Annotated in this window: 50 protein-coding genes (2 of these 50 cut by a window edge); 22 read left to right on the top strand and 28 right to left on the bottom strand. The window is 66.3% G+C overall.

Annotation, left to right across the window (positions count from 1 at the left end; genetic code table 11):
• The 5 genes from ACQ4MJ_RS20805 to ACQ4MJ_RS20785 all read right to left on the bottom strand — a co-directional run.
• A protein-coding gene (locus ACQ4MJ_RS20805; protein ID WP_431151427.1) for an NADP-dependent isocitrate dehydrogenase crosses the window boundary here: on the bottom strand, positions 1-2,215 show its 5' portion. Its footprint begins 20 nt before the window's first position; only the first 2,215 of its 2,235 coding nucleotides appear in the window; the start codon lies at positions 2,213-2,215; its stop codon lies beyond the left edge, outside the window.
• A 241-nt stretch (positions 2,216-2,456) separates the two neighbouring features.
• Positions 2,457-3,164 carry a ligase-associated DNA damage response endonuclease PdeM gene (gene pdeM / locus ACQ4MJ_RS20800; protein WP_431151428.1) on the bottom strand — a complete coding sequence of 236 codons (708 nt, stop codon included), beginning with the start codon at positions 3,162-3,164 and terminating at the stop codon, positions 2,457-2,459.
• A gap of 5 nt (positions 3,165-3,169) precedes the next feature.
• Positions 3,170-5,893 carry a ligase-associated DNA damage response DEXH box helicase gene (locus ACQ4MJ_RS20795; protein WP_431151429.1) on the bottom strand — a complete coding sequence of 908 codons (2,724 nt, stop codon included), beginning with the start codon at positions 5,891-5,893 and terminating at the stop codon, positions 3,170-3,172.
• Positions 5,890-7,587, bottom strand: coding sequence for an ATP-dependent DNA ligase (locus ACQ4MJ_RS20790; protein WP_431151430.1), 1,698 nt, complete (start codon positions 7,585-7,587; stop codon positions 5,890-5,892). Before ACQ4MJ_RS20790 ends, ACQ4MJ_RS20795 begins: the two co-directional genes overlap by 4 nt.
• Positions 7,584-8,648, bottom strand: coding sequence for a ligase-associated DNA damage response exonuclease (locus ACQ4MJ_RS20785; RefSeq protein ID WP_228897003.1), 1,065 nt, complete (start codon positions 8,646-8,648; stop codon positions 7,584-7,586). The genes ACQ4MJ_RS20790 and ACQ4MJ_RS20785 overlap by 4 nt, the downstream gene beginning before the upstream one ends.
• 236 nt (positions 8,649-8,884) lie before the next feature.
• Here ACQ4MJ_RS20785 and ACQ4MJ_RS20780 point away from each other — a divergent pair, with 236 nt between their 5' ends.
• The 4 genes from ACQ4MJ_RS20780 to ACQ4MJ_RS20765 all read left to right on the top strand — a co-directional run bounded on the left by ACQ4MJ_RS20780 (position 8,885) and on the right by ACQ4MJ_RS20765 (position 11,692).
• On the top strand, positions 8,885-9,124 hold the full coding sequence (locus ACQ4MJ_RS20780; protein ID WP_431151431.1) for a hypothetical protein: 240 nt from the start codon (positions 8,885-8,887) through the stop codon (positions 9,122-9,124).
• The gene (locus ACQ4MJ_RS20775) at positions 9,072-9,371 is read left to right on the top strand and encodes a GNAT family N-acetyltransferase (protein ID WP_431173672.1); all 300 of its coding nucleotides are present in this window, start codon (positions 9,072-9,074) and stop codon (positions 9,369-9,371) included. The genes ACQ4MJ_RS20780 and ACQ4MJ_RS20775 overlap by 53 nt, the downstream gene beginning before the upstream one ends.
• Positions 9,372-9,405: 34 nt before the next feature.
• A complete protein-coding gene (locus ACQ4MJ_RS20770) occupies positions 9,406-9,936 on the top strand; it encodes a BON domain-containing protein (protein WP_431151433.1) in 531 nt (176 codons plus the stop codon).
• A gap of 169 nt (positions 9,937-10,105) precedes the next feature.
• Positions 10,106-11,692: an ABC transporter substrate-binding protein gene (locus ACQ4MJ_RS20765; protein WP_228897002.1), complete on the top strand. Its 1,587-nt coding sequence runs from the start codon at positions 10,106-10,108 to the stop codon at positions 11,690-11,692.
• A 51-nt stretch (positions 11,693-11,743) separates the two neighbouring features.
• Here the strand turns inward: ACQ4MJ_RS20765 and ACQ4MJ_RS20760 are convergent, their stop codons facing one another.
• The 5 genes from ACQ4MJ_RS20760 to ACQ4MJ_RS20740 form a co-directional block, all read right to left on the bottom strand.
• The gene (locus ACQ4MJ_RS20760) at positions 11,744-13,618 is read right to left on the bottom strand and encodes a hypothetical protein (RefSeq protein ID WP_431173671.1); all 1,875 of its coding nucleotides are present in this window, start codon (positions 13,616-13,618) and stop codon (positions 11,744-11,746) included.
• Between the two features lie 323 nt (positions 13,619-13,941).
• The gene (locus ACQ4MJ_RS20755; protein ID WP_431151435.1) at positions 13,942-16,044 is read right to left on the bottom strand and encodes a hypothetical protein; all 2,103 of its coding nucleotides are present in this window, start codon (positions 16,042-16,044) and stop codon (positions 13,942-13,944) included.
• Positions 16,045-16,109: 65 nt separating this feature from the next.
• A complete protein-coding gene (locus ACQ4MJ_RS20750; protein WP_431151436.1) occupies positions 16,110-18,227 on the bottom strand; it encodes a hypothetical protein in 2,118 nt (705 codons plus the stop codon).
• Positions 18,228-18,366: 139 nt separating this feature from the next.
• Positions 18,367-18,690: a YnfA family protein gene (locus ACQ4MJ_RS20745; RefSeq protein WP_431151437.1), complete on the bottom strand. Its 324-nt coding sequence runs from the start codon at positions 18,688-18,690 to the stop codon at positions 18,367-18,369.
• Complete coding sequence (locus ACQ4MJ_RS20740; protein WP_431151438.1) at positions 18,690-19,415, bottom strand: ArsR/SmtB family transcription factor; 726 nt, start codon at positions 19,413-19,415, stop codon at positions 18,690-18,692. The genes ACQ4MJ_RS20745 and ACQ4MJ_RS20740 overlap by 1 nt, the downstream gene beginning before the upstream one ends.
• Before the next feature lie 78 nt (positions 19,416-19,493).
• Here ACQ4MJ_RS20740 and ACQ4MJ_RS20735 point away from each other — a divergent pair, with 78 nt between their 5' ends.
• Positions 19,494-19,838 carry an NIPSNAP family protein gene (locus ACQ4MJ_RS20735; RefSeq protein WP_431151439.1) on the top strand — a complete coding sequence of 115 codons (345 nt, stop codon included), beginning with the start codon at positions 19,494-19,496 and terminating at the stop codon, positions 19,836-19,838.
• Complete coding sequence (locus ACQ4MJ_RS20730; RefSeq protein WP_431151440.1) at positions 19,835-20,179, top strand: antibiotic biosynthesis monooxygenase family protein; 345 nt, start codon at positions 19,835-19,837, stop codon at positions 20,177-20,179. The genes ACQ4MJ_RS20735 and ACQ4MJ_RS20730 overlap by 4 nt, the downstream gene beginning before the upstream one ends.
• A gap of 185 nt (positions 20,180-20,364) precedes the next feature.
• On the opposite strand, the gene ACQ4MJ_RS20725 is transcribed toward ACQ4MJ_RS20730, so the two are convergent.
• From ACQ4MJ_RS20725 to ACQ4MJ_RS20710, 4 genes are all read right to left on the bottom strand, one after another.
• A complete protein-coding gene (locus tag ACQ4MJ_RS20725) occupies positions 20,365-21,114 on the bottom strand; it encodes a hypothetical protein (RefSeq protein ID WP_218301365.1) in 750 nt (249 codons plus the stop codon).
• A 28-nt stretch (positions 21,115-21,142) separates the two neighbouring features.
• Positions 21,143-21,700 (bottom strand): GNAT family N-acetyltransferase, encoded by a 558-nt coding sequence (locus ACQ4MJ_RS20720; RefSeq protein ID WP_431151441.1) that lies wholly within the window; start codon positions 21,698-21,700, stop codon positions 21,143-21,145.
• A gap of 182 nt (positions 21,701-21,882) precedes the next feature.
• A complete protein-coding gene (locus ACQ4MJ_RS20715) occupies positions 21,883-22,542 on the bottom strand; it encodes a class I SAM-dependent methyltransferase (protein WP_431151442.1) in 660 nt (219 codons plus the stop codon).
• 739 nt (positions 22,543-23,281) lie between these two features.
• On the bottom strand, positions 23,282-24,706 hold the full coding sequence (locus tag ACQ4MJ_RS20710; RefSeq protein ID WP_218301363.1) for an FAD-binding oxidoreductase: 1,425 nt from the start codon (positions 24,704-24,706) through the stop codon (positions 23,282-23,284).
• Positions 24,707-24,876: 170 nt separating this feature from the next.
• Here ACQ4MJ_RS20710 and ACQ4MJ_RS20705 point away from each other — a divergent pair, with 170 nt between their 5' ends.
• The 10 genes from ACQ4MJ_RS20705 (at position 24,877) to ACQ4MJ_RS20660 (ending at position 33,317) form a co-directional block, all read left to right on the top strand.
• Positions 24,877-25,563, top strand: coding sequence for a TetR/AcrR family transcriptional regulator (locus tag ACQ4MJ_RS20705; RefSeq protein ID WP_218301362.1), 687 nt, complete (start codon positions 24,877-24,879; stop codon positions 25,561-25,563).
• Between the two features lie 98 nt (positions 25,564-25,661).
• Complete coding sequence (locus ACQ4MJ_RS20700; RefSeq protein ID WP_218301361.1) at positions 25,662-26,669, top strand: Bug family tripartite tricarboxylate transporter substrate binding protein; 1,008 nt, start codon at positions 25,662-25,664, stop codon at positions 26,667-26,669.
• Positions 26,666-28,189, top strand: coding sequence for a carboxylesterase/lipase family protein (locus ACQ4MJ_RS20695; RefSeq protein ID WP_218301360.1), 1,524 nt, complete (start codon positions 26,666-26,668; stop codon positions 28,187-28,189). Before ACQ4MJ_RS20700 ends, ACQ4MJ_RS20695 begins: the two co-directional genes overlap by 4 nt.
• A gap of 100 nt (positions 28,190-28,289) precedes the next feature.
• Positions 28,290-28,862 (top strand): hypothetical protein, encoded by a 573-nt coding sequence (locus ACQ4MJ_RS20690; protein ID WP_228896990.1) that lies wholly within the window; start codon positions 28,290-28,292, stop codon positions 28,860-28,862.
• A gap of 21 nt (positions 28,863-28,883) precedes the next feature.
• Positions 28,884-29,297, top strand: a complete 414-nt coding sequence (locus tag ACQ4MJ_RS20685; RefSeq protein ID WP_370628762.1) for a DUF2752 domain-containing protein — start codon at positions 28,884-28,886, stop codon at positions 29,295-29,297.
• Between the two features lie 214 nt (positions 29,298-29,511).
• Positions 29,512-30,309 (top strand): GntR family transcriptional regulator, encoded by a 798-nt coding sequence (locus ACQ4MJ_RS20680; protein ID WP_121507979.1) that lies wholly within the window; start codon positions 29,512-29,514, stop codon positions 30,307-30,309.
• Positions 30,306-31,127: a transporter substrate-binding domain-containing protein gene (locus tag ACQ4MJ_RS20675; RefSeq protein WP_055396171.1), complete on the top strand. Its 822-nt coding sequence runs from the start codon at positions 30,306-30,308 to the stop codon at positions 31,125-31,127. Before ACQ4MJ_RS20680 ends, ACQ4MJ_RS20675 begins: the two co-directional genes overlap by 4 nt.
• A gap of 68 nt (positions 31,128-31,195) precedes the next feature.
• Complete coding sequence (locus tag ACQ4MJ_RS20670) at positions 31,196-31,870, top strand: amino acid ABC transporter permease (RefSeq protein WP_431151443.1); 675 nt, start codon at positions 31,196-31,198, stop codon at positions 31,868-31,870.
• Positions 31,871-31,876: 6 nt separating this feature from the next.
• The gene (locus ACQ4MJ_RS20665; protein ID WP_431151444.1) at positions 31,877-32,530 is read left to right on the top strand and encodes an amino acid ABC transporter permease; all 654 of its coding nucleotides are present in this window, start codon (positions 31,877-31,879) and stop codon (positions 32,528-32,530) included.
• Positions 32,514-33,317, top strand: a complete 804-nt coding sequence (locus tag ACQ4MJ_RS20660; RefSeq protein ID WP_431151445.1) for an amino acid ABC transporter ATP-binding protein — start codon at positions 32,514-32,516, stop codon at positions 33,315-33,317. The genes ACQ4MJ_RS20665 and ACQ4MJ_RS20660 overlap by 17 nt, the downstream gene beginning before the upstream one ends.
• Before the next feature lie 130 nt (positions 33,318-33,447).
• Here ACQ4MJ_RS20660 and ACQ4MJ_RS20655 read toward each other — a convergent pair whose 3' ends face one another.
• Positions 33,448-33,810 carry an EF-hand domain-containing protein gene (locus tag ACQ4MJ_RS20655; RefSeq protein WP_431151446.1) on the bottom strand — a complete coding sequence of 121 codons (363 nt, stop codon included), beginning with the start codon at positions 33,808-33,810 and terminating at the stop codon, positions 33,448-33,450.
• 347 nt (positions 33,811-34,157) lie between these two features.
• Here ACQ4MJ_RS20655 and ACQ4MJ_RS20650 point away from each other — a divergent pair, with 347 nt between their 5' ends.
• The gene (locus tag ACQ4MJ_RS20650; RefSeq protein ID WP_431151447.1) at positions 34,158-34,598 is read left to right on the top strand and encodes a hypothetical protein; all 441 of its coding nucleotides are present in this window, start codon (positions 34,158-34,160) and stop codon (positions 34,596-34,598) included.
• 238 nt (positions 34,599-34,836) lie between these two features.
• Positions 34,837-35,406 carry a cob(I)yrinic acid a,c-diamide adenosyltransferase gene (locus ACQ4MJ_RS20645; RefSeq protein WP_121421821.1) on the top strand — a complete coding sequence of 190 codons (570 nt, stop codon included), beginning with the start codon at positions 34,837-34,839 and terminating at the stop codon, positions 35,404-35,406.
• A 197-nt stretch (positions 35,407-35,603) separates the two neighbouring features.
• On the opposite strand, the gene ACQ4MJ_RS20640 is transcribed toward ACQ4MJ_RS20645, so the two are convergent.
• The 5 genes from ACQ4MJ_RS20640 to ACQ4MJ_RS20620 form a co-directional block, all read right to left on the bottom strand.
• Positions 35,604-36,026 (bottom strand): hotdog fold thioesterase, encoded by a 423-nt coding sequence (locus tag ACQ4MJ_RS20640; RefSeq protein WP_218301357.1) that lies wholly within the window; start codon positions 36,024-36,026, stop codon positions 35,604-35,606.
• A 139-nt stretch (positions 36,027-36,165) separates the two neighbouring features.
• Entirely contained in the window at positions 36,166-37,074 is a 909-nt protein-coding gene (locus tag ACQ4MJ_RS20635) for a hypothetical protein (RefSeq protein ID WP_431151448.1), read from the bottom strand.
• Positions 37,075-37,176: 102 nt separating this feature from the next.
• A complete protein-coding gene (locus tag ACQ4MJ_RS20630; RefSeq protein ID WP_055396212.1) occupies positions 37,177-38,328 on the bottom strand; it encodes an ABC transporter substrate-binding protein in 1,152 nt (383 codons plus the stop codon).
• A gap of 158 nt (positions 38,329-38,486) precedes the next feature.
• Complete coding sequence (locus ACQ4MJ_RS20625; RefSeq protein ID WP_431151449.1) at positions 38,487-40,028, bottom strand: acetyl-CoA hydrolase/transferase family protein; 1,542 nt, start codon at positions 40,026-40,028, stop codon at positions 38,487-38,489.
• 142 nt (positions 40,029-40,170) lie between these two features.
• Positions 40,171-41,460 carry a solute carrier family 23 protein gene (locus ACQ4MJ_RS20620; protein WP_431151450.1) on the bottom strand — a complete coding sequence of 430 codons (1,290 nt, stop codon included), beginning with the start codon at positions 41,458-41,460 and terminating at the stop codon, positions 40,171-40,173.
• A 146-nt stretch (positions 41,461-41,606) separates the two neighbouring features.
• On the opposite strand from ACQ4MJ_RS20620, the gene ACQ4MJ_RS20615 reads away from it, so the two are divergent.
• Positions 41,607-42,362 carry a zf-TFIIB domain-containing protein gene (locus ACQ4MJ_RS20615; RefSeq protein WP_431173670.1) on the top strand — a complete coding sequence of 252 codons (756 nt, stop codon included), beginning with the start codon at positions 41,607-41,609 and terminating at the stop codon, positions 42,360-42,362.
• Here ACQ4MJ_RS20615 and ACQ4MJ_RS20610 read toward each other — a convergent pair.
• Complete coding sequence (locus tag ACQ4MJ_RS20610) at positions 42,356-42,691, bottom strand: DMT family transporter (RefSeq protein ID WP_121421825.1); 336 nt, start codon at positions 42,689-42,691, stop codon at positions 42,356-42,358. The genes ACQ4MJ_RS20615 and ACQ4MJ_RS20610 overlap by 7 nt on opposite strands.
• A 346-nt stretch (positions 42,692-43,037) precedes the next feature.
• Here ACQ4MJ_RS20610 and ACQ4MJ_RS20605 point away from each other — a divergent pair, with 346 nt between their 5' ends.
• Positions 43,038-43,997, top strand: coding sequence for a class I SAM-dependent methyltransferase (locus ACQ4MJ_RS20605; RefSeq protein ID WP_431151451.1), 960 nt, complete (start codon positions 43,038-43,040; stop codon positions 43,995-43,997).
• Between the two features lie 34 nt (positions 43,998-44,031).
• On the opposite strand, the gene ubiM is transcribed toward ACQ4MJ_RS20605, so the two are convergent.
• The 3 genes from ubiM to ACQ4MJ_RS20590 form a co-directional block, all read right to left on the bottom strand.
• Positions 44,032-45,309, bottom strand: coding sequence for a 5-demethoxyubiquinol-8 5-hydroxylase UbiM (ubiM, locus tag ACQ4MJ_RS20600; RefSeq protein WP_431151452.1), 1,278 nt, complete (start codon positions 45,307-45,309; stop codon positions 44,032-44,034).
• Positions 45,310-45,501: 192 nt separating this feature from the next.
• On the bottom strand, positions 45,502-45,918 hold the full coding sequence (locus ACQ4MJ_RS20595; protein ID WP_082437353.1) for a hypothetical protein: 417 nt from the start codon (positions 45,916-45,918) through the stop codon (positions 45,502-45,504).
• Between the two features lie 134 nt (positions 45,919-46,052).
• On the bottom strand, positions 46,053-46,856 hold the full coding sequence (locus ACQ4MJ_RS20590; RefSeq protein WP_431151453.1) for an AraC family transcriptional regulator: 804 nt from the start codon (positions 46,854-46,856) through the stop codon (positions 46,053-46,055).
• Between the two features lie 59 nt (positions 46,857-46,915).
• On the opposite strand from ACQ4MJ_RS20590, the gene metC reads away from it, so the two are divergent.
• Positions 46,916-48,070: a cystathionine beta-lyase gene (gene metC / locus ACQ4MJ_RS20585; protein ID WP_431151454.1), complete on the top strand. Its 1,155-nt coding sequence runs from the start codon at positions 46,916-46,918 to the stop codon at positions 48,068-48,070.
• A gap of 169 nt (positions 48,071-48,239) precedes the next feature.
• Here metC and ACQ4MJ_RS20580 read toward each other — a convergent pair whose 3' ends face one another.
• The 3 genes from ACQ4MJ_RS20580 to ACQ4MJ_RS20570 all read right to left on the bottom strand — a co-directional run bounded on the left by ACQ4MJ_RS20580 (position 48,240) and on the right by ACQ4MJ_RS20570 (position 52,512).
• On the bottom strand, positions 48,240-49,139 hold the full coding sequence (locus ACQ4MJ_RS20580; protein ID WP_431151455.1) for an alpha/beta fold hydrolase: 900 nt from the start codon (positions 49,137-49,139) through the stop codon (positions 48,240-48,242).
• Between the two features lie 235 nt (positions 49,140-49,374).
• Entirely contained in the window at positions 49,375-49,986 is a 612-nt protein-coding gene (locus tag ACQ4MJ_RS20575; RefSeq protein ID WP_055396204.1) for a TetR/AcrR family transcriptional regulator, read from the bottom strand.
• A gap of 111 nt (positions 49,987-50,097) precedes the next feature.
• Entirely contained in the window at positions 50,098-52,512 is a 2,415-nt protein-coding gene (locus ACQ4MJ_RS20570; protein WP_431151456.1) for a LamG-like jellyroll fold domain-containing protein, read from the bottom strand.
• A gap of 314 nt (positions 52,513-52,826) precedes the next feature.
• Between ACQ4MJ_RS20570 and ACQ4MJ_RS20565 the strand changes: the two genes are divergently transcribed.
• Positions 52,827-54,902 carry an acetoacetate--CoA ligase gene (locus tag ACQ4MJ_RS20565; RefSeq protein ID WP_431151457.1) on the top strand — a complete coding sequence of 692 codons (2,076 nt, stop codon included), beginning with the start codon at positions 52,827-52,829 and terminating at the stop codon, positions 54,900-54,902.
• Positions 54,903-55,114: 212 nt separating this feature from the next.
• On the opposite strand, the gene ACQ4MJ_RS20560 is transcribed toward ACQ4MJ_RS20565, so the two are convergent.
• On the bottom strand, positions 55,115-55,963 hold the 3' portion of the coding sequence (locus ACQ4MJ_RS20560; RefSeq protein ID WP_431151458.1) for a Bug family tripartite tricarboxylate transporter substrate binding protein. It continues 147 nt past the right edge of the window; 849 of the gene's 996 nt are visible here — the last part of the coding sequence; the start codon falls outside the window, past its right edge; its stop codon occupies positions 55,115-55,117.

Here is a 55,963-nt window from a genome sequence, read left to right as displayed (position 1 = left end):
CCTTGTTCAGCGTGGCGCTCGGGCGCATCACGGCGTCCAGCTTGGCCACGTCGGGCAGGTAGTAGCCGCCGATGTCAGCAGGTGCGCCCTGCACGGCCGCCAGCTCGGCCACGATGGTCTGCTCGTTGTCGGTCAACTGCTTGGCCAGGGGCGCAAACTTGGCGGCCAGCTCGGCGTCTTCGGTCTGTGCGGCCAGTTCCTGCGCCCAGTACAGCGCCAGGTAGAACTGGCTGCCACGGTTGTCCAGCTGGCCGGTCTTGGGGCTGGGGTTCTTGTTGTTGTCCAGCAGCTTGCCCGTGGCAGCGTCCAGCGTCTGGGCCAGCACCTTGGCCTTGCCGTTGCCGGTCTTCAGGCCCAGGTCTTCCAGCGACACGGCCAGCGCCAGGAACTCACCCAGCGAATCCCAGCGCAGGTGGTTTTCTTCCACCAGCTGCTGCACGTGCTTCGGAGCCGAGCCGCCCGCGCCCGTTTCGTACATGCCGCCACCGGCCATCAGCGGCACGATGGACAGCATCTTGGCCGAGGTGCCCAGTTCCATGATGGGGAACAGGTCGGTGAGGTAGTCGCGCAGGATGTTGCCGGTGGCACTGATGGTGTCCAGGCCACGGATCACGCGCTCCAGCGTGTAGCGCATCGCACGCACCTGGCTCATGATCTGGATATCGAGGCCGACGGTGTTGTGCTCGTGCAGGTACATCTTCACCTTGGTGATGAGTTCCTTTTCGTGCGGGCGGTACGAGTCGAGCCAGAACACCACGGGCATGCCGGAGTTGCGGGCGCGGTTGACGGCCAGCTTCACCCAGTCGCGGATCGCGGCGTCCTTGACCTGGCACATGCGCCAGATGTCGCCAGCTTCCACGTTCTGGCTCAGCAGCACTTCGCCCGTGGCCAGGTCGGTGATGTTGGCCACGCCGTCTTCAGCGATCTCGAAGGTCTTGTCGTGGCTGCCGTATTCCTCGGCCTGCTGGGCCATCAGGCCCACGTTGGGCACGGTGCCCATGGTCTTGGGGTCGAACGCGCCGTGCCACTTGCAGAAGTTGATGATCTCCTGGTAGATGCGGGCGAAGGTCGATTCAGGCATCACGGCCTTCACATCCTTCAGGCGGCCGTTGGCGTCCCACATCTTGCCGCCGTTGCGGATCATCGCGGGCATGGAGGCGTCCACGATGATGTCGTTGGGCGAGTGGAAGTTGGTGATGCCCTTGGCCGAATCCACCATGGCCAGCTCGGGGCGGTGCTCGTGGCAGGCGTGCAGGTCGCGCTTGATCTCGTCGCGCTGGCTTTGTGGCAGCGTCTCGATCTTGGTGTACAGATCGACCATGCCGTTGTTCACGTTCACGCCGAGTTCTTCAAAGGTCTTGGCGTGTTTCTCGAACGCATCCTTGTAGAAGATCTTCACGCAGTGGCCGAACACGATGGGGTGCGACACCTTCATCATCGTGGCCTTCACGTGCAGAGAGAACATCACGCCGGTCTTGCGCGCGTCTTCGATTTCCTTTTCGTAGAACTCCAGCAGCGCCTTCTTGCTCATGAACATGCTGTCGATCACTTCGCGGTCGAGCAGGCTGACCTTGGGCTTCAAGACGATGGCCTTGCCGCTCTTGGTGATCAGCTCCATCTTCACGTCACGGGCGCGGTCAAGCGTCATGGACTTTTCGCCGTGGTAGAAGTCGCCAGCGTGCATGTGCGAGACGTGCGAACGCGAGGCCTGGCTCCACTCGGCCATGCTGTGCGGGTTCTTGCGTGCGTATTCCTTCACGGCCTTGGGTGCGCGGCGGTCAGAGTTGCCTTCGCGCAGCACGGGGTTCACGGCCGAGCCGATGCACTTGCCGTAGCGGGCCTTGATCTCTTTTTCCTTGTCGTCCTTGGGCTGGTCCGGGTAGTCGGGCAGGCCGTAGCCCTTGGCATGCAGCTCGGCGATGGCGGCCTTGAGCTGCGAGACGGACGCACTGATGTTGGGCAGCTTGATGATGTTGGCGTCGGGCTGCAGTGTTTTCTTGCCCAGCTCTGCCAGGGTGTTGGGAGCGCGCTGGTCTTCCTTCAAAAACTCGGGAAACTCGCCCAGCACGCGGGCGGCCACGGAGATGTCGCTCTCCGTCACATTGATGCCTGCGGGCGCCGCGAACGTGCGGACGATGGGCAGGAAGGAGGCCGTGGCCAGACGGGGTGCTTCGTCGGTCAGGGTGTAGATGATGGTCGGTTGCTGGGTCGTCATGGCTTGTCTCACGAAACAGAGTAGGTAGGTGCCCCCGGCTGCGTCGCAGCGGGGCCAAACGCGGATGCTCTCTGATTCTCCTTGCTCGGGGCTGTCACCGCCCGCTGTTTTTGCAATCGAATCTCACAATGCAAAATTATCATAAGCCCAGGGCACTTTTTTTCACCAAATAGGTGGTAATCACCCTGCGGCGCTCTGCAGTTTGACCGCGTTGGCGGCAGCGCGCCACCCCCTGTACACCCTATGAAAGGCCCCCTGGAACAGCCACCACGCGGCCAGGCAGGACGGCAAACTGCGCCCAGTGCGCGGGCAGGGCTTCGGGCGCCGTGCCGGTGAAAGCCCCGAAGGCGGGCAGGATCAACTGTCCATCGCCCCACCCAAAGCACGGCGCCCGCAGCGCATCCCGCGCCGGGCCGCGCAGCCGCAGCGTGGGGTGCAGGTGCCCGGCAATCACCGTGTGGCCCGCAACGGCCTGCGGGTGGTGGCAGGCCAGCACCGGCACATCGGCGCGAGGCAACCAGGGCTCGTTGACCAGCGCCAGAGCCAGCGTGGCCGGTGGGTCGCCCGCATGCAGGTCGTGGTTGCCGCGCACCAGGGTCATCGCCACACGGGCATGGCGCTGGCGCCAGGGCAGCAACTGCTGCCACAGCGAATCGGCCGCGCCGCTGCGTGCGTGCAGAAAGTCGCCCAGAAACACCAGGTGGTCGGCGCCGGTGGCAGCGAGCACCGCATCCAGCCGCGCCAGGTTGTCGGCCGTGGTGCCATGCGGTACCGGCTGGCCCGCGCGGCGGAAGGTGGCTGCCTTGCCGAAATGCACATCCGCCACCAGCACCATGCGGGCAGCGGGCCACCACAGGGCGCGCTGGGGCAGCAGCTGCAGCGCGGTGCCGCAGGGCAGGGTGATGGCGTGCGCACTGATGGTGGGCGTGGGGGTGGCCAGCGAGGTCATGGTGCTCAGAATCCGTGGCGTCTGCGGGCGCGGCGAGGGCTGTCCCCGGCCGGGTCTCGGCGCGTGCGCCGTGCCGAGGTCGCGGAGCCTTCAGGGAGGTCCCACGCTATGTCCGTGGATTGCACAGGGTGCTGCGCCAGGTGGGTGCCCGTGGTGGCGTCGGCCGCCTGCTCCAGCGCTTGCACCATGCGCGCCAGCCGGTCGGCCAGGGTCTCGGTGCTCAGGCGCTCGCGAAAGCGCTCCACCATCAGCGGCAGGGCAAACGGGGTGGGGCGCGTGAGGGCATGGATGGACAGGGTTTGCGCCTGCATGCCGCGCAGCGTGCGGGCCAGTCGCTCCATGTCCAGCTCGTTTGCCAGCAGCTCGGCACGGGCCTGGGCCAGCAGCAGGTTGTCGGGGTCGTACTGCGCAAACACGTCGTAATAGAGCGACGACGAGGCCTGCAGCTGGCGGCTGCTGCGCTGCTCGCCGGGGTGGCTCTGGAAGATCAGGCCCGCAATGCGCGCGATCTCGCGAAAGCGCCTGCGCGCCATTTCGGTGGCGTTCAGGCTGGCCAGCACTTCATCTTCGAGCCCGCTACCGATGGTGGTGTGCGTGCCTTCGCCGATCAGGCGCGGCAGTAGCGCGGGCCAGTCCACGGGCTTGGCCGACAGCAGCTCCAGCCCGTAGTCATTGACCGCGATGGAGAAGGTGTTGGGCACCTGCTGCGACGCGCGCCAGCCCAGCAGCCCGGCCAGGCCCAGGTGCACCAGGCGGCCTGCCAGTGGGTACAGGTACAGGTGCCAGCCCTCGCGCGTGTGCAGGGTCTCGGCCACCAGGCGACTGGGTGTGGGCAGGGCCGACCAGGCCTGCTGCAGCTCCAGCAGTGGCTGGGCGCAGCGCATCTCGGGCGTGGTGAACTGGCCGCGCTCCGCCTGCGCCAGCTGTTCCAGCATCGCATCGGCCAGCGTGTTCGACAGCGGCATGCGTCCTCCGCTCCAGCGCGGTAGCGCAGCGCTGCCCTTGGGGGCGATGCGCACATAGGCCGTCATCTGCTGAGTGCGCACCAGCTCCAGCAGGCGGCCCGCGAACATGAACACATCGCCCTTGCGCAACCGGGCGATGAAGCTCTCTTCCACCGACCCCAGGCGCCCGCCGCTCACAAACTGCACCTGCATGCTGGCATCACTCACGATGGTGCCGATGTTGCTGCGGTGGCGGCGCGCCAGGCGGGCATCGGGCACGCGCCACACACCTTCGTCGTCGGGCACCACGCGGTGAAAGTCCGGGTAGGTGGCCAGCGATGCGCCGCCCTGGCGCACGAACTGCAGCGCCCACTGCCAGTCGTTGTCGGCCAAGGCAGCATAGGCCGGTGCGCGCCGCACTTCGGCCAGCAGCGCATCGGGCACAAAGCCGCCGCCGAGCGCCACGGTGACCAAGTGCTGCACCAGCACGTCAAGCGGCGCACGCGGCGTGTGCCGGTCTTCAATGCGGCCCTGCGCCAGTGCGTGGCGCGCAGCGGCTGCCTCCACCAGCTCCAGGCTGTGCGTGGGCACCAGCGTGATGCTGGAGCTGCGCCCCGGCGCATGGCCCGAGCGGCCCGCGCGCTGCACCAGCCGCGCCACCCCCTTGGCCGAGCCGATCTGCAGCACCTGCTCTACCGGCAAAAAGTCCACGCCCAGGTCCAGGCTCGATGTGCACACCACGGCCTTGAGCTGCCCGGCCTTGAGGCCTTGCTCCACCCAGTCGCGCACCTCATGCCCCAGCGACCCATGGTGCAGCGCGATGGTGCCGGCCCAGTCGGGCCGTGCCTCCAGCAGCGCCTGGTACCAGCGCTCTGCTTGCGACCGGGTGTTGGTGAACACCAAGGTGGACGCCGCCGCTTCGATCGACTGCACCACCTGCGGCAGCAGGCTCAGCCCCATGTGGCCCGCCCACGCAAAGCGGTCGGCACGCGCGGGCAGCATCACCTGCACCTCCAGCCGCTTGTCGATGCGGCCTTGCACCAGCACGGCGGGCGGTGGCTGCGGCGTGTCCGGCACGGGCTGCGGCAGCAAGGTGTGCAGGGCCTCCTCCAGGTTGCCCAGCGTGGCCGACATGCCCCACACCTGCAGCGCCGGGTTCCACCCCGACAGGCGCGCCAGCGCCAGTTGCACCTGCACGCCGCGCTTGTTGCCCACCAGCTCATGCCATTCGTCCACCACCACCAGGCGCACGCTGGCCAGGCGCTCATGTGCATCGGCGCGGGCCAGCAGCAGCGAGACGCTTTCGGGCGTCGTCACCAGCAGCGTGGGCAGGCGCCGGTCTTGCGCGGCGCGCTCGCCGCTGGCCGTGTCGCCCGTGCGCAGGCCGCTGGTCCAGTTGGGCGCGAGGTCGGGCAGCGGTGCCTGCAGGGCGCGCAGCGAATCAGCAGCGAGTGCGCGCATGGGCGTGATCCACAGCACGGAGAGGGGAGGTGCCGCAGCGCGGCGCGTGCGCAGCGCGGTGCGGGCGCTGGTGACTTTGGGGGCTTCTTCGGGCGGTGGTTCAGCATCGGCCTGCGCCAGATTCTGCAGCGCGCCCAGCCACACCGCATAGGTCTTGCCCGCGCCCGTGGTTGCGTGCAGCAGGCCCGAGCGGCCCTCGCCCATCGCGCGCCACACATCTTGCTGGAAGCCGAAGGGCTGCCACCCGCGCGCCGCCATCCAGGCGGCTGCGGCACTCGGTGCCACCGAGGGCAGGGGCTTGCGCGGGTGGCGTGTCGTGCTCATGTGGCCGCGTCCTGGCCCGGCAGCAATGCCATCAGCGTTTGCAAGGTATCGGCCTCGGCCACGGGTTTGTCTTGCCGCCAGCGCAGCATGCGCGGAAAGCGCACCGCAATGCCGCTCTTGTGGCGCGGGCTGCGCGCAATGCCCTCGAAGCCCAGCTCAAACACCAGCGTCGCGTCCACGCTGCGCACGGGCCCGAAGCTCTCGCGCGTGGTCTTGCGGATGATGGCGTCCACCTGCGCAATCTCGGCATCCGTCAGGCCCGAATAGGCCTTGGCAAAGGGCACCAGCTGCCGGTCCGGGTCGTCCTGCGGCCCGGTCCATACGGCAAAGGTGTAGTCGGTGTAGAGGCTTGCGCGGCGGCCGTGGCCGCGCTGGGCGTAGATGAGTACCGCGTCCACGCTCATCGGGTCGATCTTCCACTTCCACCACACGCCCACATCCTTGGTGCGGCCCACGCCATAGTGGGCGCTGCGGTGCTTGAGCATGAAGCCCTCGGTGCCCATGCTGCGCGCGGCCTCGCGCTGGCGCGCGAGGTCGGCCCAGTCGGAGCCGTGCAGCAGCGCGTTCAGGCGCAGGGCCTTGTGGGGCGGGGGGGCGATGGCGGTGTCATTGGGCGGCTGCAGCGTGGCCTCCAGCAGCGTGCGGCGGGCCTGTTGCGGCTCTTGGCGCAGGTCCTGCCCAGCGTGCTCCAGCAGGTCGTAGGTGACCAGCACCACGGGCAGTTCGCGCAGCAGCTTCGGGCCCAGGGTCTTGCGGCCCAGGCGCTTTTGCAGGTCGGCAAAGGGGCGGGGCTGGGGCTCATCGGGCAGCCACACCAGAATCTCGCCATCGGCCACCGTGCCATCGGGCAGCTGCGCCATCGCGGCCTCGGCCAGTTCGGGGAAGCGGTCGGTCACCAGCTCCTCCCCGCGCGACCAGATCCACACCACGCCCGCACGCCGCACGATCTGCGCACGGATGCCGTCCCACTTCCATTCCACCAGCCAGTCGCCGGGCGTGCCCAGCAGTGCGGGCATGTCGGCCACGAGCTGGTTGAACGGGTGGGCCAAAAAGAAGGGGTAGGGCTGGCCTGCATCGGCGGCATCCTGCGTATTGGCATCGTCGTCCACCGGCGCGATCAGCGCCTGGTAGTCGCTGGCCTGGGGCTGCCGGCCGATCTGCGTGTAGCCCATCAGCCGGTGCGCAATGCGCTTGGGGTCCAGCGCGCTCACCGTGGCCAGCGCTTGCGTCACCTGCAGGCGCGACACGCCCACGCGGAAGTTGCCGGTGATGAGCTTGAAGTACACAAAGCGCTGCTCGGGCGCCAGCATGTCCCATTGCGTGCGCAGACGGGTATCGGCGTCACCCTGCGGCAGGGCGCGCAGGGGCAGCAGCTGGGCCATCCATTCGGCCAGTGTCAGTTCGGTGGGCTGGGTGGGCAGCGGCAGCAGCAGCGCCAGCGTTTCGGCCAGGTCGCCCACGGCCTGGTAGCTTTCTTCAAACAGCCACTCGGGCAGGCCTGCGGCCTCTTGTGCCAGCACCTTGAGGCGCTTGGTCGGCACCATCTGGCGGGGTTTGCCGCCTGCGAGAAAGTAGGTGGCCCAGGCCGCATCGGCGGGCGGCGCCACGCGCAGGTAAGCCACCAGCGCCGCGAGTTTGGCCGACTGCGCGGTGGTGGCGTCGAGCGCCTGGAACAGCTGGGCAAAGGCCTTCATGCGGCTGCCTCAGGTGTGGGTGTGCTACCTGTCACCTCAAGCGCCGCCCCTGCATCGTCCTCGTTGTCATCGGCGCCGTATTCGGTGGCGAACACCTGGGCGTCCAGCCCTTGCTCGCACAGCCAGCGCACCATCACGGCCGTGCTGCCGTGCGTCACGATGACGCGCTCCGCGCCCGTGGCGCCAATGGCTTTTTGCAAGCTGGGCCAGTCGGCGTGGTCGCTCATCACAAAGCCCCGGTCCACGCCCCGGCGTCGGCGTGCGCCGCGCACCAGCATCCAGCCGCTGGCAAACGCGTCAGAAAACTCCCCAAAGCGCTTGAGCCAGGGGGTGCCGGCGGCCGAGGGCGGCGCCAGCACCAGCGCGCGTTTCAGGTCGGCCTTGGTCAGGCCCGGGTCCGTCACACGCAGCGTGGGTGGCAGGTCTACACCGGCCGCTCGGTACACGGCGTTGAGCGGCTCCACCGCGCCATGCACCACGATGGGCCCGATGCTGGCGTCCACCCCATGCAGCAGCCGCTGCGCTTTGCCGAAGGCATAGGCATACAGCACGCTGGCCTTGCTCGCCGCTGCGTTCGCCGCCCACCAGGCATTGATGTCGGCAAACAGCGTGGGCTGCGAGGGCCAGCGGTAGATCGGCAGGCCAAAGGTCGATTCGGTGATGAAGGTGTGGCAGCGCACGGGTTCGAACGGCGTGCAGGTGCCGTCGTCTTCGAGCTTGTAGTCGCCCGAGGCCACCCACACCTGGCCGCCGTGCTCGATGCGCACTTGGGCCGACCCCAGCACGTGGCCCGCCGGGTGCAGCGACACCTTCACACCCTGGTGGTCAATGGCCTCGCCATAGGCCAGCGTCTGCAGCGCGATGTCTGCCCCCAGCCGGTTGCGCAGCGTGCCCGCGCTGTCGTGGTGCGCCAGGTAGTGGGCCGAGCCCATGCGTGCGTGGTCTGAATGGGCATGCGTGATCACGGCCCGCTCCACCGGCCGCCAGGGGTCGATGTAGAAATTGCCCTGCGGGCAATACAGGCCTTCGGAGCGGTGGACGATCAGGTCGCTTGCGTGCATGGTCAGGACATCGTAGGCGGCGGGCCAAAGCCGGGGCGCGGGCTGGGGATTGCGTGACGACGCTTCATGACTAAAATTTGAATAAAAATGGCTGCTAGCGCTTATATGATGAGTGCTGGCAGCTATAAATATGTGAGCAATTGCGCTGGGCGTGATTCATTCCGTCAGCGCTGTCAACGCCTCGTCCCATCATCTTGTGCAGCTTCACCCTGTCTGCAGGCCAACACCGCTTTTGTATGCGCACCGAAATCGCCCGCCCGTCAGACGCCGTTGCCATTGCTGCCGTGTTGCGCGAGGCCGCGCAGTGGTTGGTCGATCAAAAAATTCCGCTCTGGCTCGTGTCTGATTTCACAGATGACAGCGTGCAGCGCGATGTGGATGGCGGGTTGTATGTGGTCGCCAAAGCGAGCGAAGCGGTAGTGGGTGGGTGTGGTGCGCTTCCAGCGCGAAGACCCAGTCTTCTGGCCGGACGCTGAACCGGGCACCTCCGCGTTCTTGCACAAGCTGGCCGTGCGGCGTGCTTGGGCGGGGCAGGGGGTATCTACGGCACTGCTGGCATTTGGGTGCCAGCACGCAGGCAGCCTGGGCCTGCGCTATCTGCGGCTGGACTGCGTGGCCGACCGGCAACCGCTGCGAAGGCTGTATGAGGGCTTTGGTTTTACCCTGAACGACTGTGTGCGCAAAGGCAGCAGAGAGTTTGCGCGGTACCAGATCGTGCTGTAGCCGCGCTGTGACCATCTTCAGGAAGGAACGATTCATGCGCCGTGTTTGTGTGTTCCGCCGGTTCGTCATGGCGTTGTTGGTGGCCGTCGCCATGGCCCCATTCCTGACCACTGCCCAGGTGGCTGGCAACCCCGCCCCGCGCACCAATGCCTTCAACGACCCCTTTGTGCAGGTCACCAGCGCCATCCCGGCTTGCCCCGTGCCCGAAGGCCCGCTCTACACCGAGGCCGAGGTCCGCGAGCTGGCCCATGTGCGCTCGCAGCACGGCGGTAGTTGCCACCGTGTGGGGCGCTGCCGGTTGCCCAACTCCTACCTGTACGACGCCGAGATCATTCCGCGCGTGCAGCGCTACATCCAGCAGGATGGCCGTTTTGACGACACCAGTGTGTGGGTTCTGGGCGAGCGGCGGCTGGTCACGCTCAAGGGCTGTGTGCAGTCGCAGGCGCAGTCCGAAGCGCTGGAGAAAGCCGTGTGGCTGGTGGACGACGTGATGGGTGTCATCAACCTGCTGCAGGTGGGCGTTGAGCGCGATGGCGTGCGCTACCCGGTGCGGTCAGTGCCGTAGCCGGTGCACCGGCCTGCCACGGCCCTTTTATCCCAGCCGCACCCGGCGCGCAATCGGTCCCGACACGAGGCTTGCATCGCCGGTGCCACACATGGCGCGTGGGGGCTTGGGCTGGCCTGTTTCCTGCTGCATATTGCCGTTTCTCCTATTTCATCAAGGAAATTTCGCCATGCAATTCAAGCGTTCCCTGCTTGCGGCCGCTACCCTGGCCCTGGCAACCGTTGCTCCCACCGCGTCGGCAAAACCGTTCAAGTGGGCAGGCTCCAGCGACATCCAGACCATGGACATCCATTCGCAAAACAGCGCCCTGGGCAATGGCATCCATGCGGCTGTGTATGAGTCGCTGGTGATGTTCAACAGCCGCACGCTCAAGGTCGAGCCGCTGCTGGCCACCTCGTGGCAGCAGGTCAGCCCCACGCAGCTGCGCGTGAAGCTGCGACAGGGGGTGAAGTTCAGCGACGGCTCGGCCATGACGGCCGATGACGTGGTTTATTCGCTGCAGCGCGCGATGAGCAAGACCTCCACGTACTCCATCTACACCCAGGGCATGGACCGCATCGCCAAGGTAGACGGCGAGACCATTGACATCTTCCTGAAGAACCCCAACCCGGTGATCCTGAACCAGCTCACCGAGCTGCGCGTGATGAGCAAGGCCTGGGCCGAGAAGAACAACTCGGTCGAGCCCAAGGACATCAAGGCCAAGGACGAAACCTATTCGCACCGCAATGCCATGGGCACCGGGCCCTTCGTGCTCAAGGAATGGGTGCCCGACCAGAAGATCGTGTTCACGGCCAACCCCCACTGGTGGAATGCAGGCAAGGCCGAAGGCAACGTCACGGAGATCACCTACACCCCCATCAAGTCCGAAGCCACGCGCATCGCCGCACTGCTGTCGGGCGAAGTGGACATGGTGCGCGACACCAGCATCCAGGACCTGGCCCGCATCAAGGCCAACCCCGCCCTCAAGGTCATGGAGATGGTGGAGAACCGCACCGTGTACCTCGCCATGGACCAGTTCCGCGAAGAGCTGGTGGGCAGCAACATCAAGGGCAAGAACCCGCTCAAGGACCTGCGCGTGCGCAAGGCGCTCTACCAGGCTATCGACAGCGCCACGCTGCAGCGCGTGACCATGCGCGGCATGTCCAAACCCACCGGAGCCATCGTGTCGCCGCTGGTCAATGGCTGGACGGAAGCCGTGGACAAGCGCCTGCCCTTTGACGCCAATGCCGCGAAGGCCTCGCTGGCCGAGGCAGGCTACAAAGACGGCTTCGAGGTGGACTTTGCCTGCAGCAACAACGCCATCGTGCAGGACGAAGAGCTGTGCCAGGCGATCACCTCCATGTGGTCGCGCATCGGCGTTAAGGCCAAGCTGCGCACGCTGCCAGCGGTCACCTATTACCCCATGGCACAGCGGCACGAGGCCAGCATTGCGCTGCTCAGCTGGGGCGTGCCCACCTTCGATGCGCTGTACACCCTGCAATCACTCGTCCGCACCAAGACCACGGGCGGCGACGGCAACTACAACCTGGGCCGCTACACCAATGAACGCATGGACTACATCGTCGACCGTGTGAAGACCGAAACCGACCTGCCCGTGCGAAACCGCTTGCTCACCGAAGGCCTGCAGCTGCAGAACGACACCGTGGCACACATCCCCCTGCACAACCAGATGCTGGCCTGGGCGATGAAGAAAAACGTGGAGCTGGTGCAGCGGCCGGACAACCGGATTGACTGGCGGCTGATCAAGGTGAATTGACGGGCAGGGACACGAAAGGCCCTCCAGCCACGGACGGCCTTCGTGGCACCTTCAAGCCGGCAGATTCAGCCGCAGCACGCTGTTCTCGCTGCCCACGTAGAGGCTGTTGGCGTCCGGGCCGGGGCTGATGAACTTCACCAGGTTCAGGCTCGCGGGCAACGCACCCAGGCGCACGCCGCCGGGCGTGGGATCGGCCTGCCCTGCCACCAGCTCCAGGCCCTTGGCCACTGTCCAGCGGTACACGCCGCAAGGGCTGGACAGGAATACCTGGCCGGGGCGACTGGGCAGGACGCACAGCTGCTGGTAGGGGGGAGAGTTGGGGCGGGTCACTTTGACAGGCGGCAGCGCAAAGGACTGGCGCGTCGCCCCTTCCAGTCGGACCAGCTCGGGCACGTAACGCACCAGTTTTCCTTCCGAGGTCGCGACGGTACGGTTGCACAGCACCCAGGAAACGGGCGAACTGCCGCCTTCGAATGCGATGTCTGTCACGTCCATGTGCCACGGGCGCTGGTCCAGGGGCGGGTAGTTGGCAGAGGAGTGGACCTGCTCAGGGTCGCCCACCACGACCTGCAGCTGCCCGGTGGCGCTGATCGTGCCGATCACGGAAACGCCTGAAGCCGGAGGAATCTCCGGCACGACCGAGAGCGGAACCACTCGCGTGGCGAACCAGAGCTGGCCGGTCGTGTCGGTCCGCAACACCTGCAGGCCGGCCAACGGGGAGTGCTGCACGGGTGGATAGTGGTCGAAGACGCTGCTACGGACCCACGGTTCCCAGGCGTTGCTGGACCCGCTTTTGGGCGAACGCAGCACAGTGTCGGCGACGGGGTCGTAGGTCAGCAGGTACCCGTACGCTTCGGCCAGATGCCGGTAGGCGGCCGGGCGTTCCAGTGGCAGCGAAAGCACCCGCCCTGTGCTGCTCACCGTGCGCACAGGTGCGCTCGGGACATGCTGTTGTGCGCTCACCGTATGCAATACACCGGCCGCGTCGGTATACGCATCCACACCTTCGATGAAATTGAAGCGGGCCGAGCCCGAGGTGCCGTCGGTTTGCCCGGGTTGCTCTTGCAAACCCACCCAGTGCGTCGGCACAGATGCGGGGAGCTTCACCGGGTCCAGCAGAAAGAGCGCATCCCCAGAAAAAGTGCCGGTACTCAAACCGCCGGCAACACTGACGGCCAGTCTCCCGTCGACAGCGTTGGCTGCGGCAGCCCTTACGCGCCCTGGAAGCTCCCAGCCTTGTTCACGGGTTCCGTCCAGGCCATATTGAGCCACGTTCGCAGTGGCCGGGTCCGTGCCCCAGTAGCGACCGCCGCCGTCCTTCACGGGCGCAAGTGGAACAACATTGCCGGGCCAGTTGTGGGGCAGGACGCTCCACGAGACTTCACCCGAGGCGGATTGCACGAGCTCCGCCCACTCCACAATGTTGCTCGGGTGCTCGCGCCGGAACCGACGGACCGCGCCGGCGGGGGAAAGGATCAGCACAGAGTTGGTCGGCGTTGGGATGAGGGTGGTGACTGTTCCGTCGGGCGCCATCGTGCGAAGCATGGTCTGCGCGTTGGAATCGAAGGCAGGTTCGTCCAAAAAATACACCAGCCCATCGCTGCCCTGCACGGGGCTCATGAACTGCACGATCCGGGCTGCAGATCCTCTGCCGTCCTGCATCGTGGTGACGTTGTACTGGCCGGCCAACGGGACAACGTTTTCACCATCCAGGTACGCCACGACCACGCCAGGGTCGTTCTGGTTCTGCCCTGCCAAGTAGCGATCCTGGGCGTCAAAAAGCCCGCTGCTGGCTCGGATTGTCGGCGGAGCGTACGACACCGTCCCTTGAGGTGACACTTTGCCAACCATGCGATCCTCGGACTCATAACTCCCATAGCCGAGGAACCACAGTTCTCCTCGGCTGCTGAACGCGTGTCCCGTCATCGTAGGCGGCAGGCGTGCATCGGGTCCGGTGCCAGCCAGGAAGCCGGTCCCGCCCAACGCGCCCGCCGTCAGGCTAAGAGATGCCGGACTTGGCGCCGGCGCAGGCGCAGGCGCTGGCGCTGGCGCGGTGGCTTCACCGCTCCCACCCCCGCCGCACGCCGTCAGACCCGAAGCGGTCATCCAAAGGGCAAAGTGTCGTCGGGTGAGGGGGCTGGCGGGGGAAGAGTCGGAAGCGCTCATGAACAGTTTCCTCGGTCTGCGTTGCGAAGGGTGGTTTGTCTGCGGGACAGATGCATCGAGAAATGCCCCGCTCATGCGGGGTGCTAACCAGGCAATCCGAGCCGCAGCACGCTGTTTTCGCTGCCCACGTACAGGCTGTTGGCATCCGGGCCTGGGCTGATGAACTTCACCAGGTTCAGGCTGGCGGGCAAGGAGCCCAGGCGCACGCCGCCGGGCGTCGGGTCGGCCTGCCCGGCCACCAGCTCCAGGTCCTTGGCGACGGTCCAGCGGTACACGCCGCAGGGGCCGGACAGGAACACCTGGCCCGGCCGACTGGGCAGTACGCACAGCTGCTGGTAGGGCATCAACTCGCGCCGCTGGGTGTCCAACCCGGGCAGCGCAAACGCTTGGCGCGTGGCGCCTTCCAGCCGCACCAGTTCGGGCGCATAACGCTCGAACTCGCCCTGGGAGGTCAGCACCGTGCGGTTGCATAGCACCCATGACACCGGGGACGCCGTGCCCTCGAAGGCGATATCGGTGATGTCCAGGTACCAGGGACGCTGGGCCAGCGGCGGATAGTTGGCCGCGGAGTAGACCTGCTGCGGGTCACCCAACAGCACCTGCACCTGACCGGTGGCGCTGATGGTCCCGATCAGGGACGTGCCTTCGCCGGTCGGGTTGCTGCCGCCGCCACCGCCCGCGGGCAGTGTGCGGGTGGCAAACCACAGCAAGCCCGTGGTGTCCGGTCGAAGCACCTGCAGCCCCCCGTACCCCGCAAAAACGCTGCTTTGCACCCACGGTTCCCACACCGTGCCGCTACCGTTCTTGGGCGTGCGTAGCACCGTATTGGTGGAGCGGTCGTAAGTCAAAAGATAGCCGTAGGCGATGGCCAGCAGGCCGGTGCGCCGGTAGGGCAATGCGGTGGAGGCCACTTGGCCGGACGGCGCCACGGTGCGCACGGGCGGTGCAGCGCCGCCGTAGGTCGTGCCCGCGCCCACTGCCACGAACAGCGGCCCAGACCCTTCAGAGACGGCGTGGGCGCCTCCGGTGAAGTCAAAGCGGGCAGCGTCACCCACGCCATCCGCATGGCCCAACTGATCCGGCAGCCCGACCCACGCCGACAGCGGCGCCGTGGGCGCCGGGGAAGGGTCTAGCAGGTACAGCTCTGCGGGAAAGAGCGGCGCGCCTGGCAGATCACGGCGAATGCTCAGTGCGATTTGGCCGGTGGCGGGATTGGCCGCTGCCGCTTCCGGTGCGCCCGGGAGCTGCCGGGCGTTCTGCCGCGTACCGTCCAGCGCGTAATGCGCCACGGTTTTTGCGGCAGCGTCGTAACCCCAGTACCTGTCGGCACTGCCTTTGACAGGCGCCAAGGGTACGGCGCTGCCGCTGGGCCAGTTGCTGGGCAGGACGTTCCATGCATAGCCGCCTGGCGCCGTGTTGGCCAGTTCGGCCCATTCCACGTGGCCTGCGACGTCGATGAACTTGCGCACTGCCCCGGTAGGAGACAAGACCAGCCGGCTGCCAACGGGCGCCGGAAGGAGGGACGTCACCGTACCGTCCGGCGCCAGCGTGCGCAGCATCTCGTGCGGACCCAAAAAGGTCCTGTCGAGGAAGTACACCATCCCGTCCCCGGCCAGAACGGGGGAGTCGAACTGGCAGATCCGGGCCGATCGCCCTTTTCCATCCTGCATGACATCAGGCTGGGTGGGATCTGTCGCTAGGCCCGCCAAGATCTCCAGCGAGTCGCCTTGCACCGTACAGATGACTCGAACAGGGCCCAAGCCTGCAACGGGGATCGCGACCAAATAGCGATCTTGCACGTCCACCACACCACCCGTCACGAAGGCCGGCAGCTCTGTCTCGGGAGTGCGGTAGGTGAGCGCCCCGTCCGGGGAAACCTTGCCGATCCGCTGCACATCAAGGTGCTCGCCGGTGAACCACAGGTGGCCTTGGCTGGTGAAGGCCGGACCGATCAACTTCCAGGGCAGGCGGGCCTGCGTGCCAGTGCCTGCAAGGAACCCGCTTCCCCCCAGTCCGCCCGCCAGCAGGCTGACTGAAGAGGGGCCGGGCGCCGAGGGCGCAGGCGCCGGTGCGGGGGCTTCCCCACTTCCACCCCCGCCGCAGGCGGTCAGGCCGGAAGCCGTCATCCAAAGCGCAAAGTGGCGCCTGGTGAGGGCGGAGGCAACGGTCTCGCTGGGTTGTTTCATGAACAGTTTCCGAAGTTTGAACAAGGGGCGCCTTCATCCAGAGGCGGATGCGCGCGCATGCCGTCTCAACCGGGAAGACCCAATCGCAGTACGCTGTTTTCGCTGCCTACGTACAGGCTGTTGGCATCGGGGCCGGGGCTGATGAACTTCACCACGTTCAGGCTGGTGGGCAGGGCGCCCAGGCGCACGCCAGCTGGCGTGGGTTGGTTCTGCCCAGCAAGCAACTCCAGGCCCTTGGCTACCGTCCATCGGTACACGCCGCATGCGCTGCACAGGAAGACCTCCCCCGGGCGGCCGGATACAACGCACAGCTGGTTGTAGTGCATGGAGGCGTAGTCGGTCTCGTTCGCGGAGGGCAGGGCGAAGGACTGGCGCGTGGCACCTTCGAGGCGCACCAGCTCTGGTGCATAGCCCAAGAGTTTCCTGTCGGTGCTCAAGATGGCCCGGTTGCACAGCACCCAGGAGATTGGGGAGCTTCCTCCTTCGAACGCCATATCTGTCACATCCATGTACCAGGGGCGCTGATCCAGTGGGGGATAGTTGGCGGCAGTATGGACGAGCTGTGGATCGCCTACCACCACCTGCACTTGCCCCGTGGGGGATATTGTGCCGATCAGGGAAGTTCCTGAACCGGGAGGTAGCCAATCCAGGGTGATGGGCAGCGTCCGTGTCGCAAACCATAGCAGGCCTGTGGTGTCGGCGCGCAGAGCGCACATGCCTGAGAACCCCGGGTTTGCGCCAAAGTATTCGCTCCTTACCCAAGGCTCCCAGGCAGTGCTCCCCGCCTTGGGTGCGCGCAGCAGGGTTTGGTTTTCCTTGTCGTAGGCCAAGAGGTAGCCGTACGCGCTGGACAGCAGCTGGTATCCCCATGGGTATGTGACAGGCATTGAAGTCACCTGGCCTGCCGGTGTGACGGTACGCAGCGGCGTAGGGACCGACTGCGGCGGCGTACCGGGCAGTGGGATCTGAGCCCCCACTGCCACATACAGCGGGCCCGATGCTTCCGAGGTGGCGCGAGCACCGCGTTCAAAATCAAACCGTGCTGCATCGCCCTGGCCGTCCGTGTGCCCGCGCTGATCGGCCAGGCCGACCCAGGGCTGCGGCACAGCGGTCGGTGTTTTCACCCTGTCCAGCACCAAGAGTACGCCGGGGCTCTCGAGGGAGGATTGGTCCAGAGGGCCCCGCCACGCATGCGCCACCAAGTGTCCGGTGAGGGGGTTGGACACCGCCGCATCCACCCGCCCTGGCAGCTGCCAGACGTCCGTACGCGTGCCATCCAGCGCGTAGTGGGCCATCGTGTTGAACGCAGCGTCAAAGCCCCAGTACATGTCGTTGCTGCCTTTGACGGGCGCGAAGGGTTCGGCGTGGGCCACACTTCGCCAGTTGTTCGGCAGGACTTCCCAGAAGTATTGCCCTGACGAGGCCCTCGCCAGTTCCGCCCATTGCACGCGGTTGTTCTGAAAATCATCGGTAAACCTGCGCACTGCCCCAGTGGGGGAGGCGATCAAGCGGCTGTTATTGGGCACCGGCAGCAAGGAAACCACGGTTCCATCGGGGGCCAAAGTTCGCAGCGTGTAGTTGGCGGCGCCAGCATCGCGGTCCAGAAAGTACACCAGCCCATCGCCCGCCAGCAGCGGGTTCCCGAACCAGAGGATCTGCGCCGCGGGGCCTTTGCCATCCTGCATGGTGGTGGCGTTGGGTTGGCCTGCCAGCGTCACCAGCGTTTCATTGTCGAAGAACGAAACCACAGTGCCGGAATCGTCCAACGCAGCATGGGCGATCACGTACCGGTCTCGCGCATCAACGACCCCGAGAGTGACGGGCATCTGTTGGTTGAACGCAAAGTACGACAGCGTACCTTCTGCGGTGATCCTTCCTGCTTTTTGTTCACGGCCGTACCTGCCAACGAACCAAAGATCGCCCTTGCTGTTGAAGGCATGCCCGGCCATCACTGGGGGCAAACGTGCATCGGTCAACACGCCTGGCAAAAATCCTGAGCCGCCCAATGCGCCCGCCATCAAACTGAGCGAGGCTGGCCCCGGCGCGGGACCGGGCGGTGGGGCTGGCGCGGGGGCGACCTCTCCCCCGCCACCGCCGCAGGCCGACAAACCAGAGGCCGTCATCCACAGGGCAAAGTGGCGGCGAGTGAGGGCAGAGGAAACCTTCTCGGTCGAAATGCGCATGGACAGTCTTGTGAAAGTTGAGAAATGACTGCTTATAAAACACCGATGTAGCAAATGTGGAGGTTGTTACCAGGAGTTGCAGTGACGCGCGTGCCAGCTGTGAGCGCCGAGCACTGCGGGCACGCAGAGTGCGCGGGCGTTAGCGCGCGGGCTGCAGCATGATGATCGCCATGCCCGCCAGCGCCACCAGCACCCCCACCACATCCCAGGGTGTGGGCCGGATGCCATCGACCACCCACAGCCAGGCCAGCGCCGCGCCGACATAGACCCCGCCATAGGCCGCATACACGCGCCCCGCGCCTGTGGTGTCATGCAGAGTGAGCAGCCACGCGAACAGGGCGAGGCTCAGCGCTGCAGGGAGCAGCAGCCACATCGGCTTGCCCTGTTTGAGCCACAGCCAGGGCAGGTAGCAACCCACGATTTCAGCCAGGGCGGTGGCGATGAAGAGCAGCAAGGTCTTCATCATTGTTCGGGGCCGCGAAGGGCGGTGGAGGGTGGTGCCTCTGGGCTGGTTGCCAGCCACTGGCGCAGCGCCAGTTCGCCCCTGGCGGTGAAGTGCACGACGCGCGAGCCCTGTGCCCGGTGCGCCCATCCGCCGTCGAACAGGCGCTGCAGCAACGCAGCGCCCAGCGCGCCGCCCAGATGGTGGCGGCGCTCGCTCCAGTCCAGGCAAGGGCGGCACAGCATGCGCCGCTGCTGCGCCAGTGCCGTGGTGTCAATGTCCACCTGGGCAAACCACTGCGCGCCTGCGGGCGTCACCGCTGCACCCTGGGGCGTGGCGTCCAGCAGCCCCTGGCGCACCAGGGCTTCGTAGAACTGCACGCCCACTTCGCCGGCCAGGTGGTCGTAGCACATGCGCGCGCGGCGCAACGCGGGCTCCCGGGGGCTTGCGCGCAGGCGCACGGCACCGGCGCGGAAGGCCACGTTCATGAGCGATTCCAGCAGGTGCGCCACATCGCGATCAGCCAGCCGGAAGTAGCGGTGGCGGCCCTGGTGCTCGACGGTCAGCAGGCCCGCATCGAGCAGCTTGGCCAGGTGGGCACTGATGGTCTGCTTGGTCACGCCTGCCACCGCCGCCAGTTCGGTGGCCGTGAGTGCGCGGTCGGCCATCAGGGCCGTGAGGACTTCGGCGCGCGCGCTGTCGCCAATGAGCGCGGCAATGCGCGCGATGTGGGGGCCATCTTTCATGGTTCGATCTTGGGCGAACCATCGAAGGACGTCAACCGCCTATCGTGAAGCCCTGTCCACCAACGACGTCTGAACACCATGATCACCTGCTTTATCCGCTACGACATCGACCCCTTCCAGCGCGAGCTGTTCGCCGAATACGCGCGCCGCTGGGGCCAGATCATCCCGCGCTGCGGGGGCCACCTGATCGGCTATTTTTTGCCGCACGAGGGCAGCAACTACGAGGCCTGGGGGCTCATCGGCTTTGAGTCGCTGGCTGCCTACGAGGCCTACCGCGCCCGCCTGCGCTCCGACCCCGAAGGCCGTGCCAACTTCGCCATGGCGCAGGAAAAGCGCTTCATCCTGCGCGAGGAGCGCACGTTCACGCAGGGCGTGGAAGGCACGCTGGAGCTGCCCGCACACCCACTGGAGATCAGCGCATGATGGCCGTCATTTTCGAGGTACAGCCCGCTCCGGGCCAGCAGGACGCTTATCTGGGCGCTGCCGCTGCGTTGCGGCCTTTGCTGGAGCAGATCGACGGGTTTATCTCTATCGAACGGTTCGAGAGCCTCAGTGCTCCCTGCAAACTGCTGTCGCTTTCGTTCTGGCGTGACGAGGAGGCAGTGGCGCAATGGCGCCAGATGGAAGCCCACCGCGCCACGCAGAAAGCCGGCCGCGAGCGGATCTTCGACAACTACCGCCTGCGCGTCGCCGCCGTGGTGCGCGACTACGGCATGCACGACCGCAATCAGGCTCCCGCAGATTCACGATCAGTGCACACCTGACGGGAGCCTGCGCTCCCGGCTACGACGGCCGTGCTGCCGGGCAAGCCTCGCCATGGCCGCGTTTCGAACTGTGGTGGTCTGCACCAGCGCAGGAGAAAGGGGGTTGCCACCCAGATTTGCTGCCGGGTCAGCACCCACCGGCGGCGGATGCGGAGACGGGAGAGATCCGCAGGAGGGGCAAGCCTTCAGCAAGGGGACACAGCGCCACTCATGCTGCCCTGGCACAGGTGCAGGCTGACCCGCGCCCGGTTCAACAGCAGATCGCACAGCCACGCGTACACCAGCGCGATGTATGCCAGCTGCGCCCAGCCCACGTAGCTGCCGAACACGACGGTGTGCAGCCAGTTCTGGCCCCAAAGGTAGATGGCGCTGCTTGCCAGCGTGGCCAGAAGGAGGGTTGCGGTGGCCGGCACCAGCGATACCCCACGGGCGCCGTGGGGTCGCCGCCATGCGGCCAGGCCCAGCAGGGCGAATGCCAGGGCATTGGCACCGCTGAAGATGCGCAATTCGCGCAACAGCTTTTCGGCCGTGTCCATGTAGGCGCTGCGGATCAGCGCATCGAGCTGGGCCTGCATCTGCTGTGCGGTGCCAATCTGCAGTTCCAGCCGTTGTTGCCGCCGTTTGCGGCACTCGCACGCCGGAATCCCCATCTCGGCCGCAATGGCCGCGACCCGGGCGGGCAGGCCCGCAGACAGCGCCTTGCGCGCGGCGTCGATCTCCTGCTCCTTGCCGCGCAAGAAGACCCGCGCCTGGGCGCTCAGAAAGCGTTCGTCCAGGGCCCGGAGCTTTTCGCCCGTCTTGTGCTCGATCTGCTGGCGGATCAGCTCGCGCGCACCGTGTTCAATCCAGGTAGGTTGCAGCAGCGATACCATGAGCAACCCGCCGAAGGCGGCGCTGCCCAGCAGGGACAGCAGGAGTACGAAAGAGCGAAACAAGGTGGAGATCTCCGATGTTCAGTGCAGCTTAGCTCTGCGCAGACCGCACGTCGGCACATCCACTTTCGAGTACCAGCCGGCCCAGTGCGGGCTCCGTGAGCCGGTAGCTCAGCCGTTCGGCCACGCGCTCGGCACCCAGGCTTTCGTAGAACAGGATCCCCCGGGCGTTTGAAGCCTTCACAGGCCAGTCGATGCGGCGGCAGCCGTGTTCCATGGCATATCGGGCGAGCCCGTGCATGAGCGCCCGGCCCGCGCCCTGGCTTCTTGCGGCCGAACTTACATACAACTCTTTGAGCTGGCAGTGTCTGCGCTGGTCCTCTGCAAATTCGACCAACGAATACACCAGCGAGAACGCCGCCAGGCCCACCACAACGCCATCGCTGCGCGAAGCCACCAGCAAACGCTGGGCGGAGCCGGGCGCCAAGAGGTTCTGGCGAAGATGCTCCATCACCACCTGCCGAGGGGGTGTGGCGCCTTGGTTGTAGAAGGCGTGCAGTTCGCACAGCAGGTCGACCAGTGATGCATGCTGGTGTTCGGCGACCAGCTCAATACGAAAGCGGTGTTTTGTGGGATGGAGGGCCTGCATATGGTTTTCTCACCAGGAAGCGTCTGCAAGAGGACGAGCCGCGCATTCTGGCCCCTCCTGCGTGTCCAACGGCCACCGCATCCAGTCGATCCACGCCCTGCGGCGTGTTTCGCGCAGGGGTAGTTGGTCAGGACTTCCGTGGGTCATGCCGACCGTAGGCGCGCGTTGTGTGTACCGCGTGCCTAGGCTTTCACCGCAATCACTTCCATACAGACGCGGTACCGCTGGCTGATGCCATAGCGCACGGGCTTGAAGCCACATTCGGCCAGCAATGCATACAGACGGTCGCGGTCGAAGTTGTGATAGTGCTCAATTTCACCCCAGTACGGGTTCGCATTGCCGGCATCCAGTGCCTTCCAGACCATGGAGCCGGAGTTGGGCATGGAGATCAGCAGCACGCCACCCGGTTGCAACAGTCGGTGGGCGGCATGCAGGCCCACCTTGGGATACGGCATGTGCTCCAGCACATCTGCCATGCTGATCACACTGGCGGGGCGAGACAGCTCGAACCCTTTGACATCCTGGCAATGGGCTGCCACGCCCCATCGGCGCAACTCTTCCACCGATTGCGGACGCAGATACAGGCCCACAGGCTCGAAGCCGTACTCGTGCGCCGTGAACAGAAGCGATGCATTGCCAAACCCCACGTCCAGCCACGTGCCGCCGGTCTGGTAGGGCAGCACTTTCTCAATCATCTGCGCAGACACATAACGCTGCCGCTCCAGGTCATAGCCCACCACCTGGGATTCGTTGGTGCCACGGAAAACGATATTCAGCGCTGCTTCGGTGTAGTAGCCGCTGCGAAAAACATGCTGGCACGCCGCGCATTGGCTCCAATGCATGGTGCGAGAGAGTTCTTGGCTGTAGCGAGGGTGGTGGGAACAGTCCGCACTGCGCAGCGGACGAAAGGCTTTGCTCTCGCACAACGGGCATGCCTGGTAGTCGATCAACTCATTGGCCAGGACTGCGGGGGTGTTTGCTGGAGGCCTGTAAGTCACCGGCGCAGCTGGGAAGGAGTACTTGATCATTGCCTCATTCTAGGAGCCTGTGATCTGCGCATGAGGAGCGCCCTGGCGTCACGCCGAATTGCAAACGCCGCAAGCGCAAAGAGCACGGCCCACGAGACGAAAGCTCCGGTCAGTACGTGCAGTAGGTAGGCCGAGGCCCCGCCCTCGGGCACGAGCCAGTACACCACCGCAGTGGGAGTGATGTGGACAAGGAGTGCAGCCGTTTGGATGCCGGGCCACAGGTAGGTGGTCGAAGCCCATCCAGGCGGAAGGACCGCCAGTGCCAACGCGCCGACAGCCGCCGAGAAACCGATACCGACCAGCACGACCGGCACAGAGGCGCGCAAGCCCTTCATGCGGCCAACCAACGCTGCACGGTTCCAGCGTGCCGCTTCCAGCAACCGATGGGAGCGGGGCGGAGCGCTGGGACAGATCGAGCGGCGTGAAAGCGAGCCGTGCACCACAAATGCTATAGAAACAATAGCTTTTCGCGCTTGTCAGACAAGCGCCAGGTGCCAAAAAAACTCCAATCCGAGCCGCGCCAGTCAGCGAGCCCGTTCACGAGGCGGCCCACTCACAGCGCAAAAATTTTCCCCGGGTTCAGGATGTTCTTCGGGTCCAGCGCGCGTTTGATGGCGCGCATCATGTCCACCGCGCCCGTGCCGGTCTCGTCCAGCAAAAAGCCCATCTTGTGGATGCCCACGCCATGCTCACCGGTGCAGGTGCCGCCCATGCTGAGGGCGCGGGCCACCAGCGTGTGGTTCATGGCTTCGGCCTTGGTGCGTTCTTCGGCGCTGTTGGGGTCGATGAGGTAGCCGAAGTGGAAGTTGCCGTCGCCCACGTGGCCGACGAGGAAGTAGGGGATGCCGCTGGCTTCGACCTCGTCCACCGATTCGAGCAGGCAGTCGGCCAGGCGGCTGATGGGCACGCAGGTGTCGGTGCTGATGGCGCGGCAGCCGGGGCGGCTTTGCACGGCCGCGAAGTAGGCGTTGTGCCGGGCGGTCCACAGGCGGGTGCGTTCTTCGGGCGTGCTGGCCCATTCGAAGGCCTGGCCGCCGAATTCGCTGGCGATGTCTTGCACCATCTCGGCCTGTTCCTTCACGCTGGCGGGTGAGCCGTGGAACTCCATGAGCAGCATGGGTTCTTCGCGCAGGGTCAGTTTGCTGTGTGCGTTCACCATGCGCACGGTGTGGTGGTCGATGAGTTCCACGCGCGCAATCGGCACGCCGATCTGGATGGTCTGGATGGTGGTACGCACGGCGGCCTCGATGCTCGGGAACGAGCAGATGGCCGCGCTCACAGCCTCGGGCAGCGGGTACAGGCGCACGGTGATCTCGGTCATGACGCCCAGCGTGCCTTCGCTGCCCACCATCAGGCGCGTGAGGTCGTAGCCCGCGCTGCTCTTTTTGGCGCGCGTGCCGGTGTGGATGACTTCGCCGCTGGCGGTCACCACCTCCAGCGCAAGCACGTTCTCGCGCATGGTGCCGTAGCGCACGGCGTTGGTGCCGCTGGCGCGGGTGGCGGCCATGCCGCCAATGCTGGCGTCGGCGCCGGGGTCGATGGGGAAAAACAGGCCTGTGTCCTTGATCGCATCGTTCAGTGCTTTGCGCGTGATGCCGGGCTGCACGGTCACCGTGAGGTCTTCGGCATTGATGCTCAGCACCTGGTTCATGCGGCTCACGTCGATGCTGATGCCGCCCTGCACGGCCAGCAGGTGGCCTTCGAGCGACGAGCCGGCGCCGTAAGGGATCACAGGCACTTCGTACTGGCTGGCCAGCTTCACCGCATCGGCCACATCCTGCGTGCTTTCGGCAAACACCACGGCGCTGGGCGGTGGGGCCTGCAGCGAGCCTTCGTCACGCCCGTGCTGCTCGCGCACGGCCTGGGCCAGCGAGCACTGCGCGGCAAAGCGGGCCTGCAGCGCATCGATGAGGGCCTGGGGCACGTCGCGCAGCTTGATTTCGGGCAGCAGGTGGGCGGCAGCGGTGGGGGCGTTCATGGTGTGTGTCTCCGGTGGGTGCGGTCAATGAGAAGCATTCTAGGTTCGGCCCCGTGCAAGGGCTCTGGGTGATCCAACTTGGGCCTGTGCGGGGATGCGGGTATTCACGGACTTGTGGGTCCAAGGCTGCATAAATACATTACGTTCGAAATGTATATTGTGAAAGCGCCATGAACCACCGTGTTTCCCCCAAGGCCGGGGTGCGCCGCACCCATGCCGAGCGCAGCGCCGCCACCCGCCAGCACCTGATCGCCACGGCCATCGATGTGATCCAGCATCGCAGCCTGGAGGAGATGTCCATCCACGAGCTGGCCAAGTCGGCGGGCATGACATCGGGCGCAGTGCAGCACCACTTCGAGTCGAAGGCGGTGCTGATGATGAATGTGCTGAGCGAGCTGATCGAGTCCACCGTGCGCTCGGGCGAACTCTGGCCCAGCGCGGCACTGCCCGCGCGCGAACGGGCCGCGAAGTTTGTGCAGGCGGTGTGGAGTCTGGTCTATGCGCACCCGCGCTTCATCGTGGCCTGGAACATCTACCTGGGCTGCCGCAACCAGCCCGAGGTGCTGGGCCACATTGCCGAGCTGCGCCAGAGCGTGCAGGCGCGCATGCACCAAGGCTTCTTCACAGCCTTCCCCGAGCTGGCGGCAGAGCCCGACCGCGATGGCCTGCTGGGCCTGGTGCTGTCGTCGCTGCGCGGGCTGGGGATGCTGCAGCTGTTTGCGCCTGCACAGCCATCAGCGCCCGATGCCGTCCATCAGGCGCAGCTGGCCTGCCTGGCCGACTGGATCGCCACCCGGTGCGAGGCCGCAGCAGCCTCTGCGGGCACGCCCACGAAGGTGCGCACGCGCCGCCGCTGACCCCCATCAGATATCAGATGCCCACGCCGTGCGTGGGGCGCATCTGGCCTGCACGCCAAGTGCACGCACCCACACCCAACACCACCAGGAGACACACCATGACCTCTGCTTCTTTGCGCGCCCCGCGCACCCTCGCGCTCAGCGTGCTTGCCGGATTGGCCAGCATGGCAGGTGGCGCCCTGGCGCAGCAGCCGGGCGGCTACCCAGCCAAGCCCATCCAGCTCATCGCCCAGCAACCGCCCGGCAGCGGCTCGGACGCGATGACGCGCGTGTGGGCCGACTGCGCCGCGCGCGAGTTGGGCCAGGCCGTGGTGGTGCAGAACAAGCCCGGGGCTAATGGCATCCTGGCCATCAACTACCTCAAGTCCCAGCCTGCCGACGGCTACAGCCTGCTGAGCATCGGCATGTCGCAGATGACGATCACGCCCTATGTCTACAAGCAGCCGCCGTATGACCCGCAACACGACTTTGATGGTGTGGCCGTGCTGGGCACGTCGCCCCTGGTGTTGGCCGTGCCGCCCGGCATGGGTATCGCCAGCCTGGCTGACCTGCAGAAGCTGGCGCGGTCCACGCCCGGCGGGATCAACTTTGGCTCACCAGGCAAAGGCAGCCCTGCGCACCTGCTCACCTCGGCGCTGGTGGACAAGCTGGGTGTGCCCGGCACCCATGTGCCTTTTGTGGGCGAGGGTGCGGGCCTGACTGCGCTCATGGGCCAGCAGATCCATGCGATGACGTTGGTGATTGGCACGGCGGCGGCGCAGGTCAAGGCGGGTAAGCTGGTGCCGCTGGCGCTGTTCGGTGCCCAGCGCTCGGCGCTGCTGCCCGATGTGCCTACCATCGCCGAGGCCCTGCCCGCCGCCAGCGACTTGGCGCGGCCTGCGTGGATTGCGGTGGTGGCCAAGGCAGGCACCTCGCCCGAGCTGCTGAACCGGCTCAATGCCGTCACCGAAAAATGCCGTGGTGGTGATGCGCAGTACAAGTCCCGCCTGGAAGCCATGAACGTCACACTGACCACTTCCACACCCGGCGATGCCCGCACCTGGGCGGCCCGCGATGCGGCCGTGTGGCGCCCGCTGATCGACAAGCTGGGCCTGGCCACGGAATGAGTGCGAGCACAGCGGCGCCGCTGGTCACGCTGCCCCATGGCGGGCAGCTGCGCGGCCTGTGGGAGCAGGGTGTTCGTGTGTTCCGGGGTGTGCCATATGCGCAGGCGCCGAGCGGCACTTTGCGCTTTGCGGCGCCGGTGCCAGCGCTACCGTGGCCTGGCGTGCGCGATGCCACCGAGTTTGCGCCGATGGCACCGCAGCTGCCCCGCACGGCGCGTGCGGATGCGCCCATGCTGGGGGGCGAGGACTGCCTGGCCGTGAACGTATGGGCCCCGCCTGCCGAGCCCGGCGCCCGCCTGCCCGTGATGGTGTGGGTGCATGGCGGCGGGTTCTTTCGCGGCGCGGCCAGCGAGCCGCTGTACGACGGCGCTTCATTTGCCCGGCAGGGCGTGGTGTTTGTGTCGCTGCAGTACCGCTTGGGCATCGACGGTTTCCTGCATTTCGAGGACGAGGCTGGTTCGCGGGGCGGCGCAGCGCCCGCCAATCGCGGCCTGCTGGACCTGTTGGCCGCGCTGCAATGGGTGCGCGAGCACATCTCCGCCTGGGGCGGCGACCCGGCGCAGGTCACGGGGTTCGGCCAGTCGGCCGGTGCGGGCGCACTGGCCTGTGTGCTGGGCATGCCCGCATCGCGCGGGCTCTTGCAGCGCGCCATCTTGCAGAGCCCGAGCGTGGCGTGCCAGACGCTGCAAGAGGCCGCCGCTGCACGCCGCGCTGTGGCTGCACTGGTGGGGGTGGCGCCCTCTCTGGCTGCGCTGGGTGCGGCAGCCCGGCCTGCCGTGCTGCACGCGGTGCACCGCCTCGCGGCAGACCCGGCCCTGCGGCAGCAGCACGGCCTGGGCATCCGCAACTTCTTTCCCCTGCGGCCCGTGGTGGACGGGCAGGTGCTTGTTGCGTCGCCGCTGCAGGCGCTGGCGCAGCAGTGGGCGGCGCACCCGCCAGACTTGCAGGTGCTGGTGGGCAGCAATGCCGAGGAAATGCGCCTGTACCACGTGCCGGGCGGCGCGATGGACCGCGTGACCGAGGCGCAGGTGCTGGCTTTTGCGCAGGAGGTGGGTTTGGGCGCGCACGCGGTGCAGGTCCTGCGCACCACATTACCGCCCACACACCCAACGCCCGGCGAACTGCTGTGTGCCCTGCAGTCCGACTTCTACTACCGCGTGCCTGCCCAGCGCATTGCCGCACTGGCCAGCCGCTGGGCCCACAGTGCCCATGCCTACGAATTTGGCTGGCCTTCGCCGCAATGGCGGGGGCGCCTGGGGGCAGCTCATGGGGTGGAGCTGCCATTTGTGTTCGGCAACCTCCACACCACCACGGGGCAGGAACTGACAGGGCCCAGGCCACCCACCGCGCTGGCTGCGACCATGCACCAGGGCTGGGTGGCGTTTGCACAAAGGGGCGACCCCGGATGGGCGCCGTACGCGGGCGTGCAACCGCTGGTTCAGCGGTTCGATGTGGCGTCGCCTGCGTATGCGCCCCACCCGGAGCCTGTGCGGCTCTCGCTGTGGGACGGTCTTCTCTGACAAAGTAGCCGCCGAGGTAGCTGCAGAGGTAGATGCCGGAGCGGTGGCTCGCTACACTGGTCCGGCGTCTTGTTGACGACTTCAAACAGAGGGGGTTGCCATGGCTTCAGCCAATGTGGGGGATTGCCTGTCGGGTGCCTGGGGCATCTTCAAGAACAACGCCATCACCCATGTGGTGTGCACCTTGCTGGTGATGGTGGTGGCCAGCATCAGCGCGGGCCTGCTGGCCGGGCCCATGGTGGTGGGCTATATGCGCATGATCGAGCGCGAGACGCGCGGTGAGGCGGTGCAGATCGGCGACATCTTCCGGGGCTTTGACGATTTTGTGCCCGCGTTTGTGGCCGGGCTCATCAGCTCGCTGGTGGTGTCGCTGGGCTTCATGCTGTGTTTCATCCCCGGCCTGCTGGTCATGGCGCTGCCCCCGGTGGCGCTGTTCCTCGTGGCGCGCGGCGAGCGCGATGGTGTGGCTGCCTTCAACCAGGCCTGGAGCATCGTGACGAAGAACCTGGGCTCGGCGTTCTTTTGCTCGCTGGTGCTGGGCATCGTGGGTTCGCTGGGCTTTTTGCTCTGCGGGGTGGGCGCGTTGCTGACGCTGCCGCTGTCCACCATCGGCTCCTACTACATGGCGCGCCAGCTGGTGGGCGATGAACCGGTGGCGCTCCCTCCCCTCTGACCCGGGCCTGTAGTGGTGCCGGTGAGCAGATCGCCCGCCTGGCTGACGCTGGACGGGAACGCTCGGCGGCTGCGGCTGGCGTTCGGCCTGGGCTGGCCACTGGCCATGGCCGCTACGCCCTGGTGGCTGGGGCAGGGCGGGCTGGGCCTGGGCTGCGGGTTTCGCGCGCTGACGGGCATGCCCTGCCCGCTGTGTGGCGGCACGCATTCGTGTGCGGCCCTGGTCCAGGGCGATTGGGCGGCCGCCTGGGCCGCCAACCCGGGCGCGGTGCTGTTGCTGGTGTGGCTGGTGCTGCTGGCGGGCCAGGCGGTGGTGGAGGGCACGCTGGGCCACCACCGCACGGTGCGCTGGCCGTGGTGGCATCCGGCAGTGCTGGTGGCGGTGGGCGGCGGATTGCTGCTGCCCTGGCTGCTGCGCCTCGCGGGGCTCGCGTAGCCGGGTGCCCAGCCTTCTTTCTCGTTCTTCTTTCTCTATTCCTTTCCAACTTTTCGGGCACGCGCGTGCATCGCTTGTGATGTGCGCGCACCACTTGCATGCAAAGCAGCGTGTCCGTGGTGCCAGGGAACCGCCCGGTGCACAGCCTCCGTGCGCCAGACTGGTGCATTCGGCTTGTATACCAGTTGGCACGGAACCTGCGTAACCGCAGGCAATGACCACCGCCACCGAGATCAGCAACCGCATCATCGAAGCCGTGATGGCGCAAAAACTCGCGCCCGGCTCCCGCCTGGGCGAGCAGCAACTGGCCATGCTGTTCGACTGCAGCCGCACCATCGTGCGCGAGGCGCTCACGCGGCTGGCCACGCGGGGCATCGTCACCGTCAGCGCCCGGCGCGGCTGGTATGTGATCGAGCCATCGCAAGACGAAGCGCGCGAGGCCTTCGAGGCGCGCCGCGTGATCGAACTGGGCTTGCTGCACCAGCTCAAGGTGGTGGACAAGGCCGCGTTGCGCCAGCTCAAAAGCCATCTGCAGCGCGAAAAGGCCGCGCTGGCGGGCACCGACGTGGGCATGCGCAGCTTTCTATTGGGCGACTTCCACGTATGCCTGGCTGAATGCCTGGGCAACAGCCTGCTGGCCGACACGCTGCGCGACTTCACGGCGCGCACCACGCTCATCGCCATGCTCTACCAGTCGTCGCACGATGCGGCGCAGAGCTGCGCCGACCATGTGCGCATCGTCGAGGCGCTGGAGGCAGGCGACATTGCCCGCGCCGAAGCGCTGATGTCCGAGCACATCGGCACGGTGCAGTCGGCCCTGCGCCTGCAGGCCAGCAGCGACCCGCTGGCCGGGCTGCGCGATGCGCTGGCACCGGTGCGCAAGAGCCCTGCACAAGCCACCCCACCAGCCCGCGCGCGCAAGCCCCGCGCTGCCCCCAAGAGTTCCACCCCCCCAGCGTCTGACCCAGACGCCCCTGCCGACGCATCCACCTACCTAGGAGCCCTGCTATGACCACCGTCCGCACCGTCACCTCGTCCACCCGCCGCCTGACCCTGGGCGTGTTCGCCGCCGCAGGCCTGTCTGCGGCCCTGATGGCGCCCGCCGCCCACGCGCAGAACGCGCTGGACAACATCCTCAAGGCCAAGGAAATCAAGATCGCCATTCCCACCGACTACCCGCCCTACGGATTTGTCGGCACCGACCTCAAGCCCCAGGGCCTGGATGTCGAGATGGCCAATTACATCGCCACCAAGCTGGGCGTGAAGGTCGAGCTGATCCCCGTGACCAGCGCCAACCGTATCCCCTACCTGCAGACGCAGAAGGCCGACCTCGTCATCTCCACGCTGGGCAAGAACCCCGAGCGCGAGAAGGTGATCGACTTCACTGCGGCCTATGCCCCGTTCTTCCAGGCCGTGTTCGCCAGCAAGAGCCTGAACATCAAGAGTTTTGCCGACCTCACGGGCAAGAGCGTGGCCGTGACGCGTGGCGCCATGGAGGACCAGGAACTGGCCAAGGTCGCGCCCCCCGGCGTGGACGTGAAGCGTTTTGAAGACCACGCGGCCAGCATCTCCGCCTTCGTGTCGGGCCAGACGCAGGCGATTGCCACAAGCGCATCGACGGCCGGGACCATCATGGTCAAGAACCCCAACCTGCAGACCGAATACAAGCTGCTGCTGAAAGACAGCCCCAACTTCATCGGCGTGGCCAAGGGCGAGGACAAGCTGCGCCTGCGTGTGAACGAAATCATTGCCGAGGCGCGCAAATCCGGCGACATCGACAAGATGTCCAGCAAGTGGCTGGGCCGCCCTGCGGGCGATCTGCCCCTGTGATGCTGTGTACAGGATGAATTGCTGAAACCCAAGGGCCTGCGGCGCGACAAGCGGCGCAGGGCACAAGCATGCTGATTGCGCTCGATTTTTCTGCCGTCCTCGCGTCGTGGCCTTTGCTGGTGCGTGGCGTGGCCTGGACCATCGGCCTCACCATTGTGGGCACCGTGCTGGGCCTGTTGCTGGGCACGGTCTGCGCCTGGGCGCGTGCGCGCAACCTGGGCCACCGGCCCACTGCGCTGCGCTGGGCCGTGGCCAGCTATGTGGAGCTGGTGCGCAACACGCCTTTCATCGTGCAGCTGTTCTTCCTGTTCTTCGGGCTGCCCGCGCTGGGGCTCAAGCTCTCGCCCGAGTTTGCATCGGTGCTGGCCATGGTGATCAACCTGGGCGCGTATTCCGCCGAAATCATCCGCGCAGGCATCGAGGCCACGCCACGCGGCCAGATCGAAGCCGCGCACAGTCTGGCGCTGACGCCGGGCCAGACCTTCCGGCGCGTGGTGCTGCCGCCCGCGCTGCAAAAGGTGTGGCCCGCCATGGTCAGCCAGATCATCATCGTGATGCTGGGATCGGCCGTGTGCGGGCAGATCTCCACACCCGAGCTGAGCTACGCCGCCAACCTCATCTCCAGCAACACCTTCCGCGCTTTCGAGGCCTTCATCCTGGCCACTGCCGTGTACCTGGTACTGTCCATGCTCACCCGCCGCCTGCTGATGTGGGCGGGTGCACGTTTCCTGGTCGGGAGGTAAGCCGCCATGGTCGAGTTCTCTCTGTGGGACATCCTGCGCAACCTGCTGCTGGCAGCGCGCTGGACGGTATCCCTGTCCCTCATCGCCTTCATCGGTGGCGGCCTGGTAGGCCTGCTGCTGCTGGTGCTGCGCTTGTCCAAGGTGCGTGGCACCGAGCGTTTGATCGGTGCCTATGTGCAGGTGTTCCAGGGCACGCCGCTGCTCATGCAGCTGTTCCTGGCGTATTTCGGCATTGCGCTTTTTGGCATCAAGACCTCACCATGGACGGCCGCGGCCGTGGCGCTGACGCTCTACACCAGCGCCTACCTCACCGAGATCTGGCGCGGCTGTGTGGCCTCCATCCCCAAGGGCCAGTGGGAGGCCGCGCAGAGCCTGGCACTCAACTTTGGCGAGCAGCTGCGCCATGTGGTGCTGCCGCAGGCGCTGCGCATTGCGGTGCCGCCCACGGTGGGTTTTCTGGTGCAGGTGATCAAGGGTACGGCGCTGGCTTCGGTGATTGGTTTTGTCGAGCTGACCAAGGCGGGCAGCATGATCTCCAACGCCACCTACCAGCCCTTCCTCGTCTACGCCTGTGTCGCCCTGCTGTATTTTGTTTTGTGCTTTCCGGTAAGCCTGGTGGCGCAATTGCTTGAAAGGAAACTCCATGGCAACCGCCGCTGAAGCCACCACGGCTACCCCCACTCCCGCCCACGATGGCATCGTGGTGAGCGATCCACCCATCGTGGACATCACGGCCCTGCGCAAGTCTTACGGCACCAACGAAGTGCTCAAGGGCATCGATCTCAAAGTGCAAAAGGGCGAGGTGATTGCCATCATCGGAAAAAGCGGCTCGGGCAAGAGCACGCTGCTGCGCTGCGTGAACGGGCTGGAGGTTTTTCAGGAAGGCGCTCTGAGCGTCAACGGCAAGAAACTCATGCACGACAGCCCCGCTGCCATGCGGGAGTTGCGCCAGCAGGTGGGCATGATCTTCCAGAGCTTCAACCTGTTTCCCCACCTGAGCGTGGGCCGCAACATCATGCTGGCGCCCACGCTGGTGAAGGCGCGTGATGCCAAGACGGCAGAAGCGCAGGCGCGCAAGCTGCTCGAACGTGTGGGTCTGGCCGAAAAGTTTGACGCCATGCCCGATCAGCTCTCGGGCGGGCAGCAGCAGCGCGTGGCCATTGCGCGCGCGCTGGCCATGGAGCCGCAGGTGCTGCTGTGCGACGAGATCACCTCGGCGCTGGATCCAGAGCTGGTGGGCGAGGTGCTGCGCGTGGTGGAGTCGCTGGCACTTGAAGGCATGACACTGATGATCGTCACACACGAGATGGCGTTTGCCCGCAAGGTGAGTGACCGCGTGATCTTCATGCACCAGGGCCGTGTGCATGAAACAGGTGCGCCCGCCGAGCTGTTTGGCAACCCGCAGACGCCGGAGCTGCAGCAGTTCCTGTCGTCGCTGCACGACTGACCCAAAACAAAGCCCGCCTACGGTCTGGAGAGTTCCAGGGCAGGCGGGTCCGCAGGCCCCAATGGCCCGCTACATCCCAGAGGCCACCCGGAGGCTGGTACCGTGCCAGGTCCAGGCGCCTCACAAAAAATCAGGACAGAAGGCCCTTCTCGAATTCTGAGGGTGACAGTGCGCCGCTGTGGTCCTTGTCCAGTTCCTTGAAGCGCTGGCTGATGGCCGGCAGCTGGGTCGCTTCCTTCTCGGTCAGCTGGCCGTCCTTGTCGAGGTCTGCGCGGTTGAATGCCGTGGTGGCCGCCCTGGACGGGTTGCCGGTGCCGGGGCCATACGAATATTTGGAGTCCGCCTGGGGTGCCGTTTTACTGGCTGGGGCGGGCTGGGGCGATGCCGAAGTGGTCTGTGCTTGCAATGCGCCCGCGCCGCCCAGGGAGATGGCGGCGAAAAGCATCACGCTGCGCGTGTCGAACGAATAGGTGCGTCGTTGCAGTGCTTTCATGGAAGCTAAGCTCCTTCGAAGTTGAACAGGGTTGCATTGCACCGCAGCACGGTGGTGAAGGCCAGCACTCTTGCCTGCTGTTGCCCAGGTCAACATTTCCCAGCGTGGTGTAACCCGGCAGTACCGGCACATGTAGTTTTTGCGGGTGGATGTAGCCAGAAGTAGCTCGCAGGTTGGCTGCAGCCCTGGCATCGGAGAGAGAGGCTTGGGGCGGCATGCCCCACGGCGGCGCTTGTGCGCAGGATGACCGGCAGGCCCGTGTACGTCCTACAAGCGACGGGCGTGCGCGCCAAAACAATGAATCCAAGCAATTCGCTTGTTCTGGTGTTTTATCGAAGGAGCCTTTCATGCAAAAGCAAACCATCCTCGCCGCCCTGGCCACACTGGCGTGCACCGCCGCCTTGGCACAAGCCCCCGCCAATGTCACCGCGCGTCCGCCTGCAGAAGTCAACCCCACCGCATCGGGCGGCGCTGCGGCTGCCAATGCCCAGAACAAGGTGGACATGCGCAGCAGCCAGAGCAGCGCAGCACCCGCCAACCCCACCGCGGGTGACGGCCGTGCCGCCCCTGTGGCCGAAATCAACCCCAGTGCAGCAGGCGGCAAGGCCGCAGCCACCGCACAGACGCGTGTCAATGCACGCTTGATGGACAGCAATGGCGACGGGATGGTGTCGCGCAAGGAGTGGGACATCTACCATGCGAACGCCTGGAACACCCTGCAGCCCACGAACACGGGCGTATCCACCGCCGACATTGACAAGCTCAACCGCACCCCCATGACCCACTGATCGGGCCGTGCGTAGCCAACGGGTTCGAACCAACGCCCCTGCATGTGATGGCAGGGGCGTTGGTCTGTCTGGGCAGCGCGGAGCACGGTGAAGCCATATCGCAATGTGGCTTCTTGTGCGGAGAGCAGGGTGATAGGCCCCCTCCCACCGCAGTGGGCCTGGGTGGCGGAGAATCTGCGAATTCTTCCACCGCATGCGGCGCCCCTGCCACCTGCGCTCCACCTTATCGAGGCACCCCATGGGCAACCGACTCACACAGATCGCCACGCGCACCGGCGACGCCGGTACCACCGGACTGGGCAACAACCAACGCGTTTCCAAAAACAGCTTGCGCATCCATGCTCTGGGCGACGTGGACGAACTCAACTCCCACATCGGCCTGCTGCTTTGCGAGCGCGTTCCCGCCGATGTGCGCGAGCTGCTTGTCGAGGTGCAGCACCAGCTGTTCAACCTAGGGGGCGAGTTGTCGATTCCCGGCTACGAACTGCTCAAGGCCGAGGCGGTACTGGCGCTCGATGAGGCGTTGGCCCACCACAACGCGGCGCTGCCCCGGCTGCAGGAGTTCATCCTTCCCGCAGGCACCCGCGCCGCCGCGCAAGCCCATGTCTGCCGCACCGTGGCGCGCCGCGCGGAGCGTGTGGTGGTGGCGCTGGGCAACGAAGAGGCCATCAACGACGCACCCCGGCAGTACCTCAACCGCCTGTCCGACCTGATGTTCGTGCTCGCCCGCGTGCTCAACCGCATGGACGGTGGCGATGACGTGTACTGGAAAAGCGAGCGCCTGGCGCAGCAGAATGCTACTGAATAGATAGCTGCTTACGCTTGACGGTCTTGCGGTAGCGGCCAATTTTCCTCATATTTTCACTGCCTTTTGCAACTGGCGCGCGCCAGGCCAGGGCAGCCGAGCAAGGGCCGCCCCGCAGCGAGGGCTGCGTCCCCCTTCCCGAATCGCGCCTGCGATTCGAGAGAAGGGGGAAGGCACGCAGTGCCTCAGGGGGACGTACCTTATCTCGGTGCCAGGATCGCCATCGTCAGCCGCGACACGCAGGTCAGCTCACCCGCTTCGTTGTGCATATCGATGTGCCACACATGCGTGGTGCGGCCAATGTGCACGGGCCGTGCCGTCCCGGTCACCCAGCCGCTGGTGGCAGAGCGCAGGTGGTTGGCGTTGATGTCCAGGCCCACGGCGCGGTAACCGTCGGGCAGGGTGTAGTAGGCGCCGGTGGAGCCCAGCGACTCCGCCAGCACCACGCTGACCCCGCCGTGCAGCAGGCGAAAGGGTTGCACGGTGCGGTGGTCCACGGGCACCCGTGCACGCAGAAAATCGTCACCCACCTCGACAAATTCAATGCCCAGGTGCTCTACGGCGGTGTTGCGGTTGGCGGCCTCCAGCAGGGCCAGGTCGATGGGTTTTTTCCAGATGGGCATGGTGTTCAACGGGCGTCAGAGCCGGGTCAGTACGAGCCGCGATTGTGCCTATGGCCCGGGGTGAGCAGGTGGAGCTTCCTATGTACGCTCTCAGCTTTGCTGTATGCCCTCTGTCAGTGCGCTCACTACGCAAGCGGCGTTACCAGGGGCGGCCGATGACAAAACGCACGGGTTGGCGCACGGTCTCCATGTCTTCGTACAGCTCGGCCTGCAGTTCGCCGCGGGTAAAGGCTGTGTCGATATTCCACGTTTGCTGGTGTTCGTTGTTCATACGCGCCGATGCGCCGCGCTCGGCTTGCACCACTTGGCCGGAGGAGAGCTTGAAGGACAGCGTCTTGATGCGCAACAGCGTGTCATTGCCCTGGAACTGGACGCTCTTTCCATCTACCTTGAACTGCTTGATGTCTACCCCGCCCAGCTTGATGGGGCCTGGGCGTTCCGGGTCGAAAGCCTGGGCCGCTTTTGTGGTCCGCTTGGCCACGCTGAGGGGGACCGTCCCTTCGAAGATCAGTCCGGTCACCGCCTTGTCGGGCAGCCGGTTGAGGGTCAGTGCGAAGCTGCGTGAGCGAGCGTCGGTTGAAAATTTCGGAAAGCTGGCGATGTCCGCCTGACCTAGGCTCTGGGTGGTTTTGTCGGGGAACACCGCCGTCACTCGCACGTCGCCTTTGTCAAAGAACGAGTTCGTCCACTGGGTGAAAAGACCGGAGCGCGTGGTGGCAATAGCGTTGACCTCCACCTTTGCCATGTCGCCGGTGGCAGCAAACGGAACCAGATTTTTGTCTCTGCCAGGAGGGGCCTCGATAAAAGTCACGCCCAGGATTTTTACGTCAATGGGGGCCTGCGCATACACCTGAAAGCTGCACGCCACCAGGGCGGCCCCAATCATCCGAGGCAAGGTCAACAATGCGAGATTTTTCATGCAATCGATCACTGAAGATGGTCGTGGCCTCGGCGGTGACACACCACAGAGGCTTGTGTGGAGCCGAAGTTTCTCCCTCTCTTCGGCCGGGGCATTGTGCAGTATGCGCAGCGGATAGATGCTGTGCATGCAGAAGCAATTGCCAGACAACAACCCTCTATAGTCGGTCCAAGGAAAGGGCGTTACAGACGCCTAGCACAGCTGACACGGCATGGTTCGGACGATCAATCCTCAGCCCACAAACTTGCCGTTGGCGCCCATCACCCCCAGGTCCAGAAAGCGCGAGCCCACATACGGCGCGCCGCCGGCGTAGTCGATGGACAGGCCACCCAGGTCGCTGCTGCGGATACCGGCCAGTGCGCTGCGCAACTTGGCGCGGGTGAGCTCACGTCCGGCGCGTTCCAGGCCTTCGGTGAGCACGCGGGCATTCACATAGCCTTCAAAGCTGCGGGCCGAAAACTCCTGGTAGCCCAGCGCGCGCATGGCCTTCTGGTAGTCGCGCACCACGGCCACACTCGTGCGGGCCGCGTCGGGCAGCACCATCGACAGCGCAATGCCCGAGGCCTTGCCGCCCAGCTGGCGCAGGTTGTCGCCCGACAGCGCCACGCTGGTGGCGGCCAGCGGCGTGCTGGACGACACCTTCTTGAACTCGTTGACCAGTGTGGCGGTAACGTCACCTGCGGTTCCGAGAAGCACAGCGGCGGCCTTGGCGGCCACGGCCTTGCCCACCACATCGGGCACCTGCGCGCCCTGTGCATCCAGCTTGAAAGCCTTGGGTGCTGGTTGCTTGGCGGCGGCCATGGCCTTGTTCACGTCCGCCAGAAACTCGCGGCCAAACGCCGTGTCTTGGTACACGATGGCCAGGTCGTTCATGCCCATGGACACCAGCTTTTGTGTGAGGCGCTGGGCTTCGTCGGCGTAGCTGGCGCGCACGTGGAACACCGATCGGTACTCGGCCTTGCGCAGCGACGTGGCACCGCTCTGTGGGGCCACATAGGGGATCTGCGCCTCGTCCACCAGCGGCAGGATGCGCTGGTTGTTGGCCGTGCCCATGCAGGAGATCAGCGAGACCACGTTGGCGTCGGCAATCAGCTTTCGCACGTTGTCTTCGGAGCGCGCGGCGTCGTAGCCGTCGTCCAGTGCCAGCAGCTTGATCTCGCGGCCATGGATGCCCTTGGCGTTGGCCTGCGCAATGCCTGCGTCCAGCCCTTGTTTCAATTCCTTGCCCAGGCTGGCCAGTGCGCCGGTGGTGCCCAGCGAGCAGCCAATGGTCACGCTCTTGGCGTCCATGGGGTCCTGCACGCCCACGGCGCGCGAAGAGGTGGCAAGCAGCAGGCCGGTGCTTGCGGCCACAAGGGATTGGGTGAACTGACGGCGTTGCATGGTCAAAAAAACTCGCAGGCAAAAAAGCCACCAGCCCCGGATGGGGGCTGGTGGAGGGTGGACTGGGGGAGGTCGATAGACCTAGGGTTAACCCTGATTTTATCTGCCCAGGCTGGCAATTGGCTGTCAAAGGCCTGGCAGGCCTGGGGGTGTCCTCTTTACACCGTGCTGCCAGGGCCCGCTGGCGCGCGCATGCTGCCCGTCTCCACATACCGCTGGTGCCACGACAACGCCTCGTTCAGCAGGTGCGGTGTGTGCTGGCCCACGGCGCCCCGCTTGGCGCGGGCCACGTAGTCGTGCAGCGCAGGGCGGAAGTCGGGGTGCACGCAGCGGTCGATGATGATCTGCGCCCGTTGCGAGGGCGAGTGCCCACGCAGGTCGGCCAAACCCTGCTCGGTCACAAGGATCTGCACATCGTGCTCGGTGTGGTCCACATGCGAGGCCATGGGCACGATGCAGGAGATGCTGCCGTTCTTGGCCAGCGACGGCGTCATGAAGATCGACAGGTAGGCATTGCGCGCAAAGTCGCCCGAGCCGCCGATGCCGTTCATGATGGCGGAGCCCATGATGTGGGTCGAGTTGACGTTGCCGTAGATGTCGGCCTCGATCATGCCGTTCATCGCAATCAGGCCCATGCGTCGGATCAGCTCGGGGTGGTTGCTGATCTCCTGCGGGCGCAGCACGATGCGCTGCTTGTAGAAGTCGATGCGCTCGTTGAAGTCCTGCATGGCCGCCGGGCTCAGCGACAGCGCCGTGGCCGAGGCGCTTGCGAGCGTACCCGAGCGCAGCATGTCCAGCATGCCGTCCTGCAGCACCTCGGTATAGGCCGTGAGGTTCTCGAACGGGCCGTTGTTCAGCCCCGCCAGCACCGCGTTGGCGATGTTGCCCACGCCCGACTGCAGCGGCAGCAGGTCCTGGGGCAGGCGGCCCTTCTTCACCTCGTGCTGCAGGAACTCGATGATGTGGCCCGCAATGCGGTTGGAGGTGTCGTCCGGCGCGGCATACACACTGTTGCGATCGGGCTGGTTGGTCATCACCACCGCGATCACCTTGGACGGGTCGCAGCGCAGGTAGGGTTCGCCGATGCGCTCGTCGGGTCGCGTCATGGGGATGGGCTTGCGGTGCGGCGGCACATCGGTGCCGTAGTAGATGTCGTGCATGCCCTCCAACCCCGGGTGGTGCCATGCGTTCACCTCCAGGATGATTTTGTCGGCCTGGTCCAGCCAGGTCTTGTTGTTGCCCACCGAAGACGAGGGGATCAGCCGCCCGTCGGGCAACACGCCCGCCACCTCGACCACGGCCACATCCAGCTTGCCCAGAAAACCGAACCACACAAACTGCGCCACGTGCGACAGGTGGATGTCCACATACTGCATCTGCCCCGCATTGATCTGGCGGCGCACCGTCGGGTCGGACTGGTAGGGCAGGCGCATCTCGATGCCGTCCACCTGGGCCAGTGCGCCGTCCAGCTCAGGCGCGGTGCTGGCCCCCGTCCACAGACCGATCTTGAAGCCATGGCCCTGCGCGTTCAGGCTTTCGATGCGGCGGGCCAGCGCGCCCGGCACAGCCTTGGGGTAGCCCGCGCCGGTGAATCCGCTCATGCCCACATGGGCGCCGGCAGGGATCAGGGCGGCCGCTTCATCGGCGGACATGGTGCGGGAGAGAAAGTCGGGGTACAGCACCCGATCGGCCAGGGACATGAACAAACTCCGCAAAAAGAAAAAGGCCACCCGCCCGGTGAGCGGATGGCCCTGTGGACAAAACCCAGGATGCTAGCCTTCGTTCCTTACAAATTAAGGGTTAACCCTTACAAATGCGGTCCGGCGTCCCCATACCCGCAGATTACGCCGCTTTGCGGTTGAGCAGCGCGTACAGCAGGATCGCCCCGAACGTGGCGGTGCCGATGCCGCCCAGCGCAAACTGGCCGAACTTGAGCGTGAAGTCGCCCGTGCCCAGGATGAGGGTGATGGCCGCCACGATGAGGTTCTTGTTCTGCGAAAAGTCCACCTTGTTGTCCACCCAGATCTTGGCGCCCGCCACCGCGATCAGGCCAAACACCACGATGGACACGCCGCCCATCACCGGCAGCGGAATGGTCTGGATCAGCGCGCCGAACTTGGGGGAAAAGCCCAGCACCAGCGCAAACACGCCCGCCAGCAAGAACACGGCGGTGGAATAGATCTTGGTGGCGGCCATCACACCAATGTTTTCGGCGTAGGTGGTCACGCCTGTGCCGCCTGCAGCGCCGCTCACCATGGTGGCTACGCCGTCGCCAATGAACGCGCGGCCCATGTAGCGGTCCAGGTCCTGGCCCGTCATGGCCGTCACGGCCTTGATGTGGCCCAGGTTCTCGGCCACCAGGATGATGGCCACGGGCGCAATCAGCAGCATGGCATTGGCTTCGAACACCGGCGCAGCAAAGTTGGGCAAACCAAACCATGCGGCGTTGGCCAGTGCGGACAGGTCCATGGGCTTGCCCAGCCCCAGGCCGTTGGTCAGCACCGCGTAGATGATGCTCGCCACGATCAAGCCCACCAGAATCAGCAGGCGCTGCACCATGCCGCGCGTGAGCACGGCCACCAGGCCCACGCTCACAAAGGTCACCACCTGCATCCAGCTGTCAAAGTTGCTGGCCGCCATGTTCTTGATGGGAATGCCCGCGAGGTTCAGCCCGATCACCGCCACCACCGAGCCCGTGACCACGGGCGGCATGAAGCGCTCGATCCAGCCCGTGCCAATGGCCTGCACCAGCGCGCCGATGAGCGTGTAGACCAGGCCACACGCAATGATGCCGCCCAGCGCCACGGCAATGTTGGCGTTGGCCCCTTTGCCCGCGTAGCCCGTGGCCGCAATCACCACGCCAATGAACGCAAAGCTCGACCCCAGGTAGCTGGGCACCTTGCCGCCCGTGACCAGGAAGAAGATCAGCGTGCCCACGCCGCTCATCAAAATCGCCACGTTCGGGTCAAAGCCCATCAGGATGGGCGCCAGCACCGTGGCCCCAAACATCGCAATCACGTGCTGCACCCCCATCACCGCCGTCTGCGGCCAGGGCAGCCGCTCATCGGGCCCAATCACCCAACCTTGTTGCAGCACCTCAGCGCTTTTTGTGCGCCAGTTCATGAATCCCATCTTGTCGGTTCCTTGTTGTTGAGGCGCGAATGCTAGTGGATGGGTGAGGCAATGCCGCGAAGCTGCAACTCTTTCGCCGGGCGCTCGCTGTGCCCCGGGTTAGCATTTGGGCCTACCCCGCTCTGCCCCTTGTGGGCACCGCCGCCATGCACTCTCAGCCGTCCTGCCCCAACTGCCGCCAGCCCATGCAGGCCCACCGGTTCACCAGCAACCAGGGGCACTCGCTGGAGCTGGACATCTGTTTTGCCTGCCAGGGCCTGTGGTTTGACAGGCACGAAAACCTCAAGCTCGCGCCCCAGTCGGTGGTCGAGCTGTTCCGCCTGCTGCACGAACACCGCACCGACCAGCACCAGCCCCTGGCAGAACGCATGGCCTGCCCGCGCTGCAACACCAGCCTGGCCAAAGGTTTTGACGTGGTGCGCAGCGGCCGCTACATGATCTACCGCTGCGCCCGCCTGCATGGCCGCTTCAGCACCTTCTCGTCCTTCATGGTCGAAAAAGGCTTTGTGCGCCACATGACGCGCCCCGAGATCGACGACCTGGCCAAACGCGTGGGCGCCATCTACTGCACCAGCTGTGGCGCCCCCGTGGACATCCGCAAGGACCACGCCTGCCCCTACTGCCGCGCCGCGTTCTCCCTCATCGACCCCGACGCCGTGGTGCGCGCCATGGAGGGCTACGCCAAGGCCAGCACCGAGCGCACCACCCACGCCACCCCCCCGGTGGACATCGGCGACGCCCTGGTGGCCCTGGAGCGCGACCGCAGCCGCGCCGAACGCGAGCGGCAAAAGCGCGCGTTCACCAGCGCCAGTGATGCGAGCGACAGCTCATTCACGGGCGATCTGCTGACGGCCGGGGTGGAGTTGGTGTGGGCCTTGATCAACACCAGAAGCCATCACTGAGGGCTTCCGAGGTGGAGCATGACAACGCCTCCCACCACGCACACCAGACCCACTACTTTGATGACGCCCACTGGCTCGCCAAACAGCGCCATCCCCACCACGGCTGCGGCCGCCGTGCCGCTGGCCGCCCACACTGCATAGGTGAGGCCCATGTCGAGCTGGCGCATGGCCACGGCCATGAGCCAGATGGCGAGTGCGTAGCACGCAGCTGCCATGCCTGACGGGAGGAGTCTGGAAAAGCCATCGGAGTACTTGAGCGCGACGGTTCCGGCAACTTCTGCAATGACGCTGGCTGCGACGAGCAGCCAGGCCGATAGGTTTGGATTCATGGGGCACCTTGGCCGAACATGCCCGTTTGTCACTTGTACCGAGTGACACGGGCAGTACGATGAAGCGGTACCCAGATGGTGAAGTGCCGCAGTGTAGCCACGCCCTTGCGATCCATCAAGAACACCCCACGCAGGCTCTGGCGGCCACTTGCGTTTGCGCGGATCATGGAGCGTTGACACAGCGGCAGAGCCGGATGGAGGGCGTGAAGGTGTCCCTTCACGCACCCAGCCCATCCCCCGCACCACACTCCAACCCGTTCACAATGGCGCAGGCCTGTGTTCTGGTGGGCCCCGTCGCAAACAACCAACCAGCCGTGGCACCCGGTGGCCACAGGAGGAGAGGACCTTGCAGCCGCATCCGCCCCCAACCCGACGCCGTGCCCGCACCACCGCCGCCCCGGCGCAGCGCAACCCTGAGAACGCGGGGGATGGCGCCGCTGCCTCCGACGCCGCTACCCCCTGCCTGCTGCAGCGCGCACACCTGCGGGCCGTGCCCAGCACCCTGCTGATCCCGCTGGCAGCGCGCGCGCGGGGGAGCCGTTACTTTCCTTGGCTGGCCTGCAACGACGTGGTGGCCACCAGCCTGGTGGAGCGCCTGGGTGCCGATGTGGAACCGTGCCTGGACGACTTGCCCACGGTGCTCAACGTACTGTGGCGCACGCGCGCCATCAAGGATGCGGGCCGCAGTTTCTTCCTTGCGCACCCGAAGGCTGGCGGCGTGAGCCTGGGCTGTGGCCTGTCGCACCACTTTCAGTGGCTCGATACGGGCGCCAACCAGTGGCTCGATGCTGATCTGCCCGAGGTCATGGACCTGCGCCGCGAGCTGCTGCCGGTGCGCTGCCCGCGCACGCGCCATGCCACGGTGGACATCACGCAGCCTGGCTGGTGGCAGCGGCTGGGGCTGCCTAAGGAGGAAGGGGAAGGCGACGGTGCGGGCGTGCAGCCGGTGTTCATCGTCTGCGAAGGGGTGCTCATGTACCTGCAGCCCGCGCAGGTGCAGGCCGTGCTGCGCGAGTTTGCGCAGTGCGCGCCGGAAGGCTCGCGCCTGGTGATTGATGTCATGACACACCGTGCCGTGGGCCGCGCGGCGCAGCACGCCAGCGTGGGACCCACGGGGGCGGAGTTCCACTGGGGCGTGGGCAGCATGGACGAGCTGGCCGCCGCACACCCGCGCCTGGCGCTGCTGCGCCAGCAGAGCGTGTCGGAGTGTTATGGCTGGCCGGGTGTGGTGCTGGAAACGTTGTGGTGGCCGTGGCTGGGGGCGCCGCTGTATGGCATGGCGACTCTCGGCGTGGACGGCGCGTAAAGCTGCTCGCCGGTGGCTGCTTGGCAGCACGCTCCTAGGAGCGCGCCAGCTGCGCCCACACCGGCGTCTTGCCCGTCAGCTGCCCCACGATGGCGGCCTGCAGCGGCGGCAGCCGCCGCGCGCCCTGCAGCACCAGCTGCCGCAGCAGGCGCGGCACGGGGCGCGTGTCGGTATACAGCCGCACGATGGCATTGGTGCCCTCGTACATCGGCCATGCGTGGCGGTGGTGCGCCCGCGCATAGGTGGCCAGGGCTTCGCCATTGCCGATGTCGTGGCCCTGGCTGCGGGCCGCCACCACGGCGGCTGTCAGGCGTTCCACACCGGCCAGACCCAGGTTGTAGCCATGCGCCGTCACGGGGTGCATGCCCACAGCGGCGTCGCCCAGCAGCGCGCAGCGGTGGTCTGCAAAACGCTGTGCATACACGGCCACCAGCGGGTAGGCGTGGCGTTCGCCCTCCAGCTGCAAAGGCCCCAGGCGGTCGCCCAGCTGGGCCTGCACCGTAGCGGCGAAGGCCTGCGGGCTCTGGGCCATCAGCGCACCTGCGTCGGCAGTGCCCGCCGTGACCACCACCGAGCACAGCGCATGCCCCTCTTGGGGGTCATTGGGCAAGGGCAGCACCGCCAGCGTGCGTTCATAGCCAAAACACTCGTGCGCCACGCCGCCATGGGGTTGGGCATGGCGCATGCGGCAAACGATCACGGTGCGGCCAAAGTCCGTCATGCGTGCGCCAATGCCCAGCTGCCGCCGCGTGGCCGAGAAGCGACTGTCCGCCGCCACCAGCAGCGGGGCCTGCAGACGCTGTGGCGATGGCGCAGGGCCATCGCTGGGGGCAACGGCGGAAGCCTGGGGCAAGTACTCCAGCTCGGCATGGGTGGACTGCGTGGCCACGCGCACCACCTGGGCGCCGGTCACGATGCGGACACCCGGTGTGCGTGCCGCCACGGCATAGGCCGTGCGGCGCAGTGCGTGGTTGGGCACGATGAAGCCCAGAGCCTCCAGCCCCGTACCCTGGGTGCCCAGCTGCAGGGCGCTGCGCTGGCCCAGCGGGCCGTCGTGCACCTGCGCTTCGCGGATGGTGCCCACCTCGTGGGGCGCCAGGCCGGCCCAGGTGCCTAGCCGCTGTAGCGTGGCCACGCTGGGGTGGGTGAGCGCGATCTCGCGGCCATCGGGCGCGGGGTGGGCCAGCGTGGCCTCAGACTGCTGTTCGACCACGGTGGTGGTGAACCCGGCCTGCGCCAGGGAAATGGCCAGCGACAGGCCCGCAGGGCCCGCGCCGACGATGAGAACGTCGCTGTGTGAGGAGGAGGTCATGGCAAGAAGACCGGGCGAAGCAGCCCGGCATCCACCCTGCAACCGTGGGGTGGGGCTTGCCATTGTGGGCGGGCACTCCGCGCGGCGGTTTGCCCTGCATCAAGGCAGTGTGCCTGAATGCTATAAATTAAATAGCTAAAAAATGATACGGGATAAGCGCTAGGGCCTTAAAACATCAAAAATTATGGTGCGTTACGAGCGTGCCGGTTTGCGCGCGCCCTTGGCGGGCTTCTTGCGGGCGCCACCCGCTGGCTTGCCGCGCAGGTGCAGCCCCCAGGTGACCAGCACCCACAGGTACGCCGCCAGCACGCTGTAGGCCGCCATGGCGGCCAGCGACAGCGGTGGTGCGGCGATGGAGCGCGGGCTGGCCATGGTCTCCAGCAGCTGGCGTGTGCCCGTGCCCAGCACCGGCATGGCCGCGCTGCCCGAACGTGCCATGCGTGCCGCCATGAAGATGAAGAACTCCATCAGCAACGCACCGATGACCCAGCAGGCCAGCAGGGCCAGTAGCTGCGCAAACGCCCTGCGGTCGCCCTTGGCCAGGAAGTAGATGGCCGACACCAGCACCAGGGCGGGCAGCAGCAGGGCCAGGGCAGGCCAGGCGGACATGAGGAGATGCATCGGAAGAAGGTGGGGGCGGATCGGAGAGTGTGTCGGGCAGCGCCAGGGCTGCGGACTGCGAATGATAGAGGAGGCTCCCGGCACCCAGTGCCGCCCCAGGGCAGGGTCTGCCTGTACGGGGGCTATGGGTGCGTGTCGCCGCGCTGTCCCTGGCGGAAGGTGTTCGGTGTGCAGCCCAGCAGCGTGCGGAACGAGGCGATATACGCGGCGGGGCTCTCGAACTGCAGGGCGTGTGCGATGCCCTTGACCGGGCGGCCCGAGGCCAGCAGATCGAGCGAGGCAATGATGCGCGCACGCTGGCGCCAGGCGCGAAAGCTCAGGCCCGCTTCCGCCGTGAAGCGCCGGGTGAAGGTGCGGTCGGACATCGCGGCCTCGGCCGCGAGTTCGTGCAGCGAGAGCTGCCACTGGTGGGCCTGCAGCAACAGCGCGAGCGCGCGCCGCAGCCCTTCGCTGGCAGGCATCGGCAGGTGGGTGGGCAGGCAGGGCGTGTGCTGCAGCGTATGCAGCAGCAGGGACACCATCAACTGCCGCGTGGGGTGGTCGAACCCGCCGTTGAAGAGCCCCAGCACCAGCTGCTGGATCAGCGGCGACGCGATCACTGCGTGCACCTCGTCCCGGCGCGCAAACGATGCGCACTGCGCCACCAGCGCCGGCTGGCAGTACACCGTGCGCAGGTCGGTGGCGGAGAGGATTTCGATCGCATGGGCGTGGTGCGGGGGCACCCACAGCGCCCGCTGCGGCGGCACGGTCCAGCGCGCGTGGGGTGTCTCCACCAGCATCACGCCCCGCGTGGCAAACACCAGCTGGCCGCTGCGGTGCTGGTGCGCTGGCAAAAGCGTGCCGGCCGCGTGCGTTTTTGCCAGCGTGGCCCACAGGCCGGCGTCTTGGCGCCCTGGCGATGTTTGTTGGCGTTCTGGTGCTGACATGCCGTCCTATTATGAAACCACCTCCTCCCCACTCCTTCCCCGAAACCTGCCCCCAGCCCATGCACACCACCACCTTCCTTGTCCATTCGGGCCGCCAGACGGCCCGCGCCGCCCAGGCCATCAACCCGCCGCTGGTGCGGGCCTCGACCGTCGTGTTCGACACCCTGGCTGCCTACAAACACGCGCACCACCAGACCGTGTTCGACTCGCCGCGCTACGGCCGCTCGGGCACCTCCACCACGTTTGAGCTGCAGCGCTGCATGGCCGCGTTGTCGGGCGCAGAAACCTGCCTGGCCACGGCCAGCGGACTGGCGGCCATCGTGGCCGTGCTCAGTGCCCATGCGGGGCCGGGCCGCCACCTGCTGCTGAACCAGGGTGTGTACGGGCCCACGCGCATCTTCTGCGACCAGGAACTGGTGCCGCAGGGCACCACCGTCGAGTACTTTCCGGAAGGCGCCGACATCGCGCCCTACCTGCGGGACAACACCAGCCTGGTCTACATCGAAACCCCCGCGTCGCTGACCATGGAGATGCTGGACGCGAGCGCCGTGTGCGCGGCGGCACGCCAGCGCCACATCCCGGTGGCGGTGGATGCCACCTGGGGCACGCCGGTGTTTTTTGACGCCCACGCCCTGGGTGTGCACATCGCCATCCATTCGGCCACCAAATACATCAACGGGCATTCCGACCTCATGCTGGGGCTCATCACGGGTTCGCACGCAGACCTGGCCAGCACCCGGCGCTTTTGCGACCGCAGCGGCGCCCACGCGGCGCCCGATGTGTGCTGGCTCGCGCTGCGCGGCCTGCGCACCCTGGCGGTGCGGCTCGAACGGCACCAGCAGACCGCGCTGGCGACGGCCCAGTGGCTGCAAGAGCAGCCGCAGGTCCGGCGCGTGCTGTTCCCGGCGCTCCCCTCCGACCCGGGCCACGCGCTTTGGCGCGCGCAGTTTTCGGGCGCCGCGGGGCCGTTCACCTTTGAGCTGGCGCCCTGCAGTGAAGCCGCATTTGCTGCGTTCATCGACGCGCTTGCGCTCTTTGGCCTGGGCACCAGCTGGGGCGGGTACGAAAGCCTGGTGCTGCCCGCTGTGCCCTATGACCAGCGCCACCTGGCAACGCTGCCGGATGAGGGTCGCCTTGTCCGCCTGCATGTGGGGCTGGAAGACGCCCGCGACCTGCGCGCGGACTTGGCACAAGCGCTCAGCGGTCTGGGCTGACCGGCGCCAAGTGTCCCGAGTTGGAAGTCCGTTGATGAAATAAAGATGTCGAAATCGTCGTCAGGCAAGGCGCAAACCACAGCGATAGCAGGTGCTATCGCGAGGATTTGCAACGCAGCATGGCGGCGATTCTCGACGTCTTTATGAAACGAATTTCCAATTCGGGACACTAGCTCGCTACGAAGTCCACCACCGACTGAAGCACCTCTACCTGCTGCAGGATCTTGCGGTGCCCCAGCCCCTCGGTGGCCAGCAGCGTGGCGCCCGGGATGTGGTCGCGGTAGGCCTCGCCATCGGCAAAGCGGTTGATGCGGTCGCCCCGGTCGTGCACCACCAGCGTGGGCAGCGCGATGCGTGGGCCCACAGCCGGGGGCTCGAACTGGCGCATCAGGATGCCTTCTCGGGCTTCGATGCGCCGCTGCAGGGCGGCACGCGTGCGCTCCGAAAGGCCGAACACCTGGGCGAACAGGCGCGTGTATTCGTGCGGCGACGCGGGCGGTGCCAGCAGCACCAGTCGCTGGGTGGCCAGGCCCCGGCTGGCCGCGTGCGCCGCTGCGTTGGCAGCCAGCGAATGGGCCACCACGGCATGGGGCGCCGAGTCCTGCGCGTGCAGGCGGGCGGTGGCGTATTCGATGGCGCGGGCGAACTGGGGCAGGTTGCTCACGCGGCCCCGGCTGCCACCGTGCGCAGGCAGGTCCACCAGCACCGGGCGCAGGCCGCGCGCTGCCAGGGCATCGGCCAGCGGCAGCATCTGGCGCGCATGCCCGCCCCAGCCGTGCAGCAGGAGCACCGTGGGGCCGTGCGGCTGGGCCTGGGGCAGGTACAGCGTGATCTCGGCGTCTTCAAACGGCCAGCGCTCTGTGCGCCAGTGGCCTGGCGGCACGGCTTGGCGGCCGGGTTTGCGCAGGGGCAGGGGCGTGCCAAACAGGCGCGCAGCCACGCGCACGGCCAGTGCGGGCCACAGTCGCTCGGTGGCGCCCAGGGTCAGGCGCACAAGGCGCATGGCGGGGTGTTCGCCGTAGAAGCTGGACGTGGCCCGCAGGGCGGTGGATGAAGAGGAGGTGTTCATGGTGGGGTTCCTGAAGGGATGGAGTGGGGCGCGCGGCGCGCACCTCAGAAAAAGACCCAGTCCCGGTTGCTGCGCGGGAGGCTGGTGAGGGTGCTGCACAGCGACCGGATGGCGCCCACTGCGGCCGCAATGGCGGCAATGCCCAGGATGATCAACATGGTGGTTCCTTTCTTCGCACGGTTGTGCGAAATTGGGACATAAAAAACAAGAGGTCTCCCTGTCACACCACCGCGTCTCAGGCGGGGGAAGGGAGGTAGCTCTTGACGAGGCGCGCCCAGGACGCCTCGGTGCGTGACACTGCCTGCGGATCGCGCAGGAAGCGGACGTCGTGCAACAAGCCCATGATCATGGAATAGATCTCGCCCACCAGCTGGTCGGGCGGGGTGTCGGCGGGCAGGTGCCCGGCCTCGATGGACTGGATCACCGTGCGGCGCAGTGCCGCGCGCCAGCGTGTGATCTCTGAATGCAGCAGGTCGCGCAGCTCGCCTTCGCGGTCGTCCAGCTCGAACGCCCCTGCGGTGTAGATGCAGCCGGTGAAAGCCTCCACATCGCGCGTGCGGGCAATCCAGCGGCGCACGATTTCTTGGAGGCGCGGCAGGCCCTTGGGGTGCTGCATGGCGGGCACAAACACATCGGCCAGGAAGCGGCGGCCAAACTCCTCGATCACCGCCTTCTGCAGCGCCTCGCGCGAGCCGGCGCGCGAGAACACGCCGCTCTTGGACAGACCCACGCGGTCGGCCACGGCCTGCAGCGTGATCGACTCCAGCCCTTCGGCCGCAGCCAGGTCCAGCGCTGCGCCCACAATGGCCGCGCGGGTGAGTTCTGATTTCTGGGTCTTGGCATCCATGGGGCGAAATTTAGCACAACTGTGCGAAATCAATCAAGCCCTGTTGTCTGCAGTGCTTTGTGCGGCGACCGCCCGCGGAGGCACCGGCATGGGCCGGGCTCTCTGCCTGCGCTACTGGGCCAGGGCCGCGATGCTCAGCGCCGTCAATGCGCCGCTGTAGACGCGGAAGTCCTGCATGCGGCCCTTGAAGTACCGGTCCCCGCCGTACTGCGAGCGCCCCAGCCAGGTGTGGGTGGTGTGGCCCATCTGGTAGGGGTTCATCCAGACCTCGTTGTGGGTGGCGACCTGCACGCCGTCCACATACAGTGTGCCCACCGTTCCCACGAGGGTGACGGCCACGTGCACCCAGCGACCCGTGGGCAACGGGTCTGCGACCAAGGGCTGAGCGGGCCAGAACTGATCCCGCGAGGCCATCAATTGGAGTTTTTGGTCTCCATTGCGCGGGGTCAGCGCGATGTAGGCCACATCGTCCGAGCCGAAATCGAAGATGCGGGTGTTGGCGGCGGTGGTTTCCACCTGGACCCAGGTCGCCACGGTGAAGTCGCCCAGGGCCAACACCGCCCCGTCAGGCAGCGCCACGTAGCCGTTGTTTCCGTCAAACACCGCGCAGTTCCCGCCAGCGCGTCCCGTGTCGAAGGAAGTCCCTCCCACCAACTTGGCATGCCGCCCGTTGCCGCTGGCGTCATCGGCGTTGCCATTCATGGGCAGGTGCAGCCACAACTCGCCCGGGAAGGCCACGCGGGCGACGTCGGCGCCCAAGCGCTCGCCCTGGGGGGTTACAGCGCTGATGCGGTAGTGCCAGGTACCCTGGGCTGGCGCATCGGTGTAGGTGCGAGGCTCGGTGACCTGGGCAATGGTGGTGAAGGGGCCGGTGCGTGAGGCGGACCGCTGGACCAGGTAGTGCGTGGCGTCCGCGCTGCCCCACCATGACAGCAGCACCTTGCCGGCACTCAGGAAGGCTGTGAGGCCCGTGGGGGGCGCTGGCGGGACGGCGCTGCGTGTGTACAGCAGCGTGCCCATGCCGGGATCGTCGCCACCGTCGATGCGTTCCGGCCGCATCTGGTCGAGTATCGCTTTCGTCCACGGGGCCGACAGGCCCTTGCGGCTCACATAATGGTGGTAGATCCGCTCAAAGCAGGGGCGGCGGGCGCCCGTGCCAGCCGCGCCCGTGCCTGTGCCATGGACGCCGGTGTATGGCACGAAGGGCATCGTGGCCGGGTCGGTCAGGTTGTTGCGAGCCACGTATTCCGCACCTGCCAGCAGGCGGTTGTTGGCATAGCCGTACAGGTCCTCGCCCTGGTTCCAGGCCATTTCGCACAAGCAGCCCGCCAGCGCGATGCCCAGCGTGGAGTGGCCCTGGTCGCGGTGCGTCTCCTGCCACTGGCCCAGGTGCCCCGGGTGCAGGTAGTAGACATTGTGTGCAGAAGCCCCCGTGCCCCGGCCGTTCTTGTAGTAGTGCACCGCTTTGGCCGTGATGTCCGGCCGGTCGCAGAACACGCCGATGGCATACACGGCGCAGAGGTTGGCCAGGTCCCAGTTGGCCCAGTAGTGGGTGACCTTGCGGGTTTCCGAGCCGTTGTGGTTGTTGATGAAGTCAAGGGCCCGCGTGTAGAACACCTTGAGCAGCATGTCCTGAAAGCGGGTGCGGTCCTCTGGCGCCCAGCCGGGATAGTTGCGCATCAGCTCGGCCGCATTGGCCCACTGTGTGCCATACAAGCCAGAGGAGAGGAACAGGTTGGAATTGCCGCCCAGTTCCTTCAGCGTGGAGGACCAGGCGTTGAGGAACTTCACCGCATCCCGGGCATACGCTTCGTCACCCGAGATGTGCCAGCGCAGTGCCAGGTGGTAGGCACGCATCATGTCCACGATCATCACGCCGTAGTTTTCCGCCCCGGCCACGCCGCGGATGACCACCTCCAGCGGGAATGGCGTGGCGTTCAGGTTGGCGCGGCGGCCGGCGAGCAGGATGTTCCAGCCCCCAAGCCACGGCTGCAGGTTCGCACCGACCTTCTCTGCCATGCGCTGCAGATCGGCTTGGGCGTGCAGTAGACCGGGATGCACCAAGGCGCTGGGGGCCGGAGGCGGCGGCGATGGTGGAGGTGGAGGAGGTGGTGGAGGTGGTGGAGGAGGAGGAGGAGGAGGAGGAGGAGGGGGTGGTGGTGGTGGTGGTGGTGGTGGTGGCGGTGGTGGCGCTGCGGGGGGAGGCGGTGGCGCTGCAGGGGGTGGGGGGGCCGAAGGCGGAGGCGGGGTGCCAGGCGGTGTGGAGGGCGGCGTCGCGGGGGAAGGCGGCACGGTGGGGGGCACTGCCGGCGCCGGTGGTGCTGTGGGGGGCGTGGTACCTGGCGTTGGCGCGGGAGGCGGGGTGTCCCCGCCAATGGGCGCGGAGGTGGTGGGCGGTGTGTTGGTGGCGTCGGCCGGGTTGCCACCACAGGCCACCAGCGTGCCGGCCAGCGGCATGGCGGCCATTCCCTTGAGTACCCGGCGCCGGGCCGTGAAATTCGTGCCGTTGTTCAGTTCTTGGTTCATTGCTTTGGGAGATTGGGGTGGGCAGAGTTCCGTGCCTTTTGGTCGGTCCATCGGCAATTCAAGGCAAACGTTGTGCCAGGCAGGGCGCCCTGCGAAAAATGGGCGGTGTGCCGGGTTTTATGCCCAGCGCTCACAGACAAGAACGGGAAAATGAACAATTTGGTTAGTCCAATATTGTCATTAAAGTAATTAATAGCGCGCAGCTTGCTTGCCATGGGCTGGGATCGAACGCCTTTGCGCCGCTGACTGCAAGTGTCAAGCCGGGGACGGATACGGCTGGTCCGCGCCCGGATGCGATGCTACGCTGCGTCGCCATGGAGACAAATACCAAATCCCCGCCTTACGTTCCCCAGATCCGCCTGTTCCAGAACTGGCTGCGTGACCAGCGCGGCCTGCAGTTCGACAGCTACGACGCGCTGTGGCGCTGGTCCACCACCGAGCTGGATGCGTTCTGGCAAAGCGTGTGGGACTATTTCCAGATCGAATCGCCCACCCCCCACACCGCCGTGCTGGGCAAGAACACCATGCCCGGTGCGTTGTGGTTTCCTGGCGCTCAGGTCAACTACGCGCGCCAGGCGCTGCGCCACGTCGATGCGGCGCACGCAGCGGGTCTGCCCGCCATCATCAGTCGCAACGAAAAAGGCAACCACCGCGAGCTGAGCTGGCCCGAGCTGCGCCGCCAAGTCGCGTCGCTGGCGCTGCACCTCAAGGCCCAGGGCATCCAGCCCGGCGACCGCGTGGCCGCCTACCTGCCCAACGTGCCCGAGGCCATGATCGCCTTTCTGGCCACGGTGAGCATCGGCGGCGTGTGGAGCATCTGCGCGCCCGACATGGGCACGCACGCAGTGCTCGACCGCTTCCGCCAGATCGAGCCCAAGGTGCTGATCGCCGTGGACGGCGTGACCTACAGCGGGCGTGACCACGACCGCACTGGCGTGCTGGCCGAGCTGCGCGCCGACCTGCCCAGCGTGCAGCATGCGGTGTTGCTGGGTAATCTGAATGCTTCTGTTTCGATAGCTGGTTGTGTAGGCTGGACAAGCGCTACGGCACAAAATGATGCGGAGACCGCAGGGTTTGAACCGATGTGGCTGCCGTTTGACCACCCGCTATGGATCGTTTATTCCAGCGGCACCACGGGGCTCCCGAAGCCCATCGTGCACGGCCATGGCGGCACGGTGCTGGTGGCGCTGCAGCTCAAGGTGCTGCACAACGACATCGGCTGCAGCTACGAACCCAACAGCTTGGGCGAGCGCTACCACTGGTACAGCTCCACCGGCTGGGTGATGTGGAACGCGCAGCTCAGCGGCCTGCTCTCGGGCACCACCTGCGTGATCTACGACGGCAACCCCGGCGGCAGCAAGGACCACCCGGACTGGGGCGTGCTGTGGCGCTTTGCGGCCGAGACGGGGGTGACCTTTTTCGGCGCGGGCGCGGCGTTTTTTGCCAACTGCATGAAGGCGGGCATCACGCTGGCCGACTTTGGCGATCTGACGCGCATCCGCGCGTTGGGCACCACCGGCTCGCCGCTGTCGCCCGAGGTGCAGGAGTGGGGCACGGCGCAGTTCGAGGCGCTGGGTACGCACGATATCTGGTGGAACAACATCTCGGGCGGCACCGACTTCTGCGGCGCCTTCATCGGCGGCAACCGCGAGATGCCGCAGGTGCCCGGCGAGATGCAATGCCGCATGCTGGGCGCTGCCGTGGAGTCTTGGGACGCCGAGGGCCGCCCCGTGCAGGACGCGGTGGGCGAGCTGGTCTGCGCGCAGCCCATCCCGTCGATGCCTTTGTTTCTGTGGGGCGACCAGGACGGCAGCCGCTACCTGTCGAGCTACTTCGACATGTACCCCGCAGGCCACGGCCGCCAGCCCGGCGGTGGCGACGGCCCCGCGAGCATGGGCGCGGTGTGGCGACATGGCGACTGGCTCAAGATCGGCGCTAACGGCGGCTGCGTGATCTATGGCCGCAGCGACGCCACCATCAACCGCCACGGCCTGCGCATGGGCACGAGCGAGATCTACAGCGCGGTGGAGGCCTTGCCCGAAGTGCTCGACAGCCTCGTGGTGGACCTGGAGTACCTGGGCCGCGAGAGCTACATGCCGCTGTTTGTGGTGCTGCGCCCTGGCTACGCGCTGGACGACGCCCTGCGCGCGCGCATCAACGGTGCCGTGCGCACGGCGCTGAGCCCGCGTTTTGTGCCCGACGACATCTTTGCCGTGGCCGAGGTGCCGCGCACCTTGAGCGGCAAGAAGCAGGAGCTGCCCATCAAGAAACTGCTGCTGGGCCAGCCGATCGAAAAGGTAGTGAACAAGGACGCGATGGCGAATCCTGGGTGCCTGGACTGGTATGTGGCGTTTGCGGCGCAGCGGGCGAAGTCGATGCAAAAAACATAGCTACCTGCGCTTTGGGGAAAAGCGCAGGAGCCTGTTTTTATTTGAAATTGTCCTATCCGTGGGGTGCCTGGCCGTCCTTGGTTCCAGCCGCCCTGTTTCTCCTGACTGCTCGCCTCAGGGCGTGACGCCATGCCAGTGCCGCCGCGCAAGGGCCGCCCCGCCGCGCTGGCGGCGTCCCCCTTCAGGGGGAAGGCGCGCAGCGCCTCAGGGGGTTAGTCAAGTTTCGCGCCGGACGCCTTGATCAAGCGCTCCCACACCGGCCGCTCTTTGGCAATCGCGGCGGAGAACAGCGCGGGCGAGCTGTTCTGCACATCAAAACCCATGGCCGCAATACGCTGGGCCACATCGGGCAGCTGCGTGGTCTTGCGCACCTCGTCGGCAATGCGCTCCAGGATGGCGGGCGGCGTGCCTGCGGGGGCACCAAACGCCAGCCAGCCCGCCACGCGGTAGGCCTCGTCGTTCAGGCCCTGTTCGGCCAGGCTGGGCACGTTGGGCAGGGTGCCCATGCGGCGCTCGCCGCTCACGCCAATGGCCTTGAGTTTGCCCGCCTCGATGTGGGGCTTGGCCTGCAGCGCGCTGGCAAACGCGATCTGGATCTGGCCGCCCAGCAGGTCCTGCACCATGGGCGCCTCGCCCCGGTAGGCCACGTGGCTCATGTCGGCGTTCTGCGTGAGGCTCATGTAGGCCCCGGCCAGGTGCGGGTACGCGCCCGTGCCATACGAGCCGTAGGCTACCTTGCCCTTGTTGGCCACCACGTATTTGAGCAATTCGGGCCCCGTGGATGCGGTCACGCTCGGGTGCGCCACCAGCACCAGCGGCGCGATGGCGATCTGGTAGATGGGCGCGATGTCCTTCTCGGGGCTGTAGGGCAGCTTGGTATAGAGGAACTGGTTGGTGAGCATGGAGTTGCTCAGGCCCAGCAGCAGCGTGTAGCCGTCGGGCGCAGCCTTGGCCACCGCGTCGGTGCCGATGATGCCGGCCGCGCCGGGCTTGTTGTCGATGACCATGGGCTGGCCCAGGCCTACGGCCATCTTCTCGGCCAGCACACGCGCCAGCACGTC

Source organism: Acidovorax facilis, from assembly GCF_050626955.1.
Lineage (GTDB): Bacteria > Pseudomonadota > Gammaproteobacteria > Burkholderiales > Burkholderiaceae_C > Acidovorax > Acidovorax facilis.
This window is presented reverse-complemented; position numbering and strand designations above follow the sequence as displayed.

Coding starts and splice junctions, on each gene's coding strand:
- ACQ4MJ_RS20590 (WP_431151453.1), bottom strand. CDS start 46,856: ATGTCAGCACCAGAACGCCAACAAACATCGCCAGGGCGCCAAGACGCC.
- ACQ4MJ_RS20650 (WP_431151447.1), top strand. CDS start 34,158: ATGCAAAAGCAAACCATCCTCGCCGCCCTGGCCACACTGGCGTGCACC.
- ACQ4MJ_RS20695 (WP_218301360.1), top strand. CDS start 26,666: ATGAGTGCGAGCACAGCGGCGCCGCTGGTCACGCTGCCCCATGGCGGG.
- ACQ4MJ_RS20755 (WP_431151435.1), bottom strand. CDS start 16,044: ATGAAACAACCCAGCGAGACCGTTGCCTCCGCCCTCACCAGGCGCCAC.
- ACQ4MJ_RS20680 (WP_121507979.1), top strand. CDS start 29,512: ATGACCACCGCCACCGAGATCAGCAACCGCATCATCGAAGCCGTGATG.
- ACQ4MJ_RS20625 (WP_431151449.1), bottom strand. CDS start 40,028: ATGTCCCTGGCCGATCGGGTGCTGTACCCCGACTTTCTCTCCCGCACC.
- ACQ4MJ_RS20780 (WP_431151431.1), top strand. CDS start 8,885: ATGCGCACCGAAATCGCCCGCCCGTCAGACGCCGTTGCCATTGCTGCC.
- ACQ4MJ_RS20595 (WP_082437353.1), bottom strand. CDS start 45,918: ATGTCCGCCTGGCCTGCCCTGGCCCTGCTGCTGCCCGCCCTGGTGCTG.
- ACQ4MJ_RS20785 (WP_228897003.1), bottom strand. CDS start 8,648: ATGCACGCAAGCGACCTGATCGTCCACCGCTCCGAAGGCCTGTATTGC.
- pdeM (WP_431151428.1), bottom strand. CDS start 3,164: ATGACCTCGCTGGCCACCCCCACGCCCACCATCAGTGCGCACGCCATC.
- ACQ4MJ_RS20640 (WP_218301357.1), bottom strand. CDS start 36,026: ATGCCCATCTGGAAAAAACCCATCGACCTGGCCCTGCTGGAGGCCGCC.
- ACQ4MJ_RS20770 (WP_431151433.1), top strand. CDS start 9,406: ATGCGCCGTGTTTGTGTGTTCCGCCGGTTCGTCATGGCGTTGTTGGTG.
- ACQ4MJ_RS20565 (WP_431151457.1), top strand. CDS start 52,827: ATGGAGACAAATACCAAATCCCCGCCTTACGTTCCCCAGATCCGCCTG.
- ACQ4MJ_RS20620 (WP_431151450.1), bottom strand. CDS start 41,460: ATGGGATTCATGAACTGGCGCACAAAAAGCGCTGAGGTGCTGCAACAA.
- ACQ4MJ_RS20665 (WP_431151444.1), top strand. CDS start 31,877: ATGGTCGAGTTCTCTCTGTGGGACATCCTGCGCAACCTGCTGCTGGCA.
- metC (WP_431151454.1), top strand. CDS start 46,916: ATGCACACCACCACCTTCCTTGTCCATTCGGGCCGCCAGACGGCCCGC.
- ACQ4MJ_RS20675 (WP_055396171.1), top strand. CDS start 30,306: ATGACCACCGTCCGCACCGTCACCTCGTCCACCCGCCGCCTGACCCTG.
- ACQ4MJ_RS20655 (WP_431151446.1), bottom strand. CDS start 33,810: ATGAAAGCACTGCAACGACGCACCTATTCGTTCGACACGCGCAGCGTG.
- ACQ4MJ_RS20730 (WP_431151440.1), top strand. CDS start 19,835: ATGATGGCCGTCATTTTCGAGGTACAGCCCGCTCCGGGCCAGCAGGAC.
- ACQ4MJ_RS20795 (WP_431151429.1), bottom strand. CDS start 5,893: ATGAGCACGACACGCCACCCGCGCAAGCCCCTGCCCTCGGTGGCACCG.
- ACQ4MJ_RS20645 (WP_121421821.1), top strand. CDS start 34,837: ATGGGCAACCGACTCACACAGATCGCCACGCGCACCGGCGACGCCGGT.
- ACQ4MJ_RS20570 (WP_431151456.1), bottom strand. CDS start 52,512: ATGAACCAAGAACTGAACAACGGCACGAATTTCACGGCCCGGCGCCGG.
- ACQ4MJ_RS20720 (WP_431151441.1), bottom strand. CDS start 21,700: ATGCAGGCCCTCCATCCCACAAAACACCGCTTTCGTATTGAGCTGGTC.
- ACQ4MJ_RS20635 (WP_431151448.1), bottom strand. CDS start 37,074: ATGCACAGCATCTATCCGCTGCGCATACTGCACAATGCCCCGGCCGAA.
- ACQ4MJ_RS20610 (WP_121421825.1), bottom strand. CDS start 42,691: ATGAATCCAAACCTATCGGCCTGGCTGCTCGTCGCAGCCAGCGTCATT.
- ACQ4MJ_RS20660 (WP_431151445.1), top strand. CDS start 32,514: ATGGCAACCGCCGCTGAAGCCACCACGGCTACCCCCACTCCCGCCCAC.
- ACQ4MJ_RS20740 (WP_431151438.1), bottom strand. CDS start 19,415: ATGAAAGATGGCCCCCACATCGCGCGCATTGCCGCGCTCATTGGCGAC.
- ACQ4MJ_RS20710 (WP_218301363.1), bottom strand. CDS start 24,706: ATGAACGCCCCCACCGCTGCCGCCCACCTGCTGCCCGAAATCAAGCTG.
- ACQ4MJ_RS20760 (WP_431173671.1), bottom strand. CDS start 13,618: ATGACGGGACACGCGTTCAGCAGCCGAGGAGAACTGTGGTTCCTCGGC.
- ACQ4MJ_RS20580 (WP_431151455.1), bottom strand. CDS start 49,139: ATGAACACCTCCTCTTCATCCACCGCCCTGCGGGCCACGTCCAGCTTC.
- ACQ4MJ_RS20735 (WP_431151439.1), top strand. CDS start 19,494: ATGATCACCTGCTTTATCCGCTACGACATCGACCCCTTCCAGCGCGAG.
- ACQ4MJ_RS20670 (WP_431151443.1), top strand. CDS start 31,196: ATGCTGATTGCGCTCGATTTTTCTGCCGTCCTCGCGTCGTGGCCTTTG.
- ACQ4MJ_RS20575 (WP_055396204.1), bottom strand. CDS start 49,986: ATGGATGCCAAGACCCAGAAATCAGAACTCACCCGCGCGGCCATTGTG.
- ACQ4MJ_RS20765 (WP_228897002.1), top strand. CDS start 10,106: ATGCAATTCAAGCGTTCCCTGCTTGCGGCCGCTACCCTGGCCCTGGCA.
- ubiM (WP_431151452.1), bottom strand. CDS start 45,309: ATGACCTCCTCCTCACACAGCGACGTTCTCATCGTCGGCGCGGGCCCT.
- ACQ4MJ_RS20615 (WP_431173670.1), top strand. CDS start 41,607: ATGCACTCTCAGCCGTCCTGCCCCAACTGCCGCCAGCCCATGCAGGCC.
- ACQ4MJ_RS20690 (WP_228896990.1), top strand. CDS start 28,290: ATGGCTTCAGCCAATGTGGGGGATTGCCTGTCGGGTGCCTGGGGCATC.
- ACQ4MJ_RS20630 (WP_055396212.1), bottom strand. CDS start 38,328: ATGCAACGCCGTCAGTTCACCCAATCCCTTGTGGCCGCAAGCACCGGC.
- ACQ4MJ_RS20715 (WP_431151442.1), bottom strand. CDS start 22,542: ATGCATTGGAGCCAATGCGCGGCGTGCCAGCATGTTTTTCGCAGCGGC.
- ACQ4MJ_RS20700 (WP_218301361.1), top strand. CDS start 25,662: ATGACCTCTGCTTCTTTGCGCGCCCCGCGCACCCTCGCGCTCAGCGTG.
- ACQ4MJ_RS20705 (WP_218301362.1), top strand. CDS start 24,877: ATGAACCACCGTGTTTCCCCCAAGGCCGGGGTGCGCCGCACCCATGCC.
- ACQ4MJ_RS20790 (WP_431151430.1), bottom strand. CDS start 7,587: ATGAAGGCCTTTGCCCAGCTGTTCCAGGCGCTCGACGCCACCACCGCG.
- ACQ4MJ_RS20750 (WP_431151436.1), bottom strand. CDS start 18,227: ATGCGCATTTCGACCGAGAAGGTTTCCTCTGCCCTCACTCGCCGCCAC.
- ACQ4MJ_RS20745 (WP_431151437.1), bottom strand. CDS start 18,690: ATGAAGACCTTGCTGCTCTTCATCGCCACCGCCCTGGCTGAAATCGTG.